This window comes from Pseudomonas sp. 32_A (assembly GCF_017490905.1).
GTDB classification, from domain to species: domain Bacteria; phylum Pseudomonadota; class Gammaproteobacteria; order Pseudomonadales; family Pseudomonadaceae; genus Aquipseudomonas; species Aquipseudomonas inefficax.
Genome location: NZ_JAFGYI010000013.1, coordinates 64,995 through 122,665, shown reverse-complemented (window position 1 = coordinate 122,665; position 57,671 = coordinate 64,995). Strand labels below are relative to the sequence as shown.

At 62.8% G+C, this 57,671-nt stretch carries 47 protein-coding genes and 1 pseudogene (1 of these 48 only partly in view); 18 read left to right on the top strand and 30 right to left on the bottom strand.

Translation table 11 applies throughout. From position 1 onward, the window contains the following. Both J5M58_RS10750 and J5M58_RS10745 read right to left on the bottom strand, forming a co-directional pair. Positions 1-154, bottom strand: partial view of a Mor transcription activator family protein gene (locus tag J5M58_RS10750; RefSeq protein ID WP_112253483.1) — the beginning only. 227 nt of this gene lie to the left of the window's left edge; 154 of the gene's 381 nt are visible here — the first part of the coding sequence; it begins with the start codon at positions 152-154; its stop codon lies beyond the left edge, outside the window. A gap of 251 nt (positions 155-405) precedes the next feature. Next, positions 406-864, bottom strand: coding sequence for a hypothetical protein (locus J5M58_RS10745; protein ID WP_207878114.1), 459 nt, complete (start codon positions 862-864; stop codon positions 406-408). A gap of 151 nt (positions 865-1,015) precedes the next feature. On the opposite strand from J5M58_RS10745, the gene J5M58_RS10740 reads away from it, so the two are divergent. After that, complete coding sequence (locus tag J5M58_RS10740) at positions 1,016-1,204, top strand: hypothetical protein (RefSeq protein WP_003248064.1); 189 nt, start codon at positions 1,016-1,018, stop codon at positions 1,202-1,204. Positions 1,205-1,240: 36 nt separating this feature from the next. On the opposite strand, the gene J5M58_RS10735 is transcribed toward J5M58_RS10740, so the two are convergent. Then, positions 1,241-1,615: a fe2+ zn2+ uptake regulation protein gene (locus J5M58_RS10735; protein ID WP_112253485.1), complete on the bottom strand. Its 375-nt coding sequence runs from the start codon at positions 1,613-1,615 to the stop codon at positions 1,241-1,243. 231 nt (positions 1,616-1,846) lie between these two features. Between J5M58_RS10735 and J5M58_RS10730 the strand changes: the two genes are divergently transcribed. Further along, on the top strand, positions 1,847-4,141 hold the full coding sequence (locus J5M58_RS10730) for an acylase (protein WP_207878120.1): 2,295 nt from the start codon (positions 1,847-1,849) through the stop codon (positions 4,139-4,141). A 120-nt stretch (positions 4,142-4,261) separates the two neighbouring features. On the opposite strand, the gene J5M58_RS10725 is transcribed toward J5M58_RS10730, so the two are convergent. Further along, on the bottom strand, positions 4,262-4,984 hold the full coding sequence (locus J5M58_RS10725) for a UDP-2,3-diacylglucosamine diphosphatase (RefSeq protein WP_112253487.1): 723 nt from the start codon (positions 4,982-4,984) through the stop codon (positions 4,262-4,264). Beyond that, the gene (locus tag J5M58_RS10720) at positions 4,981-5,481 is read right to left on the bottom strand and encodes a peptidylprolyl isomerase (protein ID WP_112253488.1); all 501 of its coding nucleotides are present in this window, start codon (positions 5,479-5,481) and stop codon (positions 4,981-4,983) included. The genes J5M58_RS10725 and J5M58_RS10720 overlap by 4 nt, the downstream gene beginning before the upstream one ends. A 248-nt stretch (positions 5,482-5,729) precedes the next feature. Between J5M58_RS10720 and J5M58_RS10715 the strand changes: the two genes are divergently transcribed. Both J5M58_RS10715 and cysS read left to right on the top strand, forming a co-directional pair. Next, entirely contained in the window at positions 5,730-7,433 is a 1,704-nt protein-coding gene (locus J5M58_RS10715; RefSeq protein ID WP_112253489.1) for a glutamine--tRNA ligase/YqeY domain fusion protein, read from the top strand. A 9-nt stretch (positions 7,434-7,442) separates the two neighbouring features. After that, positions 7,443-8,825 carry a cysteine--tRNA ligase gene (gene cysS, locus J5M58_RS10710; protein ID WP_207878113.1) on the top strand — a complete coding sequence of 461 codons (1,383 nt, stop codon included), beginning with the start codon at positions 7,443-7,445 and terminating at the stop codon, positions 8,823-8,825. A gap of 134 nt (positions 8,826-8,959) precedes the next feature. Here cysS and J5M58_RS10705 read toward each other — a convergent pair whose 3' ends face one another. From J5M58_RS10705 to csiR, 3 genes are all read right to left on the bottom strand, one after another. Continuing rightward, positions 8,960-10,351, bottom strand: coding sequence for a HAMP domain-containing sensor histidine kinase (locus J5M58_RS10705; RefSeq protein WP_207878112.1), 1,392 nt, complete (start codon positions 10,349-10,351; stop codon positions 8,960-8,962). Next, on the bottom strand, positions 10,329-11,009 hold the full coding sequence (locus J5M58_RS10700) for a response regulator transcription factor (protein WP_112253493.1): 681 nt from the start codon (positions 11,007-11,009) through the stop codon (positions 10,329-10,331). The genes J5M58_RS10705 and J5M58_RS10700 overlap by 23 nt, the downstream gene beginning before the upstream one ends. Before the next feature lie 200 nt (positions 11,010-11,209). After that, on the bottom strand, positions 11,210-11,905 hold the full coding sequence (gene csiR / locus J5M58_RS10695; protein ID WP_015270630.1) for a DNA-binding transcriptional regulator CsiR: 696 nt from the start codon (positions 11,903-11,905) through the stop codon (positions 11,210-11,212). A 195-nt stretch (positions 11,906-12,100) separates the two neighbouring features. Between csiR and glaH the strand changes: the two genes are divergently transcribed. The 6 genes from glaH (at position 12,101) to proP (ending at position 19,822) form a co-directional block, all read left to right on the top strand. Then, positions 12,101-13,078: a glutarate dioxygenase GlaH gene (glaH, locus tag J5M58_RS10690; protein WP_112253494.1), complete on the top strand. Its 978-nt coding sequence runs from the start codon at positions 12,101-12,103 to the stop codon at positions 13,076-13,078. Between the two features lie 113 nt (positions 13,079-13,191). Next, positions 13,192-14,454, top strand: coding sequence for an L-2-hydroxyglutarate oxidase (gene lhgO, locus J5M58_RS10685; RefSeq protein WP_112253495.1), 1,263 nt, complete (start codon positions 13,192-13,194; stop codon positions 14,452-14,454). Positions 14,455-14,605: 151 nt separating this feature from the next. Continuing rightward, the gene (gene gabP, locus J5M58_RS10680; RefSeq protein WP_207878111.1) at positions 14,606-15,997 is read left to right on the top strand and encodes a GABA permease; all 1,392 of its coding nucleotides are present in this window, start codon (positions 14,606-14,608) and stop codon (positions 15,995-15,997) included. A gap of 87 nt (positions 15,998-16,084) precedes the next feature. Next, complete coding sequence (locus J5M58_RS10675; protein ID WP_112253497.1) at positions 16,085-16,978, top strand: PA4780 family RIO1-like protein kinase; 894 nt, start codon at positions 16,085-16,087, stop codon at positions 16,976-16,978. 207 nt (positions 16,979-17,185) lie between these two features. Continuing rightward, positions 17,186-18,160: a porphobilinogen synthase gene (gene hemB / locus J5M58_RS10670; RefSeq protein WP_013972900.1), complete on the top strand. Its 975-nt coding sequence runs from the start codon at positions 17,186-17,188 to the stop codon at positions 18,158-18,160. A gap of 159 nt (positions 18,161-18,319) precedes the next feature. Next, a complete protein-coding gene (gene proP, locus J5M58_RS10665) occupies positions 18,320-19,822 on the top strand; it encodes a glycine betaine/L-proline transporter ProP (protein ID WP_112253498.1) in 1,503 nt (500 codons plus the stop codon). Here the strand turns inward: proP and J5M58_RS10660 are convergent, their stop codons facing one another. From J5M58_RS10660 to J5M58_RS10640, 5 genes are all read right to left on the bottom strand, one after another. Further along, positions 19,823-20,524: a YoaK family protein gene (locus J5M58_RS10660; protein ID WP_207878110.1), complete on the bottom strand. Its 702-nt coding sequence runs from the start codon at positions 20,522-20,524 to the stop codon at positions 19,823-19,825. It abuts the gene before it with no gap. 10 nt (positions 20,525-20,534) lie between these two features. Further along, positions 20,535-21,161 carry a riboflavin synthase subunit alpha gene (locus tag J5M58_RS10655; protein ID WP_112253500.1) on the bottom strand — a complete coding sequence of 209 codons (627 nt, stop codon included), beginning with the start codon at positions 21,159-21,161 and terminating at the stop codon, positions 20,535-20,537. A 957-nt stretch (positions 21,162-22,118) separates the two neighbouring features. Further along, positions 22,119-24,185: a maltose alpha-D-glucosyltransferase gene (gene treS, locus J5M58_RS10650; protein ID WP_112253501.1), complete on the bottom strand. Its 2,067-nt coding sequence runs from the start codon at positions 24,183-24,185 to the stop codon at positions 22,119-22,121. A gap of 189 nt (positions 24,186-24,374) precedes the next feature. After that, the gene (locus J5M58_RS10645; protein WP_207878109.1) at positions 24,375-25,217 is read right to left on the bottom strand and encodes a TIGR03915 family putative DNA repair protein; all 843 of its coding nucleotides are present in this window, start codon (positions 25,215-25,217) and stop codon (positions 24,375-24,377) included. After that, positions 25,208-26,428 (bottom strand): putative DNA modification/repair radical SAM protein, encoded by a 1,221-nt coding sequence (locus J5M58_RS10640; RefSeq protein ID WP_112253503.1) that lies wholly within the window; start codon positions 26,426-26,428, stop codon positions 25,208-25,210. The genes J5M58_RS10645 and J5M58_RS10640 overlap by 10 nt, the downstream gene beginning before the upstream one ends. Positions 26,429-26,573: 145 nt before the next feature. Between J5M58_RS10640 and mqo the strand changes: the two genes are divergently transcribed. Continuing rightward, on the top strand, positions 26,574-28,151 hold the full coding sequence (gene mqo, locus J5M58_RS10635) for a malate dehydrogenase (quinone) (protein ID WP_112253504.1): 1,578 nt from the start codon (positions 26,574-26,576) through the stop codon (positions 28,149-28,151). A gap of 155 nt (positions 28,152-28,306) precedes the next feature. On the opposite strand, the gene J5M58_RS10630 is transcribed toward mqo, so the two are convergent. Genes J5M58_RS10630 through J5M58_RS10605 form a run of 6 tightly spaced genes read right to left on the bottom strand, consistent with a single transcriptional unit; the run spans position 28,307 to position 34,210 of the window. Next, entirely contained in the window at positions 28,307-29,878 is a 1,572-nt protein-coding gene (locus J5M58_RS10630) for a glycosyltransferase family 39 protein (RefSeq protein ID WP_207878108.1), read from the bottom strand. 3 nt (positions 29,879-29,881) lie between these two features. Continuing rightward, positions 29,882-30,154, bottom strand: a complete 273-nt coding sequence (locus tag J5M58_RS10625; protein WP_112253505.1) for a lipid-A-disaccharide synthase N-terminal domain-containing protein — start codon at positions 30,152-30,154, stop codon at positions 29,882-29,884. Further along, positions 30,151-30,894 carry a glycosyltransferase family 2 protein gene (locus J5M58_RS10620; RefSeq protein WP_207878107.1) on the bottom strand — a complete coding sequence of 248 codons (744 nt, stop codon included), beginning with the start codon at positions 30,892-30,894 and terminating at the stop codon, positions 30,151-30,153. The genes J5M58_RS10625 and J5M58_RS10620 overlap by 4 nt, the downstream gene beginning before the upstream one ends. Positions 30,895-30,926: 32 nt before the next feature. Next, a complete protein-coding gene (locus J5M58_RS10615) occupies positions 30,927-31,901 on the bottom strand; it encodes an NAD-dependent epimerase/dehydratase family protein (RefSeq protein WP_207878106.1) in 975 nt (324 codons plus the stop codon). After that, on the bottom strand, positions 31,889-33,226 hold the full coding sequence (locus J5M58_RS10610; RefSeq protein WP_112253508.1) for a UDP-glucose/GDP-mannose dehydrogenase family protein: 1,338 nt from the start codon (positions 33,224-33,226) through the stop codon (positions 31,889-31,891). Before J5M58_RS10610 ends, J5M58_RS10615 begins: the two co-directional genes overlap by 13 nt. A gap of 48 nt (positions 33,227-33,274) precedes the next feature. Next, positions 33,275-34,210 carry a LysR family transcriptional regulator gene (locus J5M58_RS10605; RefSeq protein WP_207878105.1) on the bottom strand — a complete coding sequence of 312 codons (936 nt, stop codon included), beginning with the start codon at positions 34,208-34,210 and terminating at the stop codon, positions 33,275-33,277. Between the two features lie 118 nt (positions 34,211-34,328). On the opposite strand from J5M58_RS10605, the gene J5M58_RS10600 reads away from it, so the two are divergent. Then, the gene (locus tag J5M58_RS10600) at positions 34,329-35,174 is read left to right on the top strand and encodes a type 1 glutamine amidotransferase domain-containing protein (protein ID WP_207878104.1); all 846 of its coding nucleotides are present in this window, start codon (positions 34,329-34,331) and stop codon (positions 35,172-35,174) included. Between the two features lie 158 nt (positions 35,175-35,332). On the opposite strand, the gene J5M58_RS10595 is transcribed toward J5M58_RS10600, so the two are convergent. From J5M58_RS10595 to yghU, 6 genes are all read right to left on the bottom strand, one after another. After that, on the bottom strand, positions 35,333-36,577 hold the full coding sequence (locus tag J5M58_RS10595) for a saccharopine dehydrogenase family protein (RefSeq protein WP_003248123.1): 1,245 nt from the start codon (positions 36,575-36,577) through the stop codon (positions 35,333-35,335). A 31-nt stretch (positions 36,578-36,608) separates the two neighbouring features. Then, complete coding sequence (locus J5M58_RS10590) at positions 36,609-37,706, bottom strand: carboxynorspermidine decarboxylase (RefSeq protein ID WP_112253510.1); 1,098 nt, start codon at positions 37,704-37,706, stop codon at positions 36,609-36,611. 367 nt (positions 37,707-38,073) lie between these two features. Next, entirely contained in the window at positions 38,074-38,991 is a 918-nt protein-coding gene (locus tag J5M58_RS10585) for a pyridoxal-phosphate dependent enzyme (protein WP_112253511.1), read from the bottom strand. Continuing rightward, positions 38,988-39,662 carry a transcriptional regulator gene (locus tag J5M58_RS10580; protein WP_207878103.1) on the bottom strand — a complete coding sequence of 225 codons (675 nt, stop codon included), beginning with the start codon at positions 39,660-39,662 and terminating at the stop codon, positions 38,988-38,990. The genes J5M58_RS10585 and J5M58_RS10580 overlap by 4 nt, the downstream gene beginning before the upstream one ends. Positions 39,663-39,846: 184 nt before the next feature. Continuing rightward, a complete protein-coding gene (locus tag J5M58_RS10575) occupies positions 39,847-41,550 on the bottom strand; it encodes an amidase (protein WP_112253513.1) in 1,704 nt (567 codons plus the stop codon). Between the two features lie 284 nt (positions 41,551-41,834). Next, entirely contained in the window at positions 41,835-42,674 is an 840-nt protein-coding gene (gene yghU, locus J5M58_RS10570) for a glutathione-dependent disulfide-bond oxidoreductase (protein WP_207878102.1), read from the bottom strand. Between the two features lie 200 nt (positions 42,675-42,874). On the opposite strand from yghU, the gene J5M58_RS10565 reads away from it, so the two are divergent. Next, positions 42,875-43,921, top strand: a complete 1,047-nt coding sequence (locus J5M58_RS10565; protein WP_112253515.1) for a dienelactone hydrolase — start codon at positions 42,875-42,877, stop codon at positions 43,919-43,921. Here the strand turns inward: J5M58_RS10565 and J5M58_RS10560 are convergent. From J5M58_RS10560 to J5M58_RS10550, 3 genes are all read right to left on the bottom strand, one after another. After that, positions 43,883-45,076: an MFS transporter gene (locus J5M58_RS10560; RefSeq protein WP_112253516.1), complete on the bottom strand. Its 1,194-nt coding sequence runs from the start codon at positions 45,074-45,076 to the stop codon at positions 43,883-43,885. The two genes, J5M58_RS10565 and J5M58_RS10560, sit on opposite strands and share 39 nt — an antisense overlap. Before the next feature lie 246 nt (positions 45,077-45,322). Continuing rightward, on the bottom strand, positions 45,323-46,909 hold the full coding sequence (locus tag J5M58_RS10555) for an ABC-F family ATPase (protein WP_075045122.1): 1,587 nt from the start codon (positions 46,907-46,909) through the stop codon (positions 45,323-45,325). Positions 46,910-46,944: 35 nt separating this feature from the next. Continuing rightward, positions 46,945-48,138: a tyrosine-type recombinase/integrase gene (locus J5M58_RS10550; RefSeq protein ID WP_353844712.1), complete on the bottom strand. Its 1,194-nt coding sequence runs from the start codon at positions 48,136-48,138 to the stop codon at positions 46,945-46,947. Between the two features lie 181 nt (positions 48,139-48,319). On the opposite strand from J5M58_RS10550, the gene J5M58_RS10545 reads away from it, so the two are divergent. Both J5M58_RS10545 and J5M58_RS10540 read left to right on the top strand, forming a co-directional pair. Further along, the gene (locus tag J5M58_RS10545) at positions 48,320-48,619 is read left to right on the top strand and encodes a hypothetical protein (RefSeq protein ID WP_207878101.1); all 300 of its coding nucleotides are present in this window, start codon (positions 48,320-48,322) and stop codon (positions 48,617-48,619) included. Between the two features lie 678 nt (positions 48,620-49,297). After that, positions 49,298-49,596, top strand: a pseudogene (locus tag J5M58_RS10540) (hypothetical protein). A gap of 1,657 nt (positions 49,597-51,253) precedes the next feature. Here the strand turns inward: J5M58_RS10540 and psrA are convergent. Further along, entirely contained in the window at positions 51,254-52,342 is a 1,089-nt protein-coding gene (psrA, locus tag J5M58_RS10535) for an iron-containing alcohol dehydrogenase PsrA (RefSeq protein ID WP_207878100.1), read from the bottom strand. Between the two features lie 234 nt (positions 52,343-52,576). Next, positions 52,577-53,242: an SOS response-associated peptidase gene (locus J5M58_RS10530; RefSeq protein ID WP_207878099.1), complete on the bottom strand. Its 666-nt coding sequence runs from the start codon at positions 53,240-53,242 to the stop codon at positions 52,577-52,579. Positions 53,243-53,797: 555 nt separating this feature from the next. Between J5M58_RS10530 and J5M58_RS10525 the strand changes: the two genes are divergently transcribed. From J5M58_RS10525 to J5M58_RS10515, 3 genes are all read left to right on the top strand, one after another. Beyond that, positions 53,798-54,130: a hypothetical protein gene (locus J5M58_RS10525; protein ID WP_207878098.1), complete on the top strand. Its 333-nt coding sequence runs from the start codon at positions 53,798-53,800 to the stop codon at positions 54,128-54,130. Positions 54,131-54,260: 130 nt separating this feature from the next. Then, complete coding sequence (locus tag J5M58_RS10520) at positions 54,261-54,572, top strand: hypothetical protein (protein ID WP_207878097.1); 312 nt, start codon at positions 54,261-54,263, stop codon at positions 54,570-54,572. Between the two features lie 433 nt (positions 54,573-55,005). Beyond that, positions 55,006-57,671 (top strand): Ig-like domain-containing protein (locus tag J5M58_RS10515; protein ID WP_207878119.1); only part of this gene is annotated, 2,666 nt, incomplete at its 3' end.

Here is a 57,671-nt window from a genome sequence, read left to right as displayed (position 1 = left end):
TGGTGCGCTCGCGGTGTTTGGGGATGTATTTGGGCCTGCCGCCATAGGCGCAGGTCAGCTGGTAGGCGTTGTCGATGCCGATGCAGTCGATCAGGGCTTGCAGCGAATGGGGCAGTTGGCTGATATCGATGCGGCTCAAGTCTGGCAGTTGCATATGGCGCTCCTTCGGGACGGATGGGCTGTGCTACACGATCACCAGCGGCGTTATGTCGAAGGTGTGACTGGATTTTCTGTGACGGCCGAGTCATGTCGCTAGGCGCCATATGGGTTGGGGCTTGTAGCTTCCGCGAACAGGTTTTGCAGGCAGCGATATCCGGTGTTGTAGGACATGGCTTCAATAATTGGCTGTAGCGGGCGATTTCCCATCAGGGAACTCCCTCTGTTGCGCATTGGGTGTGGTAACCCTCAATCACACGGATAGCTACTCAGCAGGCTGGCGCTGGGCAGGTACGCCTGGGGGGTATTGCGCATGTCTTGTGGCAGCGTGCGCCAATCGACCAGCAGGCACAGTGCATGCAGCGGCTGCCCGTCACGGTGGCCGATGACCTGGTCGGCAAAGTTGCGGCGGTACAGTGCCTGGGTCTGCTGCTGCGCTTGTACCTGGTCGGCCCGGGCCAGGGTTTGCCGGGCCAGTTCGGGCAGTTGCGCCGGGGGGACAGTGAAATGCACCGACGTACCGTTCGCCTGCAGGTAACCGGCCTGGCGCACGCGCTGCCACAGTTGTTGCCATTGGCTGGCCCCGGCACTGGCAGCCAGTTCGCGGCCCAGTTCGAGCAGTTGCTCGGTCGGGGTCTGGCGGGTGTCCAGCGCTTGGAGGGAAAAGGGGGTCAGCAACAGCGACGCGAACAGAAGGGGTTTGTACATGGTGCCTCCGGCATGGGTGCTTGGAAGCCCCATGCTTTCAGGCCGGCGCCGCCCCACCCAGCAGGAAATGCAGCGCCGGGGCCTATGGCCGTTGTATCATTGCCGCGGCTCGTTGCGAGCCATTTGCCCCTGATGTTGCAAGGAACCTTCGATGACACACGTGCAGCGCCTCAAATATTCCCTTCTGATCATCCTGGTGGTACTGGGCCTGATGCTGGGCCTGTCTCACCTGCAGAAGCAGGGCACGATCAGTGAGCAGACCTTCCAGATGCTGGCCATCGCCATCGCCGTGGTGGTCGTGGTGATCAACGGCATCCTGCGGCGCAAGGTCAAGCCCTGATCCTGGCGGGCCGGCCAGGCATGGCCGGCCATGCGCTCAGCGCACAGGCGTTCGCTCCAGCACCGCGCGTGCCTGCGGGTCGAGGCTGTAGCATTTGTCGCTGCCCAGCTGGATGACGCCCTCGCTGCACAGCCGCTTCAGCACTTCGCGCACGCTCAGGAACGACAGCGGAATATCCAGCTGTTCCAGCTGTGCGTGCACGCCGCGCACGCCAATGCTGCGGCCATTGCGGTCGGCGGCGTGCAAGGCATCGATGACCTTGAGGCGGATCAAGCTGGTACGCAGGCCGAAACTGCGCAACAGCTCGCGAATCTGTTCGTTGCCGATGCGTTCGTCAGCCAAAACGTCCTGTTCCGTGGGCGCTTTGCCTGGGACGCGCCCAGCCTGGATCTCGGGTTGCGGGTTGTACATGTGAATGCTCCTTTTCGTGGACGAACCCGAAATTTGGGTGCCTCACTTACTAGGACGAATGAGAACGGAAAAACTGCAGCCCAGTCGCAAAAAAAAGCCTGGCTCTGTTCAAGACGTTATATTTCAAGACGTTCCATTGCCTTGTAATACGTAAAATTTTCATCTGGCCATTCGTCTGATCGGGATGACCCCCGAAGCCGAGGAGTGCCCGTGTTTCAACTTTCCCGTCCCATGAATTGCGTTGGCCTGGCCACCGCGCTGGTAGCCTTCAACGTCGGCGCAGCGCCGGTGCAGTCCGCCGCAGCCGATGCCAGTGCGCAGATTCGCCGAACCAGTTACGGGGTGCCGCACATCGTGGCCAAGGACGAGCGCGGCCTGGGCTATGGCATCGGGTACGCCTACGCCCAGGACAACCTGTGCTTGCTGGCCAATGAAGTGCTGACGGTGAGTGGCGAGCGCTCACGCTACTTCGGTGCCAAGGGCAAGACCCTGGAACAGCGTGAAAACCTGGCCAGCGATGTGTTCTTCGCCTGGCTCAACACGCCGGCGGCAGTCGATGCGTTCTTGCAGGCGCAGCCGGCCCCGGTACAGGCGCTGCTGGCAGGTTATGCCAGTGGCTACAACCGGGCGCTGGCCGAGCGCCGCAGCCAGGGTCTACCCGCCGAATGTGGCAACGGCGAGTGGCTGCGGCCGATCAGCAGCGAGGACCTGGTCAGGCTGACCCGTCGGTTACTTGCCGAAGGCGGTGTCGGGCAGTTCGTCGAAGCACTGGCAGGGGCGCAACCGCCAACGCTGGCCAGCCAGCAGGCGCCGGCAGGGTTTGCTGCGGCGCTGGCCATGCAGCAACGCTTTGCCACGGAGCGCGGTAGCAACGGGGTGGCCGTCGGCGCCCGGCGTTCGGCCAATGGCCGCGGCTTGTTGCTGGCCAACCCGCACTTCCCGTGGATGGGCGGCATGCGCTTCTATCAGATGCAGCTGACCATTCCCGGCCAGCTCGATGTGATGGGGGCGGCATTGCCGGGCCTGCCGGTGGTCAACATCGGTTTCAACCAGCATCTGGCCTGGACGCACACCGTCGATACGTCGAAGCACTTTACCCTGTACCGCCTGCAACTCGACCCCAAGGACCCGACCCGCTACCTGCTCGATGGCAAGTCGCTGCCGCTGAACCGGCAAACCGTCAGTGTTGCGGTCAAGGCCGAGGATGGCAGCCTGAGCCAGGTCCAGCGCCAGGTCTACAGCTCGCAGTTCGGCCCGGTGGTGCAATGGCCGGGGCGCCTGGACTGGGACGCGCATGCCGCCTACAGCCTGCGCGACGCCAACCTCGAGAACACCCGGGTGTTGCAGCAGTGGTACCAGATCAACCGCGCCGACAGCCTTGCGAAGTTGAAGGGGTCGATCGAACAGCTGCAGGGCATACCCTGGGTCAACACGCTGGCGGTGGACCAGCCAGGCAAGGCCTTGTACCTGAACCAGTCAGTGGTGCCTTATGTGGATCAGCAACTGCTGAGTGAGTGCAGCAACCCGCAGGCACAAGGGCGCCTGGTGGTACTGGATGGCTCACGCAGCGCCTGCCAGTGGAAGGTCGATGCGCAGGCCGCACAGCCGGGGATCTTCCCTGCGCGGCTACTGCCGAGCCTGGAGCGCGAAGACTTCGTGCAGAATTCCAACGACACGGCCTGGATGGCCAACCCGGCGCAGCCGTTGACCGGGTATTCGCCGCTGGTCAGCCGCGATGACCAGCCGCTGGGCATGCGTGGCCGCTTTGCCCTGCAACGCCTGCAGGGTACGGCCCGCCTGGGTGCTGACGACCTGCAGCGCATGGTGACAGATGACGAGGTCTACCTGGCCAGCCTGTTACTGCCTGACCTGCTGCAGTGGTGCAAGGGCGCCGACGCGGATGTGCGGGCTGTGTGCAGCAGCCTGGCGGCCTGGAATGGCAAGGCTGACGTGGATAGTGGCATTGGCCTGGTGCATTTCCAGAACCTGTTCGATGCCATGGCCGAGCACCCGGAAAGCTGGCGGGTGGCCTTTGACCCGGCCGATCCGCAGCATACCCCGCGTGGGTTGGCGGTCGAGCAAGCAGCTGTGCGCAAACTGCTGCACCAGGCCGCGCTGGCTTCGCTCAAGCAGGTGAGTGACAGCGGTATAACGGGGGAGGCGCGTTGGGGGCAGGTGCAACAGGCAAGTGATGGCACGCCGGTGCCGGGTGGCCCGCAGGCGTTGGGCGTGTACAACGCGATCTACAGCGTCCCGCATGGGCAGGGCAAGCGACTGGTGGTCAGTGGTACCAGCTACCTGCAACTGGTCAGCTTTACCGACAAGGGGCCAGAGGCCCGTGGGCTATTGGCGTTTTCCCAGTCGAGTGAAGCGGCTTCGGTGCATGCCAGTGACCAGACCAGGGCGTTTGCGGCCGGGCAACTGGCGGTGATTCCGTTTACCGAGGCGCAGATCAAGGCTGATCCCGAGTACCGGGAAGTGGTGATCAGCGAGGGAGACACGGGGGCGGTGGTCAGCCGGCCTTGAGGCGTTAGCCTGTGCCGGCCTCTTCGCGGGTAAACCCGCTCCCACAGGTATCGCGGCGCATTCAGCCCTGTGCATTACCTGTGGGAGCGGGTTTACCCGCGAAGAAGGCGACTCGGTTGGTCAGGAAAACTCGAACGGCGCCAGCTGAAACCCTTGCTCGTCGACCTGCAAGGCCCAGCCGCGGCGGTCCCAGTCGCCCAGCACGATACGCCGTGCCGGTTGCCCGTCCACCACCAGCTTGTGTATCGCCGGCCGATGGGTATGCCCATGCACCAAGGTATGTACACCATGCGCCGCCATCACCTTCGGTACTTCCTCCGGCGTGACATCGACGATCTCGGTGGACTTCATCCGCGTTTGCGTGCGGCTTTCGCTGCGTAGCTTGCGCGCCAGCTTGTAGCGGGCCGACAGCGGCAGGTGGCGTAGAATCCACAAACTCAGCGGGTTGCGCAGCAAGCGGCGCATTTTCATATAGGCCAGGTCGCGGGTGCACAGGGTATCGCCATGCATCAGCAGTACCTGCTCACCCCCCAGCTTGATCACGCTGGGATCGTGCAGCAAGGTGCAGCCTGCAGCGTCGCAGAAGGCCTGGCCAATCAGGAAATCACGGTTGCCATGCATCAGGTAGATGGCCGTGCCGCTGTCGCTCAGCCGACGCATGGCCTGGCAGACCGAGTGCTGGAAGGGCGTCATGGCATCGTCGCCGATCCAGGCTTCGAAGAAGTCGCCAAGGATGTACAACGCCTTGGCGTGGCGGGCACGGCCATCGAGCAGATCAAGAAACGCCCGGGTAATGTCCGGGCGTTCTTCTTGCAGGTGCAGATCGGAGATCAGCAGGATCACTCAATGATCTCGGCTTTCTCGATGATTACGTCTTCTTTCGGCACATCCTGGTGACCAGCCTTGGAACCGGTGGCGACCTTTTCGATGGCGTCGACGATTTCACGGCCTTCGATCACTTCGCCGAATACCGCGTAACCCCAGCCCTGCACGTTCTTGCCGCTGTGGTTGAGGAAGTCGTTGTCGGAGGCGTTGATGAAGAACTGCGCCGAGGCGGAGTGCGGCTCCATGGTGCGGGCCATGGCGATGCTGTACTTCTTGTTCTTCAGGCCGTTGTCAGCTTCGTTCTGGATGCTGGCGCGGGTTTTCTTCTGGTTCATGCCCGCTTCGAAGCCGCCGCCCTGGATCATGAAACCTTTGATCACACGGTGGAACACGGTGCCATCGTAGTGGCCTTCCTTGACGTACTGAACGAAGTTTTCGGTAGTCAGTGGCGCTTTCTCGGCGTCCAGTTGCAGGACGATATCGCCGTGGTTGGTGCTCAGTTTGACTTTGGACATGCTGAAACTCGCTCTTTCAAGGCAATCAGAAATTGGGGTGCGCAGGGCGCGGGTTATCACCTGACGCAGGATCAGGCGATCACGACACATGGCGCGCACCGGCCATTTTGCCAGGCTGCGGCAAAAAGCCGTGATAAATCACGCCAGTTTGTCCGGGCCCGACTGTCAGCAGCTTGACGGCTTCGGCTATGATAGGCCCTTTGATTCAATCGGCCTACCCAGGCCGGACACGTGCATTCAAGGATCCTATGAGCAAGCCCACTGCCGACAACGCGCCCAACGCCGCTGCCAAAGGCGCCCCCGCTGTCCCTGCGAACTTCCTGCGGCCGATCATCCAGGCCGACCTGGACTCGGGCAAGCACAGCAGCATCGTCACCCGTTTCCCGCCGGAGCCCAATGGCTACCTGCACATCGGTCACGCCAAGTCGATCTGCGTCAACTTCGGCCTGGCCAAGGAATTCGGGGGCGTCTGCCACCTGCGTTTCGACGATACCAACCCGGCCAAGGAAGACCAGGAGTACATCGACGCCATTCAGAGCGATGTCAAGTGGCTGGGCTTCGACTGGGCCGGTGACGTGCGCTACGCCTCGAACTACTTCGACCAGCTGCACGACTGGGCGGTCGAGCTGATCAAGCGTGGCAAGGCCTACGTCTGCGACCTTACCCCTGAGCAGGCCAAGGAATACCGCGGCAACCTCAAGGAACCGGGCAAGAACAGCCCGTTCCGCGAGCGCAGCGTTGACGAGAACCTCGACCTGTTCGCCCGCATGAAGGCCGGCGAGTTCAAGGATGGCGAGCGCGTGCTGCGGGCCAAGATCGACATGGCCTCGCCGAACATGAACCTGCGCGATCCGATCCTGTACCGTATCCGCCATGCCCACCACCACCAGACCGGTGACAAGTGGTGCATCTACCCGAACTACGACTTCACCCACGGCCAGTCGGACGCGATCGAAGGCATTACCCACTCGATCTGCACCCTGGAGTTCGAAGGGCATCGTCCGCTGTACGACTGGTTCCTCGACAACCTGCCGGTGCCGGCACACCCGCGCCAGTACGAGTTCAGCCGCCTGAACCTGAACTACACCATCACGTCCAAGCGCAAGCTCAAGCAGCTGGTCGACGAAAAGCACGTCGAAGGCTGGGACGACCCACGCATGTCGACCCTGTCCGGCTTCCGTCGCCGTGGCTACACCCCGGCCTCGATCCGCAACTTCTGCGAAATGATCGGTACCAACCGTTCCGACGGCGTGGTCGACATGTCGATGCTCGAGTTCAGCATCCGTGACGACCTGGACCGCACCGCGCCGCGCGCCATGTGCGTGCTGCGCCCGCTGAAAGTGGTCATCACCAACTATCCGCAAGGCCAGGTCGAGCAGCTGGAACTGCCGCGCCACCCGAAGGAAGACATGGGCGTGCGCGTGCTGCCGTTCTCCCGTGAGCTGTACATCGACCGCGACGACTTCATGGAAGAGCCACCGAAGGGCTACAAGCGCCTGGAACCGGGCGGTGAGGTGCGCCTGCGTGGCAGCTACGTGATCCGCGCCGACGAGGCGATCAAGGATGCCGACGGCAACATCGTCGAGCTGCGCTGCTCGTACGACCCGGACACCCTGGGCAAGAACCCCGAAGGCCGCAAGGTCAAGGGCGTGATCCACTGGGTGCCGGCCGAGGGCAGCGTCGAGTGCGAAGTGCGCCTTTACGACCGCCTGTTCCGCTCGGCGAACCCGGAAAAGACCGAAGAGGGCGGCAGCTTCCTGGACAACATCAACCCAGGCTCGCTGCAAGTGCTCAGCGGCTGCCGTGCCGAGCCGTCGTTGGCCCAGGCGCAGCCCGAGGACCGCTTCCAGTTCGAACGCGAAGGCTACTTCTGCGCCGACCTGAAGGACAGCCAGCCGGGTCGCCCGGTGTTCAACCGCACTGTCACCCTGCGTGACTCCTGGGGCAGCTGAGGAACCGCCGTGCTTACCATCTACAACACGCTGAGCAAATCGAAGGAAACCTTCAAGCCGCTGGATGGCAACAAGGTGCGCATGTACGTGTGCGGCATGACCGTGTACGACTACTGCCACCTCGGCCACGGCCGCAGCATGGTGGCCTTCGACCTGGTCACCCGTTGGCTGCGCAAGAGCGGCTACGAGCTGACCTACGTGCGCAACATCACCGACATCGACGACAAGATCATCAACCGGGCCAATGAGAACGGCGAAAGCTTCGATGCCCTGACCGCCCGCATGATCGACGCGATGCACGAAGACGAGCGCCGCCTGAACATCCTTCCGCCGGACCAGGAGCCGCGTGCCACCGACCATATCGCCGGCATGCACGCGATGATCCAGACCCTGATCGACAAGGGTTATGCCTACGCACCGGGCAATGGCGACGTGTACTACCGCGTTGGCAAGTTCGTCGGTTACGGCAAGCTGTCGCGCAAGAAGATCGAAGACCTGCGCATCGGTGCCCGTATCGAGGTCGACGAAGCCAAGCAGGACCCGCTGGACTTCGTGCTGTGGAAGGGCGTCAAGCCGGGCGAGCCGAGCTGGGAATCGCCATGGGGCCCGGGGCGTCCGGGCTGGCACATCGAGTGCTCGGTGATGTCCACCTGCTGCCTGGGTGAAAGCTTCGACATCCACGGCGGCGGTAGCGACCTGGAGTTCCCGCACCACGAGAACGAGATCGCCCAGAGCGAGGCTGCCACCGGCAAGCAGTACGCCAACGCCTGGATGCACTGCGGCATGATCCGTATCAATGGCGAGAAGATGTCCAAGTCGTTGAACAACTTCTTCACCATTCGCGACGTGCTCGAGAAGTACCACCCGGAAGTGGTGCGCTACCTGCTGGTGGCCAGCCACTACCGCAGCGCGATCAACTACTCGGAAGACAGCCTGCGCGATGCCAAGGGCGCACTGGAGCGCTTCTACCACGCCTTGCGTGGCTTGCCACGGGTGGCGGCCAAGGGTGGCGAAGAGTTTGTCGAGCGCTTCAGCGTGGCCATGAACGACGACTTCGGCACCCCCGAGGCCTGCGCCGTGCTGTTCGACCTGGTGCGCGAGATCAACCGCCTGCGCGACAGCGACGTGGAGGCCGCTGCCGGCCTGGCCGGTCGCCTGCGCGAGCTGGGTGATGTGCTGGGTGTTCTGCAGCTGGAAGCCGATGACTTCCTGCGTGCCGGTGCCGAAGGCAAGGTGGATGCCGCTGAGGTCGAGGGCTTGATCCAGGCGCGCCTGCAGGCGCGTGCGGACAAGAACTGGGCCGAGTCCGACCGCATTCGCGACCAGTTGACCGCCATGGGTGTGGTGCTGGAAGACAGCAAGGGCGGCACTACCTGGCGTCTGGCTGACTGATCGATGCCATTGGGGCTGCTTTGCAGCCCTTCGCCGGCAAGCCAGCTCCCACAGGAACAGCGCAATACTGAAGAACTGCGCAGTCCCTGTGGGAGCTGGCTTGCCGGCGATGGGCCGCATAGCGGCCCCAGCTTCTATTTGGCTAGCCCGGTGAGCGGGCAGTGCAGTACCAGCCTCGCTCCACCCAGCTCGCTTTGCCCCACCTCCAGCCCGAACCCATGCAGGTCGACGATCGCCGCAACGATCGACAACCCCAGCCCGAACCCCGCATGGCGGTGGCCTTCCTCACTGCGATAGAAGCGCTTCAACACCGCAGCGCGCTCCTCTTCCGGAATACCTGGCCCGCTGTCCTCGATGGCCAGCTGCACGCCTTGCTCGTCCTGCGTCGCGCTAATCCGCACCTGCCCACCCTCGGGGGTGAACTTGATACCGTTGCCCACCAGGTTGGCCAATGCCTCGAACAGCAGTTCGCGGTCACCGTGCAATGCCGGCAGTTCAGCGGGCTGCTGCAGTTCCAGGCGAATGCCACCATCCTCGGCCAACGGCAAGTAGAAATCATGCAGCTCCACCAGCAGTTCGTGCGGGTCGAGCTGGACGAAACCGGCCCGTCGCTGGCGGTCTTCCAGCTCGCTGATGCGCAACAAACCGCGAAAACGCGCCATCAGGGTGTCGGTTTCGCCGATGGCCTGGTCCAGTGCCTCGGCCTGGGTGGAGTCGACGTCACTTTGCTGGCGAATGCGGTACAGCTGGGCGCGCAGGCGCGTGAGCGGGGTGCGCAGGTCGTGGGCGATGTTGTCGCACACGCCCTTGACCTCGTGCATCAGCCGCTCGATGCGGTCGAGCATGGCATTGACGATGGCCGCCAGCATGTCCAGCTCGTCACGCCGGGCCGACAGCGGCAGGCGGTGGGTAAGGTCGCCGGCGACGATCAATTCGGCCTGGGCCTGGATCGCGCGAATGCGCTTGAGCGGGCGACGCCTCAGCAGGTACCAGCCGGCAAAGCCCGGGATCAGGGTTAGCGAGATCCCCCAGAGCAGGGCATGCAGGATGATCCGGGTGACCACGAACAGCGAGCCGTTATCGCGCACCAGCACCAGCCAACGGCCATCCTGCACCTTGATCGCCACCGCGTCGCAGCTGTCGCGCGGCATGTGCGGGTCGTCGGCGTCCAGGCAGCGCTTGAGTTCGTGAACCTTGCCGTCCAGCCCCAGCTCTGGCGGGATGGCACGAATGCGCCCGCCGATCGGGTTGAGCTGGCTGTCGAACAGGCCGTAGGCGTCGAAGCTGCGTTCTTCGAAGGCCTGGCTGGCGACCAGCGCGTCGTCCAGCTGTTTGCCGCTCATGTGCGCGAACAGGTGCTGGCGCTGCAGCATGGAATGGCGGGTGAGCTTGTTCAGGTAGCTGGACACCTCGAAGTACAGCACCCCCATGAGGATGCTGCTCCAGGCCACGAACAGAAAGCTGTACAGCGCCAGCAGGCGGCTGGTCGAGGAGCTCCAGCCCTTAGACGGGTTCAGCAATGGCATAGCCGGAGCCCCGTACCGTACGGATCAGCGGCGACTGGCCGGGGGAGTCGATTTTCTTGCGCAGGCGGCCGATGTGCACATCGATCAGGTTGGTACCCGGGTCGAAGTGATAGCCCCAGACTTCCTCGAAAATCATCATCCGCGTAATCACCTGGCCGCTATGGCGCATCAGGTACTCCAGCAGCTTGTACTCGGTGGGCAGCAGGTTGAGGGTCTGTTCGCCACGGCGGGCCTCGTGGCTGATCAGGTCCAGTTGCAGGTCGGCGACCTGCAGGCGGGTCTGGGTCATGGGTACACTGTTACGGCGCAGCAGCACTTCGACTCGCGCGGCCATCTCGTCGGAGGCGAACGGTTTGGTCAGGTAGTCGTCACCCCCGGCACGCAGGCCGCGCACCCGCTCGTCGACGTCGGAGAGGGCGCTGATCATCAGGATCGGCGTGGCGATCTTGAGGCTGCGCAGGGTGGTGACGATGGTCAGGCCATCGACCTCGGGCAGCATGCGGTCCAGGGTGATCAGGTCGTAGCCGCCGGCAATGGCCTTGGCCAGGCCTTCACGGCCGTTGTCGGCCCAATCCACGTCGAGGCCGTGGCTGGTAAGTTCGGCGACGATTTCCTGGCCGGTGACGGCGTCGTCTTCGATGGTCAGTACGCGAGGCATGCTGGTTCCCGGGCATCTAATGGAGACTTGATTGTGCCAAAGAATAGCCAAACGGCGATTTAAGAAAAATTCATCTGGCGCGTTTTGCCTGCACTGGCCTCATCGCGGGTAAACCCGCTCCCACAGGTGCAGCGTCGCCCCCGAGGGCGGTGACATCCCTGTGGGAGCGGGTTTACCCGCGAAGCAGGCACCGCGCTGTTTCAGCGGGCGCCGATTCCCTCGGCATGCATTATCTGCGCAATGATCGGCACCGGAGTCATCAGGTGCGAACGCATCATGGCACTGGCGCGCTTGGCGTCCCGGGCCAGAATCACTTCCACCAGTGCGGCATGCTCCTGGCGCTTGAGCTCCAGGGCCTGTTCCGAAAACACCGTCTGGGTCAGCCAAAGATGCCGGTAGCGCTCGGCCTGGTCGAACAGGTAGGTGCGCGCCTGCAGCAGGTGCTTGGAGCCGCAGCCCGAGGCAATGGCCGTATGGAACGCCTTGTGCCGCTCGTCCCATACATCCAGGCGCTGCTCGCGGGTCTTCACTTCCACCACCTTGGCCAGGGTATGCGAGTGGGCCAGTACCGACGCTTCCCAGGCGTCGTCGCCACGCTCGATGGCCAGGGTGATGATCATCGCCTCCAGGTTGGCGCGGGCATCGTAGATGTCGTTCATCTCGTCCAGCGACATGGGCGCCACGCGGTAACCCTTCTGGCTGATAGCGTTGACCAGGTGCTCGGCCACCAGCTGCGACAATGCTTCGCGCAGCGGGCCCACGCCCAGGTCGTAGCGTTCCTTCAAGGTGCTCATCAGCAGCTTTTCACCGGGCTTGAACACGCCGCGGATGATGTCCTTCTTGAGCCTCTCATACCCGCTGAATGCTGAGTTTTGTCGGGGGGCGAGCGCTTCCAAGGTCCTGTTCCTCAAACGGTTTTGTCGATCATACCGAAAGCGTTCGCTGGCGAAAAACAATGGACAAACACGTCTTTTGTCGTTGTTAAATAAAAATGTAGACATTTTGTAGTTATGGCGATAATTTTACCTCGCCCGCACTGATCCAGGTCATGACCGGACGGCGCCACTCACTTTCTCTGCCAGGACACAGCCATGAACGCTTTTACGCAGATCGACGAACTTGTGATGCCACTGCCGCTCGAACCGCGTGGTTACACCATCGCCCCCTCGAAACAGTCGCCGCGCCTGCTTGAACTCACCTTCGCCCGTGAAACGGTCGAAGCGTTCGTCCAGGCGGTTGCCCAGTGGCCGGTGCAGGCGCTGGAGTACAAGTCGTTCCTGCGCTTCCGGGTTGGCGAGATCCTCGACGAGCTGTGCCAAGGCACCCTGCGGCCGGTGCTGCTCAATACCATCCTCAACCGCGCCAGCGGCGGCATGCTGATCACCCCGGTCGGCCTGGATGACGTGAGCCAGGCCGAGGACATGGTCAAGTTCACCACCGCCTGCGCACACCTGATCGGGCGCTCCAACTACGACGCCATGAGCGGCCAGTTCTATGCCCGCTTCGTGGTGGTCAACACCGACAACTCCGACAGCTACCTGCGCCAGCCGCACCGGGTCATGGAGCTGCACAACGATGGCACCTTCGTCGACCAGATCACCGACTACGTGCTGATGCTGAAGATCGACGAAAAGAACATGGAAGGCGGCAATTCGCTGCTGCTGCACCTGGACGACTGGGAGCAGTGCGACGAATTTTTCCGCCACCCGCTGGCCCGTCGCGAAATGCGCTGGACCGCACCGCCGAGCAAGAAGGTCTCCGAGGATGTGTTCCACTCGGTATTCGACACCGATGCCGAAGGCCGCCCGACCATGCGCTACATCGACCAGTTCGTGCAGCCGGAAAACTACGAGGAGGGCATCTGGCTGAACGCCTTGTCCGAATCGCTGGAAGGCAGCGAGAATAAGCTTTCGGTACCGGTTGGCGTGGGTAGCTTCCTGCTGATCAACAACCTGTTCTGGCTGCATGGCCGCGACCGCTTCACGCCGCACGAAGGCCTGCGCCGCGAGCTGATGCGCCAGCGCGGTTACGTGGCCTTCCCCAAGCCGCTGTACCAGCGCGGGCAATAATGACAGGGCGCGGGGCGGGCGCCCGCCCAGCGTCTTTGTACAAAACGATGCCACCAGGGCCCGCGCGGGCCGTGGTGAGCCAGTCAGGCAATGCCTGCGTGTGAGGTAAGGCTGTGTACGATTTCATCATCATTGGCGGTGGCATTGTGGGCATGTCCACGGCCATGCACCTGATCAAGGTCTACCCGGATGCGAAGATTCTCCTGTTGGAGAAAGAGTCCGGCCCGGCCCGCCACCAGACCGGCCACAACAGCGGCGTGATCCACGCCGGCGTGTATTACACCCCCGGCAGCCTCAAGGCGCGCTTCTGCCTGGAAGGCAACAAGGCCACCAAGGCCTTCTGCACCCAGCACGGTATTCGCTTCGATGAGTGCGGCAAGCTGCTGGTGGCCACCAACGACCTGGAAATGCAGCGCATGAAGGCGCTGTGGGAGCGCACTGCGGCCAATGGCCTGGAGCGCTACTGGTTGTCTGCGGGGGAGCTGCGCGAGCGCGAGCCCAATATTGTTGGCATGGGCGGCATCTTCGTGCCCTCCAGCGGCATCGTCAATTACGCCGAAGTGACTGCGGCCATGGGTGCCGAGTTTCAGCGCGCCGGCGGTGAAATCCGCTATGGCACCGAGGTGGTCGGCCTGCAGGAGCTGGCCAGCGAAGTGATTGTGCGCACGCGTGGCGAGCATCGTGACGACGAGTTGCGCAGCCGTTTCCTGGTGACCTGCTCGGGTCTGATGGCCGACCGCGTGGTGAGCATGCTGGGCTTGCGTACCGAGTTCGTCATCTGCCCGTTCCGGGGCGAGTATTACCTTCTGCCCAAGCAGCACAACCAGATCGTCAACCACCTGATCTACCCGATTCCCGACCCGTCCATGCCGTTCCTGGGCGTGCACCTGACACGCATGATCGACGGCACGGTCACCGTTGGCCCCAACGCCGTGCTGGCGATGAAGCGCGAGGGCTACCGCAAGAGCGATGTCAGCCCGGCCGACCTGTTCCAGACCCTGACCACCCCCGGCATCCTCAAGGTGCTGGCGAAGAACTTCCGCCCTGGCCTGATCGAGATGAAGAACTCGCTGTTCAAGGGTGGCTACCTCAAGCAGGTACAGAAGTACTGCCCGAGCATCACCAAGGCCGACCTCACGCCATACCCGGCCGGCGTGCGTGCCCAGGCCGTTTCGCGTGACGGCAAGCTGATCGACGACTTCCTGTTCGTCAACACCGCTCGCAGCGTCAATGTGTGCAACGCACCGTCGCCGGCCGCCACCTCCGCCATCCCGATCGGTGCCTACATCGTCGACAAGGTATGCGAGCAGGTCGGCCGCCAAGGCGGCAGTTTCCCCAAGGCCGACCTGGCGCCTCGCCAGCGGGCTGGCGGCTGACCTACCCGTAATACGTTCTGCGGTTTCGTTTTACTCAACCCGTACTGCCCTACTCACCATCTGGGGCAGGGCGGGCTTTTTCGCGCCTGCGTCGGTGACGTGCAAGCCGGCGGCCCCTGCGTGGGCATGACAAAAACAACAAGGTAGCGCCATGCAAACCCACAAGAACAATTTGAGTCATGGATTGAAATCCAGGCATGTCACCATGCTGTCCATTGCCGGCGTGATCGGTGCCGGCCTGTTCGTCGGCTCCGGCCGTGCGATTGCCGAAGCAGGGCCCGCCACCATCCTGGCCTACATGCTGGCCGGTGCGCTGGTGGTGCTGGTGATGCGCATGCTGGCCGAAATGGCCGTTGCCTCACCGGACACCGGTTCGTTCTCGACCTATGCCGACCTCGCGATCGGCAAGTGGGCCGGCTACACCATCGGCTGGCTGTACTGGTGGTTCTGGGTACTGATCATCCCCATCGAGGCCAATATCGCCGCCACCATCATCAATTCCTGGGTCCCGCAGCTGGAGATCTGGGTCTTGTCGTTGGTGATTACCCTGTTGCTGACCGCCACCAACCTGTTCAGCGTGAAGAACTACGGTGAGTTCGAGTTCTGGCTGGCGCTGGTGAAGGTGGTGGCCATTGTCGGCTTCATCGCACTGGGGGTGTGCGCCATCTTCGGCCTGTTGCCAGGCTCTGGTGTCAGCGGGGTGTCGCGCCTGTGGGACAATGGCGGCTTCATGCCCAACGGTTTTGGTGCGGTGCTCAGCGCCATGCTGATTACCATGTTCTCGTTCCTCGGTGCCGAGGTGGTGACCATCGCCGCGGCCGAATCGGACGAAGCAGGCAAGCATATATCCAAGGCCACCAACTCGGTGATCTGGCGGATCACCCTGTTCTATATCCTGTCGATCTTCATCGTCATCGCGCTGGTGCCGTGGACTGACCCGCGCCTGGCCACCGAGGGGTCCTATGTCACGGTGCTGGACACCCTGGGCGTGCCGAATGCCAAGGCCATCATCGACTTCGTGGTGCTGACGTCGGTGACCAGTTGCCTCAACTCGTCGCTGTATACCGCTTCGCGCATGGTCTACTCGCTGAGCCGCCGCGGTGATGCGCCGGCCTGTGCCCAGGTGACCAGCCGCAGCGGCACCCCCGTGGTAGCTGTGCTGCTGTCCACTGGCGCAGCTTTCTTGGCCGTGATCGCCAATTACCTGGTACCGGCCAAGGTGTTCGGCTTCCTCATGGCAAGCTCCGGCGCCATTGCATTGCTGGTGTACCTGGTTATCGCCGTTTCCCAGCTGCGCCTGCGCCAGCGCCTGACTGCACAGGGCAAGACATTGGGCTACCGCATGTGGCTGTTCCCGTGGCTGACGTGGGGCGTGATCCTGTTCATCAGTGGCGTGCTGGTGCTGATGCTGTTCCGCCCGGACCACCGCCTGGAAGTGGTATCGACCATGGTGCTGGCGGTGCTGGTGGTGTGTTCGGGCCTTCTGGTCACACGGCGCCGGGCGCGCGAGGTGGTGGTTGGCCGCGTAGGGCAGGGCGCCTGAGCCGTTCGGCCTGAAGACAGACGAGCAAGTCGCATCAGGCTGTGAGAGGATGTCCGCCATCACAGCCAGGACCCCGAACGCAGCCTGATGAAGACACCCAAAAGAATCGAACCCCTGATCGAAGACGGCCTGGTCGACGAAGTACTGCGGCCGTTGATGAGTGGCAAGGAAGCCGCCGTGTATGTCGTGCGTTGTGGCAACCAGGTGCGCTGCGCCAAGGTTTATAAAGAAGCCAACAAGCGTAGTTTCCGCCAGGCGGCCGAGTACCAGGAGGGCCGTAAGGTCCGCAACAGCCGTCAGGCCCGGGCCATGGCCAAGGGCAGCAAGTACGGCCGCAAGGAAGCCGAAGACGCCTGGCAGAACGCCGAAGTGGCGGCGCTGTTCCGCCTGGCCGGCGCTGGTGTGAGGGTTCCCAAGCCCTACGATTTCCAGGATGGCGTACTGTTGATGGAGCTGGTGACCGATGCCGACGGTGACGCGGCCCCGCGCCTGAACGATGTGCACCTCGAGGCCGAGGATGCCCGGGCGTTCCACGCCTTCGTCATTCGCCAGATCGTGCTGATGCTGTGTGCCGGGCTGGTGCATGGCGACCTGTCGGAGTTCAACGTGCTGCTTGGCCCGGACGGGCCGGTGATCATCGACCTGCCGCAGGCGGTGGATGCAGCGGCCAACAACCACGCCTTCAGCATGCTGCAGCGTGATGTGGCCAACATGGCCCATTATTTCGGGCGCTTTGCGCCGGAGCTGAAAAGTACCCGTTATGCGCAGGAGATTTGGGCCTTGTACGAGGCGGGCAAATTGCTGCCTGACAGCGAATTGACCGGCGTGTTCGAGGATGACGAACATGAAGCCGACGTAAGTGGCGTGATGCGCGAAATTGACGCAGCCCGGCTGGATGACGCCCGGCGCCGCGCGGCGCGCGCCGAGGCCGAGCATGGAGAGGCCAGGGCAGAGGAGCCTGCGCCGCCCTGGCTTCAGTGATGTGTTGCCTGTGCCGGCCTCTTCGCGGGCACGCCCGCTCCCACAGGAATCGCGCTGTACTTGTGGGAGCGGGTTTACCCGCGAAGAGGCCGGCACAGGAAAAATGCAGCCATTGCCTTTGACGCAAGACAATATCTCGTCATCTGGCCTTTTCACTGGCGCGCGACAGGCATAAGGTATACGCCGTTCAAATTCCCTGGAGCTGTCATGTCCAACCAATTCCCGTCCGTTCGCCCCCGCCGCCTGCGCCAGAACGAGTCCCTGCGCACGATCTTCCAGGAAACCGAGTTCCGCCTTGAAGACCTGATCCTGCCGATCTTCGTCGAAGAGGGCATCGATGACTTCGTGCCGATCACCAGCATGCCGGGCGTCAACCGCATCCCCGAGAAGCTGCTGGCACAGGAAATCGAGCGCTATGCCCGCGCCGGTATCAAGTCGGTAATGACCTTTGGCGTTTCGCACAACCTGGACGCCGTCGGCAGCGACACCTGGAACGAAAACGGCCTGGTCGCGCGCATGTCGCGCATCTGCAAGGACACCGTGCCGGAAATGGTGGTGATGTCCGACACCTGCTTCTGCGAATACACCAGCCACGGCCACTGCGGCGTGCTGCACGACCACGGCGTGGACAACGACGCCACCCTGGCCAACCTGGGCAAGCAGGCGGTCATCGCCGCCGCTGCCGGTGCCGACTTCATTGCCCCGTCGGCGGCGATGGACGGCCAGGTCCAGGCCATCCGTAGCGCACTGGATGGTGCCGGCTTCCATGACACCGCGATCATGGCCTACTCCACCAAATTCGCCTCGTCGCTGTATGGCCCGTTCCGTGAAGCCGGTGGTACCGCACTGAAGGGCGACCGCAAGAGCTACCAGATGAACCCGATGAACCGCCGCGAAGCCGTGCGTGAGTCGCTGCTCGACGAGCAGGAAGGGGCCGATGTGCTGATGGTCAAGCCGGCCGGAGCCTACCTCGATGTGATCGCCGACATCCGTGCCGCGTCCCGCCTGCCGCTGGCGGCGTACCAGGTGAGCGGTGAGTACGCGATGATCAAGTTTGGCGGCCTGGCTGGCGCCATCGATGAAGGCCGGGTGGTGCGTGAAAGCATTGGCGCGATCAAGCGTGCCGGTGCCGACCTGATCCTCACCTACTTCGCCATGGACCTGGCCCGCGAAGGCATCTGACCGCGAGCCGTTGCCCATGCAAGCCGCTGCCATGGCAGCGGCTTTTCTTTACCGGCCCAGCAATCGGTGAGGAAAAATACAAAAAAGCAGTAAGCGCTGAATTATTTAGTGTCCCGTTGTATCTCATCCCTTAGAGCATTCATCGACAGGGATACGGACATGAAACCTCGCAAGAAAAACCTCCAGCCAATCGGCCTGAAGGACATCACCATTGTCGACGACGGCAAGATGCGCAAGGCAATCACCGCGGCAGCGCTGGGCAATGCCATGGAGTGGTTCGACTTCGGCGTCTACGGCTTCGTCGCCTACGCCCTGGGCAAGGTATTCTTCCCCAACGCCGACCCAAGCGTGCAGATGATCGCGGCGTTGGCCACGTTCTCGGTGCCGTTTCTGATCAGGCCTCTGGGCGGGCTGTTCTTCGGCGCCTTGGGCGACCGATTCGGGCGGCAGAAAATCCTCGCTGCGACCATCGTGATCATGTCGCTCAGTACCTTTGCCATCGGCCTGATACCGTCCTATGCCAGCATCGGTATCTGGGCGCCGATCCTGTTGCTGCTGGCCAAGATGGCCCAGGGCTTCTCGGTGGGGGGCGAGTACACCGGTGCGTCGATCTTCGTCGCTGAATACGCCCCTGACCGTAAACGGGGGTTTCTCGGCAGTTGGCTGGACTTCGGCTCGATTGCCGGGTTCGTGTTGGGTGCCGGTGTGGTGGTGTTGATCTCTACGGTGCTGGGTGAGGACAAGTTCCTCGAATGGGGTTGGCGCCTGCCGTTCTTCCTCGCCTTGCCGCTGGGCATCATCGGCCTGTACCTGCGCCATGCGCTGGAGGAAACGCCAGCCTTCCAGCAGCATGTCGACAAACTGGAGCAGGGCGACCGCGAAGGCCTGGCTTCCGGGCCCAAGGTGTCCTTCAAGGAGGTTGCCACCCAGCACTGGCGCAGCCTGGTGACCTGCATCGGCGTGGTGATCGCCACCAACGTCACCTACTACATGCTGCTCACGTACATGCCCAGCTACCTGTCGCACAACCTGCACTACAGCGAAGACCATGGCGTGCTGATCATCATCGCAATCATGGTCGGCATGCTGTTCGTGCAGCCGATGATCGGGCTGCTCAGCGACAAGTTCGGCCGTCGACCGTTCATCATCGTCGGCAGCGTCGGCCTGTTCGTGCTGGCCATCCCGGCATTCATGCTGATCAACAGCGGTGTACTGGGGGTGATCTTTGCCGGGCTGTTGATCATTGCCGTGCTGCTGAACTTCTTCATCGGCGTGATGGCCTCCACGCTACCGGCAATGTTCCCCACGCACATCCGCTACAGCGCCCTCGCCAGCGCCTTCAATATCTCGGTGCTGATCGCCGGCCTCACCCCGACCATCGCCGCCTGGCTGGTGGAGAGTACTGGCAACCTGTACATGCCGGCCTACTACCTGATGGTGATCGCGGCCGTGGGGCTGGTCACCGGCCTGACCATGAAGGAAACCGCCAACAAGCCGCTGCGCGGCGCGGCACCGGCAGCATCGGATATCGAGGAAGCGCGTGAGCTGCTACAGGAGCACCACGACAACATCGAGCAAAGGATCGAGGACATCGATGCGCAGATTGCCGAACTTGAGGCCAAACGCAAGTTGCTGGTGCAGCAGCACCCGCGCATCGAGTGATCAGTGTGGCATGTAGCCACGCTGCCATGTCCGCGGAATGAACCGCGACACCAGGGCCAGCACGCAGGCCAGCGCGCAGCTGCCGGCCAGCGCCTGCAGGCCCAGGTGATGCTCCAGCCATGCACCCAGCGCGGCGCCCAGCAGCATGCCGGCCCAAGGCACCAGTTGCACCCGCCAGCCATTGCGCCGCTCGCCCAGCAGCCAGCGCGCCAGCCCACGACCGAAGCGTGACAGGGCGCCGGTGACGTAGGTCAGGCCGATCGGCAGGCCGTTCACCTGTTCGACCACGGCGTTGATCATGCCCATGGCCAGCGTGGCAGCGAGTAGCGCTGGAAAGGTCGCTGCCAAGGGCCATGCGGCTGCAAAGGCGAGCAGGGCGGCGACCACCAGCAGCACCGGCCAGGCCCGGCGGCGGAAACCTCGTGCCAGCAGCACGCCCAGGGCGTTGCCGACGACGAAGCCCAGCACCGCAGCACTCAGGCGCAGCACCAGGGCCAGGTCCGCATCGCTGATGGCGACAGCCAGGCGCGTGGTGTTGCCACTCATGAACGACACGAAGTCGCCCAGCGCCAGCAGGCCAATGGCATCGGTCATGCCGGCCAGCACCGACAGGCCGGCGACCAGGCCTAGGCCGACACGACCACGCAGAACCTGCAGGCGTAGCCGCTTGGCTGTGCGCGCGGGAAGGGTGTTGGGCAGCATGCTCGGGAACTCAGCGAGGCATTTCGCGGGCCAGGGTGCTCTTGATGGTGCGCTCTACTACATCGACCAGCACCATGGTCTGGTGGTCCACTTCGATATTGAGCAGATCGCCGGCCTTGTAGTCAGGGAAGGTGGTCTGGCGCAGGGTTTCCGGGATCAGGTTGATGGTGATCACGTTGTCCTCGACATCGGCTACGGTCAGGCTGCAGCCATTGACCCCGATGAAACCGCGCGGGAACACGTACTTGCCCCATTCCGGGGGCATGCGGAACTTGATGAAAGCACCGGTTTCCTTGATCGACAGCTCGACGACTCCGGCGGTGGTGGCGATGTGGCCGGCCATCAGGTGGCCGCCGACTTCGGCGTTCATCTTCGCCGAACGTTCGATGTTGACGCCCTGGCCGGCCTTGAAGTTGCGCAGGTTGGTACGCTCCAGGGTGGCGGTCATGGCGTCGAACCGGACCTGGGTGCCGTGGATCTCGGTGACCGACAGGCAGGTGCCTTCGACACTGACGCTGGCGCCGATCTTCAGCTCGTCGAGCAGTTCCGGGGTGAGGTCGATGGTGAACTGGTTGTGGCCCGGGTAAGTGGTCACATCAAGCAGAGGGCGGACGGCCTGGACGATGCCGGTGTACATGGAGTTGCTCCTGGGCACGGAAAAGAAAACTTCCGAACGCTATGCCCGTGGAGCGGTAAAAGCAAGCTGGCCATTTGTCTGGGCACGTGGAGCCCCCGCGGCACCCTGTGGGAGCGGGCCTGCCCGCGAAGCAGGCGACGCGGTGGATGGCACCGGCTGCGCCGGTGTTCGCGGGTGAACCCGCTCCCACAGGTATGGCGCATTCCTTCCGCTGGCGGGGTCCTTGTGGGAGCGGGCATGCCCGCGAAGCAGGCGACGCGGTGGTGGCACCGGCCACGCCGGTATTCGCGGGCGCGCCCGCTCCCACAGGTATGGCGCATTCCTTCAGCTGGCGGGGGACTCTGTGGGAGCGGGTTTACCCGCGAAGCAGGCGACGCGATGGAGGGCACCGGCTACGCCGGTGTTCGCGGGCGCGCCCGCTCCCACAGGTATGGCGCATTCCTTCAGCTGACGGGGGACTCTGTGGGAGCGGGTTTACCCGCGAAGCAGGCGACGCGGTGGATGGCACCGGCTACGCCGGTGTTCGCGGGCGCGCCCGCTCCCACAGGTATGGCGCATTCCTTCAGCTGGCGGGGTCCTTGTGGGAGCGGGCATGCCCGCGAAGCAGGCGACGCGGTGATGGCACCGGCTACGCCGGTATTCGCGGGCGCGCCCGCTCCCACAGGTATGGCGCATTCCTTCAGCTGATGGGCCCCCTGTGGGAGCGGGTTCACCCGCGAAGCAGGCGACGCGGTGGTGGCACCGGCTGCGCCGGTGTTCGCGGGCGCGCCCGCTCCCACAGGTATGGCGCATTCCTTCAGCTGACGGGGGACTCTGTGGGAGCGGGTTTACCCGCGAAGCAGGCGACGCGGTGGATGGCACCGGCTACGCCGGTATTCGCGGGCGCGCCCGCTCCCACAGGTATCGCGTGGCTGCCGTTCAGAGCTTCACCGGCGAAGGCAATGGGGCGAATACAATTCAGACATGGCCGCTGCTGTTGACGATTCGCAGGCACAGCGCCTCATACGGGTCCAGGTTTACCATCAGTCGCCCATCCTCGGTCAAATCCCCTTCGACCGTTTCATTGATCATGTCCACCACCGGCCCCGGCGTAAACCCGCTCAGTTGCAGCTCCTCGGCAATCACTTCCTGGCCAAAGTTCAGCGCACTGATCTGGATACCGCGCCCGGCCGGCAGCTCATGCACCATCACCAGCAAGCCGGGGCTGCTGACTTCGGGCACCAGCACCTGGCGGCTGGTGGCAATGCCATAGGCCTGGCGCACCGCCAGCAGTTTCTTCACCTTGCAGGCAAACGAATCGCCATTTTCCAGCTGGCTGTCCAGGCTGCCATACAGCGCCCGGGCCCGGGGCATGCCACGTACCGATGACTGGGCCTGCGGCTCCAGGCCGGCCAGGTCGTAGCCGCCCCGGTGAATCCAGCGGGTATCGCCATCGAGCATCCGCTGCGCGACCGCTTCGGCGGGCAAGGGCAGGGCGCCCACCAGGTCCCAGCCGGACAACGCCACCACCCCTGGCTGCATGGCGTTGTACATGACCAGCAGCAGGTGCACCTTCTGGATCAGCTCGATTTCTGCCACCCCGATCTGCCCAAGGTCGCGGATGCCCAGGGCGGCAGCGATCAGGCTGGCCGTGGTACAGGCTATGCCATTGGTGACGAAACGCAGGTTGTACGGCGCATGCTCGCCCGACAGCCGTTCGTAGATCTCTTCGCGAATGTGCTCGCGCAGGATGCCGCCCGGCAAGGTCTGGCCTTTGTACAAGTACATGTCATGGGCATGCAGGGTCCAGAAATGCACCAGTTCCACGGTCAACTCGTCATGGTTCTGCAAGGCATGGATCAGCGAGGCCGGGTCGATGCCGAAGGCGTGCATTTCCTTGAGCATCAGGCGCAGGAACTCGGTGTCGCCGGTCAGCAGCGCATGCTGGTAGGCCGGCCGGGTAATGAAATCGTAGGACAGGTCGGCACCGCCTTTGGACATCTGCGCGATGTCGTCGAGGGTCAGGTTCAGCTCCTGGAAGCTGAAGCCGCCAGCCTTGCGGATCATGCCGCCGATCAGCTGGTTGCCGACGATCGACAGCGGGTGGCTTTCCGACCAGGCCGTGCCGCTGGCGCGCGTTTCCACGCCGAGAAAGCCGTTGGCATCCAGGCGCAGGCCGCGGGCACCCAGGCAGTCCAGGGCGTGCAGGGCATCGCCAATGATCATCTGCTGGGCGGCGAAGGTCGGGTCCAGCCAGTTCAGCGACGGCTGGCCTTCCTTGAAATAGTGCAGGTACACCCAGCGCCGGGTCTTGCCATCCACACCGGTCACCGGCGGCGTGGCGCTCCAGTCGGTTTCCTTCACCCCTGGTTCGAAGAAGATCACCCGTTGCAGCTGGCCGACGATGTAATGGCGGGCCTTGAGCTCGTCGCACTGGGCCGGCAGCAGGTTGACCGCGTCGCGCCCGGCAGGCACTTCGGGCAGCAGCGGCCAGTCTTCCTCGCGGATTTCGACCATGTGGTACAGCCCCGGGTAGGGGCCGTAGGCCAGCTCGGCCAGGCGGAAGTCGGCGCCCTTGCCAGTGTGCGAGGGGATCAGGTCGTCGATGGTCACGGCGTTGTGCGCGGCGGCCATGCGGCTCATCTGGACCAGCTCCTGCTCGCTGCCGTACAGTGGGTCGATGTCGAAACTGATGCGGTCGAAGTTGCCGTCCACGCTGGGGGTGAGTTCACGGCCGCGAATGCCGCCGGACAGCTTGATAGGGCCGGTGTGCAGGCCCTGGATGCCGATCTCCGACAAACGCTTCCACAGCGCCTCGTGGGCCAGGGCGCCAAGCACCGAACAACCTTCGGGGGCGATGATGGCATCGGGGTAGACGGTCAGCCAGACCGAAGCGATTTCAGTGGCGCGGCGGGGCTGGGCTTCTGCGTAGGGCTGTTGCCACAGGCGCGACTGGCCCGAGTACAGATGGGTGCGTTGCTGGGAGGCCCTGAGCATGGCGCGGTCTTCGAGCCATTTGACGTATGACGGGTCGGGTTGGGTCATTTCGCGTCCTCTTTGCGTGTCGGCAGCGGCTCAGGTTATGACGACTGTGGCGGCTGATCGTTCGGCTCGAGAATGGTGTGGGCTGCTTCGCGGGCTCGCCCGCTCCCACAGGGTAGGCGTACCGCCTGCACATTCAGTTGTCTAAACGACAGCGCAGCCCACAGGGCCTCCGCACACATTGAGAACTCACTACCGCATGGGCTTGCTGATTTGCTTGCCAGCCCGGGAGGCAACTTCCAGGGCTTGGCCGTCCCGTTGCTTGCCTTGCCGGGCCTGGCCTTCGAGCTGCGGAATCAGCATGCCCTCCGGCAAATGTCGCCAGAACCGCCCGGGCATGTGCAGGCGCAAGGCATCGGGGTTGAGGCGGGCAGGGTTGAAGGTATGGCGATAGTAGGTTCGCCATAACTCGGCGCCAGGGTCTTCGGCATTGCGGGCCCACTGGCGCCAGGGTTCGGGGCACTGGCGCTGGTAGTCGAATGCCTGGCCATCGAAGCGTATGCCGTCGTGCGCCGTGGCAATCATCCAGCGCAAACGCCCCAGGCGGTCGGCGAAATGCGCACTGGCGCTTTCCAGAATGTCATGCGCCGGCTCGTGATAAGCCACCAGGTCAAGGTGCAGCTGTTCAGCCAATACTTCGGGTAGTGGCACGAAGCGTACGAACGCATGCAGGTGGTGCGCTTCGCGATTGACCTGCTTGATCCGCCTTTGCAGCTCACTGCCCAATCGGTCACCTGCCAGCATTGCCGTGCGGTCGCCATGGGCCACCCGCCAAAGTACCTCGTACAGCAGGTTCCAGCGGTGCTCGCCACGGTAGCGGGCGGCCTGTTCCAGCTGGCTCAGCAGCGCCGCTGGCACCTTGGCGCGAAAAGGACCGGCGCCTTCCGGCAACGCGGTCGGTACGGCCAGCAAATCTGCCACCGGCCCCTGCAGCCAGGTGACCTGCGACGGGTCGATGCCATGCCCCAACAACACCCGGGCCTGGTCACGCCAGGTGGCGAACAGGCCGTCGCAGTCGAGCGCGATCATCCCCACAAGCCCATCTGCACCGGCGCCTGCGGCTCACGCAAGCGCGCCCTCAGCAGGCCGCTGCGCAGCTCGGCCTGGGCTGGGCGGTAGTCGCTGGTGACAATGAACGGGCGCGCCTTTTCCAGTACACAGCGCAACTGGATCAGGTCATCGTAGCGAACGCGCCGTTCGCGGCGCAGGGCTACCAGGCGCTGCACGCTGCGCAGGCCGATGCCGGGGATGCGTGCCAGTAGCGCCGGCTCGGCACGGTTCACATCCAATGGGAACACTTCGCGGTTGGCCAGCGCCCAGGCCAGCTTGGGGTCGATGTCCAGTGCCAGGTTGCCGCTCTGGCCCAGCAGCTCGCCGGCCTTGTAGCCATAGCCACGCAGCAGGAAGTCAGCCTGGTACAGGCGGTGTTCGCGCAGCAGCGGTGGTGCGGCCAGGGGTACGCTGCCGGGGCTGTCGGGGATGGGGCTGAAGGCGGAGTAGTACACGCGCTTGAGACCGTAGCCTTGGTACAGCGATTCGGCATTGCGCAGCAATGTGCTGTCGTCGGTGCTGTCGGCCCCGACGATCACCTGGGTGCTTTGCCCGGCCGGGGTAAAGCGCGGCGCCTTGGGCTCGTGGGCTACGGCTTGCTGGCCCTGATGGATCACGCCCATGGCCTGGCGAATGGTGTGCGCCTGTTTCTCCGGTGCCAGGCGTTTCAGGCTGGCATCGGTCGGCAGCTCGATGTTGACGCTGAGCCGATCTGCCAGGCGCCCGGCCTCCTCGATCAGCAGCGGGTCGGCATCGGGGATGGTCTTGAGGTGGATGTAGCCACGGAAGCCGTGCTCCTCGCGTAACAGCCGCGCCACGCGGATCAGCTGCTCCATGGTGTAGTCCGCCGAGCGGATGATGCCAGAGCTGAGAAACAGGCCGCTGATGCAGTTGCGCCGGTAGAAGTCCAGCGTCAACCGGACCACTTCCTCGGGGGTGAAGCGTGCGCGTGGCACGTTGCTGGAGCGGCGGTTGACGCAGTACTGGCAGTCGTAGAGGCAAAAGTTGGTCAGTAGCACCTTGAGCAGTGACACGCAGCGCCCGTCGGGGGTGTAGCTGTGACAGATGCCCATGCCATTGGTAGCGCCCAGGCCATCAGCCCCGCGCGAGTTGCGCTTGGGCGCGCCGCTGCTGGCGCAGGATGCGTCGTACTTGGCAGCATCGGCAAGGATGCCGAGTTTGGCGATGAGTTGCATGGGGCTGACCTGTAATACTGAGTATTCATACAGTATTTTGAGATGTGACGGATTGCAAGTGATTGTGCAACAGCGATGCCCGACCAAATCCGTCATCTAAGCTTGTGGCTGAACTTACGGATGGCAACGAGGCAAGGGAGAAATTATGAAGATCACCATCAAGCCGGTATTGGCACTGACCGGGCTGGCCTTGGCATTCGGCATGCTCGGTGCCCGGGCCGCGGAAACCAGGAAGGTCGATGTCATGCTGGTGGGCGGCGGCATCATGAGTTCAACCCTGGCAATCTGGCTGAATGAGCTGGAGCCGGGTTGGTCGATGGAAATGGTCGAGCGCCTGGACAAGGTCGCCGAAGAAAGCTCCAACGGCTGGAACAATGCCGGCACCGGCCACTCGGCCCTCGCCGAGCTGAACTACACCCCGGAGAAGGACGGCAAGGTCGATATCAGCAAGGCGGTGGAGATCAACGAGTCATTTCAGGTCACCCGCCAGTTCCTCGCCTGGCAGGTGAAGCAGGGCGTGCTGAAGAACCCGCATTCCTTCATCAATACCACCCCGCACATGAGCTTTGTCTGGGGCGACGACAACATTCGCTTCCTGAAGAAACGCTACGAAGCCCTGCAGGCCAGCCCGCTGTTCAAGCCCATGCAGTACTCCGAGGACCACGAGCAGATCCGCAAGTGGGTACCTTTGATGATGGAAGGCCGCGACCCCAACCAGAAACTGGCCGTGACCTGGACGCCGATCGGCACCGACGTCAACTTTGGCGAGATCACCCGGCAGTACGTGGGTTACCTGCAGACCCGGCCGAACTTCGACCTCAAGCTGTCGACCGAAGTGCAGGCCATCACCCGCAACGACGACGGTTCCTGGCATGTCGAATACAAGAACCTCAAGGACGGCAGCAACGCGGCCACCGACGCCAGGTTCCTGTTCATCGGCGCTGGTGGTGCCGCGCTGCCGCTGCTGCAGAAGTCGGGCATCGACGAGGCCAAGGACTATGCCGGTTTCCCGGTCGGTGGTTCGTTCCTGGTCACCGACAACCCGGCCATCGCCCAACGTCACATGGCCAAGGCCTACGGTATCGCCGCCACCGGCGCGCCACCGATGTCGGTACCGCACCTGGACACCCGCGTGCTCGATGGCAAGCGCATGATCCTGTTCGGGCCGTTCGCCACCTTCTCGACCAAATTCCTCAAGCAGGGCTCGCTGCTTGACCTGTTCGCCAGTGCCAGTGTGCACAACGCCTGGCCCATGGTAAGGGTCGGGGTGCGCGAATTCGACCTGGTGCAGTACCTGATCGGCCAGGTGCTGCAATCTGACGATGACCGTTTCGAAGCATTGCGCACCTACTTCCCCGAGGCGAAGAAGGAAGACTGGCGGCTGTGGCAGGCGGGCCAGCGGGTGCAGATCATCAAGAAGGACGAAGCATTGGGGGGTGTACTCAAGCTTGGCACTGAAGTGGTGACGTCCAGGGATGGCAGCATTGCCGGATTGCTGGGGGCTTCCCCTGGCGCCTCGACCGCGCCGCCGATCATGCTCGATGTGCTGGGCAAGGTGTTCAAGGACAAGATGGCATCCCCACAGTGGCAGGCGAAGATCAGGCAGATAATCCCGTCCCATGGCATTCGCCTCAACGACCACCCGGACCAGGTGCAGAAGGAGTGGGCATACACCAACGAGGTGTTGCAACTGAATCCTCCTGAGAGTGCCGTTACGCCTTAGGCAGGAGCAAGATTTGCTCCAATGCTGAAAGTTGGCGCGGTCTCCTGTAGGAGCGGCCTTGTGTCGCGATGGGGCGCGAAGCGGCCCCAGGTTTTCAGCTTCGCAGCAGAGATTGCCGGGGCCGCTGCGCGGCCCATCGTGACACAAGGCCGCTTCTACAAGGGCCAGTGCTGGTTTGAAGAGATATCCAGGACAGTTGCTCCCAAAGGGATAGCGCCCACCCAGGCGAAGTGGTAGGCATGGCTGGGGGCGGTGGCCTGGCACTGGCCGTTATCGGCATCGGCACCAACCACATACCATTCGGCGCGCGAGGTCTCGCCCAGCCTGCGTGCCTTGTCTGCACTGAAGCAGCGGCCCAGTTCCGAAGCCGGGACCAGGGCGAAGGCCGCAGGGTTGTGGCGCAGCCAGTAGACGGCCGCATCCGCCCTGGACTGGCCGGTGAAACCGAAGTGCACGATGGGTTGTCGGGCAAACAACCAATGCCCCTCGCGCCAGTTGACCAGCACCAACTCGGCGCCGCCGGTAGCCCGTGCGGCTTCAGTCATCAATGTTTCATGCGGGTTGCGGCCTTCCTTCAGCGGCTCGACGAAGCCGCGCGCAAACCACAGCGCGAACCATGCCAGGACCACGGCAGTGAACGCCTTGCGCCAGGCCGGCCGGCCCCCTAGCCAGCGCTTGAGCAGCCACGGCAGCAGTGGCGCGATGGCCAGCACCAGGCCCGGCAGCGCCGGGAAGATGTACAGTTTGCGCTTGCCGCTGCTCAGGCTGAAAAACAACAGTACCAGCGCCACCCAGCCGAGCAGCAGCAGGACGCGCCCGTCGTGTTTTTGCAGCTGTCGGCGCCAGGCGGGTACCAGCCAGGGCAGGGCCAGCACCAGTGGCAGCCAGTATTTGGGGATGACCTTGACGAAGAAGTACCAGAACGGCTCGCGATGGTCCCAGGCATTGGCATAGCGGCTGGCGGTCTGGCGCAGCAGGATTTCCTTCAGGTAGGCCAGCTCCGCCGCGCCACCGCCATGAGCGATGGATACCAGCAGTGGCAGCAGCCACACCGCGCAACCGGCCAGCAGCCACGCCAGCCCCAGGCTCCAGCGCCAACCCTGGCCGGGCATGGCCACCACCCTGTGCCAGTGGTGGCGCACCGCCCAGGCATAGGGCAACAGAAGCAGCGCCGGGATAAAGCCCACGCCCTTGCTGATGATACCCAGGCCCATGGCCGCGCAGGCCAGGTAGAACCAGCCCCAGGCCGGCCCGAGCAGCAAGTGGCGCAGCATGCCGTAGAAACCGAGCGCCACCCACAGGCACAGGAAGCTGTCGATCTGCCCGGTGCGCAAGATGCTGTAGCTCTGGTAGGTAGCCAGGAACAGCAAGGCGGCGATCACACCGATGCGCCGGGTCCACAGGCGCCGCCCCAGGTCATGCAGCACCCAGGTGATGGTCGCCGCCGACAGCAGCCCTGGCAGGTACAGGGCAACCTTGGGCGAGCCGGTGAGGTGGCTGAACAGGGCCACGGTCCACATGAACAACGGCGGCTTGTCGCCGTAGATTTCCCCCGCCCGGTGCGGGATGAACCAGTTGCCGCCCTGCAGCATTTCCAGGGCGACGCCGAGAAAGCGTTCTTCGTCCACATTCATCGGCTGGCGCCAGCCGATACCCGCGCCCACCAGCAACACCGCGAGGGCAATCAGGGCCAGGCGTTCGGCCCCGAGCGTGCTGAACCTTGGCAAGGGCTATTCCTTCTGTTCCTGGTGTCGGGCGATCAGTTGCAGATTGCGCAGGTAGACCAGCAAGCCGAAGCCCTGGCCAATGATGAACACCGGGTCCTGGCGATAGATGGCATAGGTCAGCAGCAGCGCGCTGCCGAGCATGCTCAGGTACCAGAACCCCACCGGGATCACGCTGCGGCGCTTGAACTCGCTGTACAGCCACTGCAACACGAAACGCCCGGTAAATACGGCCTGGCCGGCGAAGCCGATGACCAGCCACAGGGTTTCGCGGGTCATCCTTCGAGCTCCTGGGGGCGCGTGTCCAGGCGGGTGCGCCGGATCAGCCACCAGACCCCGAACAAGTCGAGGATGCCGACCAGGGCGCGGTCCAGGTTGCCGTACTTGGACACCCCAGCCCGACGTGGGCGGTGGTTGACCGGGTGTATCAGCATGCGGCCGTTGTGGCGCAGGATCAGCGCCGGGATGAAGCGGTGCATGTGGTCGAAGTAGGGCAGGCGCAGGAAGGCCGCGCGCTCGATCAGTTTCAGCCCGCAGCCGGTGTCTGGCGTGGCGTCCTTGAGCAAGCGGCTGCGCAGGCCGTTGGCAAGCCGCGAGGCCCAGCGTTTGCTGGCGCTGTCGCGGCGGTTGACCCGGTGCCCGGCCACCAGCTTGACGCCACCGGCCAGGTCCTGGTTGGCGCGTACCAAGGTCAGCATGCCGGGGATGTCCGCCGGGTCATTCTGACCGTCGCCGTCCAGGGTTGCCAGCCAGCGCCCGCGGGCAGCCTGGGCGGCATGCCACAGCGAAGTGCTCTGGCCCAGCGACTGCTGGTGACGGAGGATGCGCAGTTGCGTGTAGCCCTGGTTTTTCAGTTGCAGCAGTACGCTAAGGGTGCGGTCGCTACTGCCGTCATCGACCACCAGTACTTCAAAGTCTTCAGCCGCCAGTGCGGTGCGTATTTCCATCAGCAGTGATGGCAGGTTGTCGACCTCGTTCCTGGCGGGAATGAGCACCGAGAGGTCAAGTGGATCTGTCATGAGGCTACCTGTGCTTATTGTGATTGCGCGGCTCAAACCCGGTAGAAATCCCGGTACCAGCCAACGAAGGCGTTGACGCCGTGTTCCAGCGACGTGCCCGGGGAGTAGTCGATCCAGCGCGCCAGCGAGCCGGCGTCGGCCCAGGTTTCCAGCACGTCACCCGCTTGCAGCGGCAGGTAGTCGCGTCGGGCCTTGATGCCCAAGGCACGCTCCAGGCATTCGACGAAGTGCAGCAGCCGTACCGGTTGGCCACGGCCGATGTTGAACAGCTGGCAGGGCGGCTGTCCCTCGTCCGGCAGTGGCGGCTTCAGGCGCAGGCGCACAATGCTCTCGACGATGTCGTCGATGTAGGTGAAGTCGCGCCCCATCATGCCGTTGTTGTAGACCTCGACAGGTCGGCCCTCGATCATCGCGCGAGTGAACTTGAACGGCGCCATGTCGGGGCGGCCCCAGGGGCCGTACACGGTGAAAAAGCGCAGGCCGGTGGTTGGCAGCTGGTACAGGTGTGCGTAGCTGTGCGCCATCAGTTCATTGGCGCGCTTGCTGGCGGCATACAGCGACAGCGGTTGCTCGGCCGGGTCGTCGACGCTGAACGGCAGCTTGGCGTTGGCGCCGTATACTGAACTGCTGGAGGCATAGATCAGGTGGCGGGGCGGCTGCTGGCGGCAGGCCTCGAGGATGTTGAGAAAGCCGACCAGGTTGGCCTGGCCATAGGCGCCGGGGTTGTCCAGCGAATAGCGTACCCCGGCCTGCGCTGCCAGGTGGATCACATCACTGAACGCCTGGCCGGCGAACAGTTGTTGCAGTTCGTTCGGGTGGGCGATATCGAGGGTGTGGAAGCGGAAATTGGCAAAGCCGAACAGTTGCTGCAGGCGCGCCAGTTTCAGCTGGACGCTGTAATAGGTATTGAGGTTATCAATGCCAACCACCTCTATGCCTGCTGCGCACAGGCGCCGTGCAACGTGGTAGCCGATGAAACCCGCCACGCCGGTAATCAATACGGGCATGCTGGCTGCACCTGGCCACGGCCGATGCCGTAATAAGTCAGGCCGGCGGCGGCCATGTGCTCGGGTTCGAACAGGTTGCGCCCGTCGAACACCACCCGGTCGGCCAGCTGTTGCGGCACCTTGTCCAGGTTGAGCACGCGGTAGTCCTGCCATTCGGTGACGATCACCAGGGCATCGGCGCCGTGCAGTGCGTCGTCCTTGCACGGCACCAGTTGCAGGTCGGTGCGCGGGCCGTAATGCCGCTGGATTTCTTCCATGGCCTGCGGGTCATGGGCCTGCACCCGCGCGCCGGCGGCCCACAGCGCTTCCAGCAGGACCCGGCTGGAGGCCTCGCGGATGTCATTGGTATTGGGCTTGAACGACAAGCCCCACAAGGCGAAGACCTTGCCCCGCAGGCCACGTGGGTAGTGGCGCTGGATCTTGTTGAACAGCCGGCCCTTTTGCTGCTCGTTGACCGATTCCACCGCACGCAGCAACTGCGGTTCGAAGCCTTCGGCCTCGGCGCTGCGGCGCAGGGCTTGCAGGTCCTTGGGGAAGCATGAGCCGCCAAAGCCGCAGCCGGCATAGATGAAGTCGTAGCCTATGCGCGGGTCCGAGCCGATGCCGCGGCGCACCATTTCGATGTCGGCGCCCAGGTGCTCGGCCAGGTTGGCGATTTCGTTGATGAACGAAATCTTGGTCGCCAGCATGCAGTTGGCCGCATATTTGGTCAGTTCGGCGCTGCGCGCATCCATGACCATGAGCTTTTCGCGGTTGCGGCTGAACGGCAGGTACAGCTCGCGCAGCAGTTCTACCTCGGCGGGTTCCGCGCCACCGATGATGATGCGCTCCGGGCGCATGCAGTCATCGACAGCCGAGCCTTCCTTGAGGAACTCGGGGTTGCTGACGACATGGAAGCGGCTGGTATCGGCCACGGCCTGGGCGATGCGCGCCTTGATGCGGTGCACCGTGCCGACCGGCGCGGTGGATTTGTTGACGATCAGCTTGGGGCCGTCGGCATGTTCGAGGATGCTGTCGACCACGGCGAACACGTGCTTCAGGTCGGCGCTGCCATCGGCCTGTGGCGGGGTGCCGACGGCGATGAACTGCAACCTGGCGTAGTTGGCCGCTTCGCTGGCGTCGGTGGTGAAGCGCAGGCGACCGCAGGCCAGGTTCTTCTCCAGCATCGGCGCCAGGCCGGGCTCGAAGATTGGGCAATGGCCTGCATTGAGGCTGGCGACCCGCTCGGCGTCGACATCCATGCATAACACCGAATGCCCCACCTGGGCCAGGCATACTGCCTGGGTGAGGCCGACATAGCCGGTACCGAAAACCGTGACCTTCATTCGACAGCTCCTTGGCGAGAAAGCTGTAAAAAAATGTCACATCGTTGTTTAGATATTGTTACTTGCGCAGGCCGCAGCCTCTTGTGCGACGTTCCACAGCTGCTGGCGGAACCAGCGCCGCAAGGGGTCGGCGTGGGTGCGTTCATGCCAGATCTGCATCACCTCGATTGCGGGCAGTGTCAGCGGCAGCGGGTACATGAGCAGGTCGTCATCACGCTCGGTGGCTTCGATGGCCAGCGAGCTCAGGCATGTGAGCAGCAGGTCGGTGCCGCGCAGCAGGCGCGTGGGGGCTACAAAGCTGGACAGGCCAGCCACGACCCGTCGTTGCATGCCCTGGCTGCGCAGGGCGCGGTCGACCAGGCCATCGAGGTCGCCGGTGAGGGTGGTGAGCAGGTGGTCGCTGGCGAGGAAGGTATCGAGGTCCAGGCCGTTTTCCAGGCCTGGATGGCTGCGCGAGGCCAGCACTACCAAGTGTTCGCTGAGCAGGCGTTGTTGGTGGAAGGTTTCCGGCAGGTCGGTGTAGAACCCGGCAACGGCCAGGTCACAGGTGCCTTTCTCCAGTTCTTCACGAGGTAGTTGGCCGCGAGTGTTGTGGGTGACCAGCGTCAGGTTCGGTGCCTGGCTGCGCAGGATCGGCAGCAGCCTGGGCAACAGGGTCTGCTCCATGAAATCGGTGCTGTACAGGTGCAGGCGGGCAGGGCGGGCGAGGAAGTCCTGCCCTTCGCAGCGCTCATAGAAACCTTCCAGGCCCTCTACCAGGCGTTCTACCTCGGGCGCCAGTTCGTGGGCACGTGGTGTCGGGGTCAGGCCCCTGGGCGCGCGGACGAACAGCGGGTCGCCAAACTGATGGCGCAGCTTGTTGAGTTTGTGGCTGAGGGCAGGCTGGCTCAGCGCCATGCGCTGGGCTGCAAGGGTAGCGTTGCGTTCCTGATACAGCACATGGAACAGGTACAGCAGGTTGAGGTCCTTGCTGGTGATATTCATTTTCTGGATCACAGGCATAAGAGCTTTCGAATTATCGAATCATAGCCTTGCCATTAGCATGAACGCATCCCGCCAACATGAGCGGACAGCTCTATTTGCCTGATCAGGAGAATGTTGCATGACCAAGATATCCCGGCTTGCCCTGGCTGTTGCCGGCACCCTGCTTGCAGCCGGCGCCCATGCCGCACCCAAGGGTGAAGTGCTGGTGCTGCTGTCCAGCGAAAGCCAGTTGCCGCTGCAGGACGGCAACCGCTACGCCACCGGCTACTACCTCAACGAGTTCGGCGTGCCTGCCGACCAGTTGCTCAAGGCTGGCTACAAGCTGGTGCTGGTTACCCCCAAGGGTAATGCGCCGAGCGTCGACCAGCGGTCGATCGACCCGCGCTACTTTTCCGGCGATGCGGTGGAGATGCGCCGGATCGAGAAGGTCGTGCAAGGCCTGCCGGGTATTGACGATACCCTGTCGGTGAAAGAGGTATTGGCAGGTGACCTGGGCCGTTATGCCGGGCTTTTCATCCCCGGCGGCCATGCGCCGTTGATCGACCTGGCCAACAACCCGGACGTGGGCGCCTTGCTGCGGCATTTCCATCAGGCCGGCAAGCCCACAGCCGCCATCTGCCATGGCCCCATCGCCTTGCTCTCGGCCCAGCAGGACCCGGCGAGCTACCAGTCGGCGCTGGCGCGTGGTGAAAAGCCGGCAGCCAATGACTGGCTGTACAAGGGTTACAAGATGACCATCTTCTCCGACCCGGAGGAGCAGGTGTTCGAAGGTTCGCTCGAGGACCAGCGGCTGTTGTTCTACCCGGCCAACGCCATGGCAATGGCAGGGGGCGACATGGGCTATGCCAAGGCCTGGCAACCCAATGTGGTGGTGGACCGTGAGCTGATTACCGGGCAGAACCCGTTCTCGGACAAGGCCCTGGCCAAAGCGCTGCTGGACAAATTGGCCGGGCAGGGTGGCTGAAGCCTGCACCGGCCTCTTCGCGGGTGAACCCGCTCCCACAGGGACATCAAATATACTCAAGACCTGTGAAATGCCTGTGGGAGCGGGTTTACCCGCGAAGAGGCCAGGCCTGCAAAAACAGAAAGGGCGCCATATCGGCGCCCCCTCTGTGTTGCTGCTTAGGCTTCAGCGTCCCATGGACGATCGCCTTTTTCATCCTTGACGCGGGTCGGCAGGCCCATCACGTCCAGCGCCTTGAGGAACGGCTCGGCTGGCAGCTCCTCGACGTTGACCATGCGCTTGGCATCCCACTCGCCACGGGCGACCAGCAGGGCGGCAGCCACTGGCGGTACACCGGCGGTGTAGGAAATGCCCTGGCTGTCGGTCTCGGCGTAGGCTTCTTCGTGGTCGGCCACGTTGTAGATGAATACTTCGCGCGGCTGGCCATCCTTGGTGCCTTTGACCAAATCACCGATGCAGGTCTTGCCGGTGTAGCCCGGGGCCAGCGAGGCTGGGTCCGGCAGCACGGCCTTGACCACTTTCAGCGGTACTACTTCCAGGCCTTCGGCGGTTTTCACCGGCTGCTCGGAGAGCAGGCCCAGGTTCTTCAGCACGGTGAACACGTTGATGTAGTGCTCGCCGAAGCTCATCCAGAAACGCACGTTCGGCACGTTGAGGTTCTTCGAAATCGAGTGAACTTCATCGTGGCCGGTCAGGTACAGGTTCTGCGAACCTACAACCGGCAGGTCGTCGGTACGCTTGACCTCGAACATGGTGTTGCTGGTCCACTGGCTGTTCTGCCAGCTCCACACTTGCCCGGTGAATTCACGGAAGTTGATTTCCGGGTCGAAGTTGGTGGCGAAGTACTTGCCATGCGAACCGGCATTGACGTCGAGGATGTCGATCGAGTCAATGCTGTCGAAATACTGTTGCTGCGCCAGCTTGGCGTAGCTGTTCACCACACCCGGGTCGAAACCGACGCCGAGAATGGCGGTAATGTTCTTTGCCTGGCACTCTTCGAGGTGTTTCCACTCGTAGTTGCCGTACCACGGCGGGGTCTCGCAGATCTTGCCCGGCTCTTCGTGGATGGCGGTGTCCAGATAGGCGACACCGGTATCGATGCAGGCACGCAGCACCGACATGTTGAGGAAGGCGGAACCAACGTTGATCACGATCTGCGATTCGGTTTCGCGGATCAGCGCCTTGGTTGCCTCGACATCGAGGGCATTGAGCGAGAAGGCCTGGATGTCGGCGGGTACCTTGAGGCTACCCTTGGCCTTGACGCTGTCGATGATGGCCTGGCATTTGGAGATGTTCCGTGACGCGATAGCGATACGACCCAGTTCGTCGTTATGCTGCGCGCACTTGTGGGCCACCACCTTGGCGACACCTCCTGCACCAATGATAAGAACGTTCTTCTTCAATTTATCCCTTGCTCCTTACTGAAAGCCGGTCTTACGACAGGCTGGAAACGTAGTCTTCGAAACCGAACTCGCGCACCACTTCGACGCTGCCGTCGAGTTGCTTGACCACGATGGATGGCATTTTCAGACCGTTGAACCAGTTTTTCTTGACCATGGTGTAACCCGCCGCGTCGACGAACGACAGGCGATCACCGATGGCCAACGGACGATCGAATTGGTATTCGCCGAAGATGTCACCGGCCAGGCACGACTTGCCGCAGACCATGTAGGTGTGCGCGCCATCATTGGGGGCCATCTTGGCGTTGAGGCGGTAGATCAGCAGGTCGAGCATGTGCGCTTCGATCGAGCTGTCGACCACGGCCAGGTGCTTGCCGTTGTACAGGGTATCGAGCACGGTCACTTCCAGCGAGGCGCTGTTGGTGATGGCCGCTTCGCCCGGCTCCAGGTACACCTGCACGCCGTACTTTTCCGAGAAGGCTTTCAGGCGCGCGCAGAAGGCGTCCAGCGCGTAGTCTTCACCAGTGAAGTGGATGCCGCCACCGAGGCTGACCCACTCCACCTTGTGCAGCAGGTGACCGAAGCGTTCTTCGATGTGCGTGAGCATCTTGTCGAACAGGCCGAAGTCGCCGTTCTCGCAGTTGTTGTGGAACATGAAGCCGGAGATCTGCTCGATCACCTGTTCGACCTTGACCGGGTCCCATTCGCCCAGGCGGCTGAACGGGCGGGCGGGGTCTGCCAGCAGGTAGTCGGAGCTGCTGACCTGCGGGTTGACGCGCAGGCCACGGACCTTGCCTTCGGACTGTTCGGCAAAGCGCTGCAGCTGGCCGATCGAGTTGAAGATGATCTTGTCGCAGTTCTCGAGCATTTCCTCGACCTCGTCGTCGGCCCAGGCCACGCTGTAGGCGTGGGTTTCGCCGGCGAATTTCTGGCGGCCGAGCTTGAGCTCGTACAGCGACGAAGAGGTGGTGCCGTCCATGTACTGTTGCATCAGGTCGAAGACCGACCAGGTGGCAAAGCACTTGAGGGCGAGCAGCGCCTTGGCACCGGAGTGTTCGCGCACATAGGCGATCTTCTCCATGTTGCCCAGCAGCTTGGTTTTATCGATGAGGTAGTACGGCGTCTTGATCATTTAGAGGCCCCCGGCCAGGCCGGCCAAAAAAAGGACACGCATTGTGCCTTCACTTGCCGCAGACCGAAAGGGTGGGTTACGCATTTCGTCGTGGTTGACGCCGTTGCGAGGTGATTTTTCCGGTTGCGGCGGGCTCAGTAGAACAGCGGCATGTGACTATCGTAATCAGCAGCCGGGTGCCGCAAGGGGAATCCGATGAACAACGTTCTGTGCAGGATGGCACGGGCTACGCCCGTGTTCGCGGGTGAACCCGCTCCCACAGGGACTGCGTTCTCTTCGAACCTTGCGCAGTCCTGTTGGTACTTCAATCTGTACAGTTCATTCTGTGGGAGCGGGTTTACCCGCGAAGAGGCCGGTACAGGCAACCTCAATCAACCTGCTGCAACCACGCCTGGATCTGCTCCAGCGTGGCGGTAGCCCCGCCACAAACCACCACCAGCACATTCTGGTACTGCGCCAGGGCGCCCGGTGCATAGGCCAACGCCAAAGCTGCACCACAAGCTGGCTCCACCAGCACGCGGTGGTCCAGCAGGAATCGCTCGCACGCGTCCAGCGCTGCGCGGTCACTGACCAGGTGGCTGTGCACCGGGTGCTGCTGCACGCACGCCAGCGCCTGATCAGCCACACGCTTGGCCCCCAGCGAAGTCGCCACCGAGGCAATACGTTCCAGCTCCACCGAATGCCCCGCCTGCATTGCAGCATGCAGCGATGCGGCGCCTTCGGTTTCCACCGCCAGCACCGGCACATCGCCCCAGCCGTTGCGCTGTAGCCCCTCGACCACGCCACTGAGCAAACCGCCGCCGCCTACCGACAACACCATGGCATCCGGTTTCACGCCGGCCTCGGCGACTTCATCCACAAGGCTGGCATGCCCGGCCCACAACAGCGGGTCGTCGAAGGGGTGGATGAAGGCGTCATCCGGGCCGACCAAGGTCTGTGCCAGGGCGTTGGCCTCCTGCCAGGAGCTGCCATGCACCACCACCTTGGCGCCCTCCAGGCGCAGCAGTTCCTTGGCCCGCTCAGTGGTGGTCTCGGGTACTACCACAGTCACCGGCACGCCCAGCTTGCGCCCGGCATAGGCCACTGCCAGGCCCGCGTTGCCGCCCGAAGAAGACACGAAATGCCGCGCGCCACGGGCATGGTGCACCTCGCAGGCATGGCCCACGCCGCGCAGCTTGAACGAGCCGCAGGGCTGCAGTGCATCGAGCTTGAGCCAGACGTTGCTGCCCGCGGCCAGCGACAGCGGACGGGATTCGATCAGGGGGGTATGGATATGCAAGGTCATTGGCTGGCTCCGCGCAGTTGCTCGAGGTAGTTGTAAACGGTGTAGCGGGTCACACCAAGGGCGCTGGCGGCCTTCTCCACGCCGCCCTTGACGATGAACAGACCGCGCTCCTGCATCATTCGCACGGCCTCGACCTTGGCCTGCTTGTTCATCCGCCCCTGGCCGCTGCGCTGCAGGGACTCCTGGATGATCTCGCTCATCAGCAGCTCCATGTCGGCGGGCTCACTGACGGCAGGTGTGGCGCCCAGCGGCTGGAACTGCTGGAGAAAATTCATGGCGGCATCCAGGCCGGTGACGTCGGTGTTGACGCAAAGGCTGGCGAACGGGTGACCGTTGCGGTCGCGGAAGATCGCCGTGGCGCTGCGCAGCGTGCGGCCCTTGAGCGTCGTTGGGTAATCGGGCAGCACCACCGGCTCACAGCCGTGCTGGTCGGTCGAGGCCTGCATGAGTGCCTTGAAACCCTGGTCCTGTTCCGGGGCGGCGAGGATCGGGCTACCGACGCTGCGGCCGGAAAGGTGGCCGTTGATGATCGCCACCACGGAGTGTTCCGGGTGGTCGAGGTCGTGCAGGAGGATCTCCATGTTGCGCGCGGCAACACTGCCCAGGGCCTGGATGGCGGCCTTGAGGACGGTGAGGGTTAGCTGGCGTTCTTCGCTGGGGGTGATAGGCATGACAGATCACCAAATCAACATTTTGTGTATTTTTACACATAAAGTTGAATTAGGCGATTTGCTTTTTCAGGCCCATTCGCGGGTAAACCCGCTCCCACAGGACCCGCACGGTATTCAATACCTGTGGTGAACCTGTGGGAGCGGGTTTACCCGCGAATGGGCCGCAAAGCGGCCCCTTTAACCCTCAGCCCAGAGGCGGGGTACGCGGCGGGATCATCCGGCGCGACCCGGTCGCCTCGAAGGCTGCACCAAAGCTCAGCAGCGCATTGTCACTGTAAGCCCGGCCAGCAAAGGTCAGCCCCACCGGCATGCCGATATCGGCCATCACGCCCATCGGCACTGTCACGGTCGGCACGCCCAGGTGACGGATCGCCAGGTTGCCGTTGGCCACCCAGATGCCGTTGCTCCACGCGATGTCCGCGGATGCCGGGTTGACGTCGGCATCCGCCGGGCCCACGTCGGCCACGGTGGGGAACAGCACCGCGTCCAGGCCCAGGTTGTCCATCCAGTCTTCCAGGTCGATCTTGCGGGTCTTCTCCAGGCCGCGCAGGCCGTCGGGCAGGGTCTCGATCTGGTCCCAGGTCTTCAGGCCACGCTTGGCCATGTTGACGTACTCGTCCATGCCGGCGGCCAGGTCGTCTTCACGGTTGGGCAGGGTGCCCGGGTCGTGGGGGAAGATCTGCGGCCCGTCGACGTCGGCCAGGCGGTTGAGTTTGGGGTCATCGTTGGCGCGCAGGAAGTCGTCGAAAGCCCAGCCCGACAGCTCCCACAGCTCGTCATGCAGGAACTCCTTGCTGACGATGCCGCGGTTGTACACGGTCGGTGCGCCCGGGCGGTCGCCCTCGCAGTTGGAAACCAGCGGGAAGTCCACTTCCAGCACTTCGGCACCAGCCGCCTCCAGTGCCTGGCGGGCCTGCTGCCACAGGTCGATGACCGTGGCGCGGGTGTTGATGCGCTGGCCAGTCGGGCCGCCGATGCCTGGCTTCTCGGAGGTACCGGCTTCGGCATCGGCATTTATGTACATGCGTGGCACGCCAAAGCGCTTGCCCTTGAGCGCGCTGGCATCCACGGCCAGGTCCAGGTACGAAGCCGGGCGCACCGTCGAGGCCGCCGGGATTGGCACCCAGGGTTGCAGGCGCCACAGGTCGCCGCGCTTGTCGGCGTCGTCGGCTACGACCACGTCGAGGATTTCCAGCAGGTCGGCCATGGTGCGGGCATAGGGAACCACCACGTCCATGGTCGGTGTCAGCGGCCAGTTGCCTCGCACCGAAATCACCCCACGCGAGGGGGTATAGGCGCACAGGCCATTGTTGGACGCCGGGCCACGGCCGCTGGACCAGGTTTCTTCGGCCAGGCCGAAGGCACTGAAACTGGCGGCGGTGGCGGTGCCAGCACCGTTGGACGAGCCCGAGGCGAACGGTGCGGTCAGGTAGTCGGCGTTGTAAGGGCTCTCGGCGCGGCCATACACGCCGCGTTGCATGCCTCCGTTGGCCATGGGCGGCATGTTGGTCTTGCCCAGGCACACGGCGCCGGCGGCGCGCAGGCGTTCGATGGTGAAGGCGTCGCGCTGGGCCACCAGGTCCTTGAAGGCCGGGCTGCCGGAGGCAGCGGTCAGGCCTTTGACCAGATAGCTGTCCTTGGCGGTGTAGGGGATGCCGTCCAGCGGGCTCAGGACCTGGCCTTTGGCACGACGGGCGTCGGAGGCTGCGGCCTCCTTCAGCGCTTCGGGGTTGCGTACCACTACGGCATTCAGGGCAGTGGCGGTGTCGGCGCCATCGTAGGCATCGATGCGCGCCAGGTAGGCCTGGACCAGCTCGACCGCCGTCGTGCGGCCCGACTCGAGCGCGTCGCGCAGCTCGGCAATGGAAACCTCGGTTACCTCGATCATGCGTTCACCAAAAAAATGTGCAGGTGGGGGCTAATGCGAGGAGTGTACAAGAAGGGCTTGGCGGGCGCAGGTTTGCGCGGGGGCAAATGGTTTTTTGCAGGCGGGCATTGTCGGGGCCTCGCGAGCACTACGCGGACTCTTGTAGGAGCGGCCTTGTGTCGCGAAAGGGGTGCGAAGCGCCCCCAGGATCTCCGCATTACTGCAAAATCGCCGGGGCCGCGCTGCGGCCCTTTCGCGACACAAGGCCGCTCCTACAAGAGTCCGCGTAGTGCTGCGATTGCGGATCAGTCCAGGTCTGCCGCTGCATGCCGCTCGGGCACCTGGCTGGCTTCATCACCCCAGGTCCGGTTCACCCGTGTGCCACGCTGCACTGCCGGGCGCAAGGCAATCTCTTCAGCCCAGCGCTGCACATGCGGGTACTCGTCCACCGCCAGGAACTCCGCCGCGCCATAAAGGTTGCCGCGCACCAGCTGGCCATACCACGGCCACACGGCAATGTCGGCGATGCTGTATTCCTCGCCGCCGAGGTAGCGGCTTTCGGCCAGGCGCCGGTCGAGCACATCCAGCTGGCGCTTGGCTTCCATGGTGAAGCGGTTGATCGCGTACTCGAACTTTTCCGGCGCATACACATAGAAGTGGCCAAAGCCGCCGCCCAGGTAGGGCGCCGCACCCATTTGCCAGAACAGCCAGTTCAGGCTTTCGGTGCGTGCAGCTGGTGCTTTCGGTAGCAAGGCACCGAACTTTTCCGCCAGATACAGCAGGATCGAACCCGACTCGAACACCCGCACCGGCGGCTCGACGCTGCGGTCGAGCAGGGCGGGGATCTTCGAGTTGGGGTTTACCTGGACAAAGCCGCTGGAGAATTGGTCGCCCTCGCCGATGCGGATCAACCAGGCATCATATTCGGCACCCAGGTGGCCCAGTGCGAGCAGCTCTTCGAGGGCGATGGTGACCTTGACACCATTGGGCGTGGCCAGGGAGTACAGCTGCAGCGGGTGCTTGCCCTGCGGCAGGTCCTTGTCGTGAGTCGGGCCGGCAACCGGGCGGTTGATGCTGGCGAACTGGCCACCGGACGCTGCTTCGTTGCGCCAGACCTTGGGTGGCACGTAGGCGGACTTGCTCATGTATGAATCTCCTTCAATGGCGCGAAACGGTCACGTAGAAACGTGGACCTGCATCTATGCCATGGGTTCGACGAAAAGCGCAAATGCATAGGGCGCCGGCGTGAAGTGCATGACTCCGGTTTCATCCAGGTTTCATCCGGTGCAGCCCAGGCCGGCTCTATGCTGGGCTATCTCTTTGCCCTGCAAGGAGCCGCCGGCCGATGACTCTCTCACGCTGCGTGTTGGCGCTGGCCCTGCTCGGCAGCCTGCTGGCCCACGCCGAGGCTGCGCCCTGGGTTGCCGGCTTGCACCACATGACCCTGGCCGACCCGGTCGACGACCGGCCCATGCAGGCATTGGCGTTCTACCCGGCCAGCGGCAAAACCCACACCCGCCGCATGGACGGCTACCCGATCGACGTGGCTGAAGAGGCGCCGGTAGCATTGGGCCAGTTCCCGTTGCTGGTGTTGTCCCACGGCAATACTGGCAGCCCGCTGGCCTTGCATTACCTGGCGACATCGCTGGCACGGCAGGGCTTTATCGTAGTGGCGGTGGTACACCCGGGGGACAACGCCGGCGACCACAGCCGCCTGGGCACCTTGAGCAACCTGTATGGCCGGCCGCTGCAAGTGAGTGCCGCGATTACGGCCGCCCGCGATGACACCTTGCTGGGGCCCTACCTGAACGCTGGCAAAGTGGGGGTGATCGGCTATTCGGCCGGTGGTGAAACAGCCTTGATCCTCTCAGGGGCGCGCCCCGACCTGGACCGCCTGCGCAAGTATTGCCTGGATCGCCCGAACGACGCCGACGCCTGCAGGACCAACGGGGTACTGATTTCCGACCGCAGCGAGCTGGTGCCCGAGGCCGACCAGCGGGTGGGGGCGGTGATGCTGATGGCACCGCTCAGCCTGCTTTTCGGGCGCCATGCCTTGGCCGGGGTACAGGTGCCGGCACTGATCTACAGTGGCGACAGCGATCAGCTGGTGGCGGTCGACCGCAACGCCGAAGCCCTGGCTCGCAAGTTGCCGGTCACCCCGGACTATCGCCTGTTGGCGGGCGCCGGGCACTTCGTGTTCATGGCCCATTGCGATGCCGAGCAGTCCGTGCGGATGCCGGCGCTGTGCAAGGACGCCGCAGGCGTGGACCGCCGGCACATCCACCATTCCCTGCAACGCGAAGCCGCTTTGTTCTTCAGCCAGGCACTGGGTGCGCCGCAGCCGGCCGAGCGTTCAGCCGCGACCGGCGCGCCGCGCCAGCAACAGCGTTAGGCCGACACCGGCCAGGGCGAGCAGGGCAGCCACGCAGAAGATCGAGGCATAGCCCAGGTGCGCGGCCACCGCGCCCATCACCGGCCCGGCGATGGCCAGGGCCATGTCGAAAAACACCGCGTAGGCGCCCAGCCCTGCGCCGCGGCTGCTGCTGGGCACCTGCTTGATCGCTTCCACCCCCAGCGCCGGGTACACCAGCGACAGCCCGAAACCGGTCAGCCCGGCACCGATCAGCGCCCACGGCGGCGACGGTGCCAGCCACAGCAGGCTCAGGCCGAGCACTTCGGTGGCCATGCACGCGACGGCCACGTTGTAGCCACCAAAACGGTTGACCGCGTTGACGAACAGCAGCCGGGAAATGATGAAGCACACGCCAAAGGCACTCAGGCACCAGGCCGCGCCCACCCAGCCACGCTCCAGGTAATACAGGGTGACGAAGGTGGTCAGGGTACCGTAGCCGATGGAGGCCAGGGTCAGGCCCAGGCCGCAGGGTGCGACCCGGCCGAAAGCCGACCAGAAGGGCAAGCGCTCGCCGCGCACCACCACCACGTCCGGCCGTTTGCGCAGTACCAGCAGGGCCAATAGCGCCAGTACCAGCAATGCCGGCCCCAGCACGCCGAAGTCCAGCCCATCCACGGCCAGTACACCCAAGGGGGCGCCAATGGCGATGGCGCCATAGGAGGCGATACCGTTCCAGGAAATCACCCTGGCGGTGTGCTCGGGCCCAACCTGGCTGATGCCCCAGCTAAGCGTGGCCACGCCGATCAGCCCTTGGGCGATACCCAGCAGCAGGCGCCCGCCGAGCAACAGCGCCAGGCTCAGCAGCGGTAGTGTCAGGGTCCAGGCCGATAGCAGCGTCAGCACCCCGCAGCCGGCAATCCCCAGCAAGCCGAAGCGAATGGCCTGCTTGCCCCCCAGGGTATCGGCCACGCGCCCGGCAAGCGGGCGACTGAGCAGGGTGGCCAGGTATTGCAGGCCAATGGTCAGCCCGGCGACCACCGCGCCAAACCCCAGCTGGTCGTGCACATGGCTGGGCAGCACGGCGATCGGCAGGCCGATGCAGAGGAAGGCAATGAAGGTGTAGAAAACGATCGACAGGATCTGCAGGGTGATTTGCAGCGTATTGCTGGCGGGGGCGGGTTGTTGCGCGGTCATGGGCACGTTCGCGGGCGGGCGGTTGGGCGTTGCCCCATCATGGCCGTTGAGCGAAGGAAATGAAAGCAGGCTAACGAATTATTCGTCGGAGAATGCCAGCCTGTGGAATCGGCGGTGGATGTTTCGCGGGTGAACCCGCTCCCACAGGATTTGCATAGGCCTCGAATGCTACGCAGTCCCCTGTGGGAGCGGGTTTACCCGCGAATAGGGCAGCCCGGCCAGTGCAAATGGCCGAGCCCTTCCCAATCAGACCAGCACACCCTGGCTACGCAGGTAATCGTCGTAGGTACCGCTGAAGTCCACCACGCCATCAGCCGACAGTTCGATGATGCGCGTAGCCAGCGACGATACGAATTCGCGGTCGTGGCTGACGAACAGCAGGGTGCCCGGATAGTTTTCCAGCGCCAGGTTCAGCGCCTCGATCGATTCCATGTCCAGGTGGTTGGTCGGCTCGTCCATCACCAGCACGTTCGGCTTCTGCAAAATCAGCTTGCCGAACAGCATGCGGCCTTGCTCACCACCGGAAATCACCTTCACCGACTTCAGAATCTCGTCGTTGGAGAACAGCATGCGCCCGAGGGTGCCGCGGATCACCTGCTCGCCGGAGGTCCACTGGCCCATCCAGTCGAACAGGGTCATATCGTCTTCGAAGTCGTGGGCGTGGTCCTGGGCGTAGTAGCCCACTTCGGCGCTGTCGGTCCACTTCACTTCACCCTTGTCCGGAGTCATTTCGCCGACCAGAGTACGCAGCAGGGTGGTCTTGCCGATACCGTTGGGGCCGATGATCGCTACGCGCTCGCCGGCCTCGATGGTGAAGCCCAGGTCCTTGAACAGCACCTTGTCGTCGAAGGCCTTGGCCATTTTCTCGACGGTAACGGCCTGGCGGTGCAGCTTCTTGGTCTGTTCGAAGCGGATGAACGGGCTCACCCGGCTCGACGGCTTGACCTCGGCCAGCTGGATCTTGTCGATCTGCTTGGCCCGCGAGGTGGCCTGCTTGGCCTTGGAGGCGTTGGCCGAGAAGCGGCTGACGAAGGTCTGCAGTTCGGCGATCTGGGCTTTCTTCTTGGCGTTGTCGGACAGCAACTGTTCGCGGGCCTGGGTGGCAGCGGTCATGTACTCGTCGTAGTTGCCCGGGAACACGCGCAGCTCGCCGTAGTCCAGGTCGGCCATGTGGGTGCAGACACTGTTGAGGAAGTGCCGGTCGTGGGAAATGATCACCATGGTGCTGTTACGCGCGGTGAGGATGGTTTCCAGCCAGCGGATGGTGTTGATGTCCAGGTGGTTGGTCGGTTCGTCGAGCAGCAGCACGTCCGGGTCCGAGAACAGCGCCTGGGCCAGCAGGACACGCAGCTTCCAGCCCGGTGCCACTTCGCTCATCGGGCCGAAGTGCTGTTCCAGTGGGATACCCAGGCCCAGCAGCAGTTCACCGGCGCGGGATTCGGCGGTGTAGCCGTCCATCTCGGCAAACTCGGTTTCCAGCTCGGCGACGGCCATGCCGTCTTCCTCGGTCATTTCCGGCAGCGAGTAGATACGATCGCGCTCGGCCTTGACCTTCCACAGCTGGCCGTGGCCCATGATCACCGTGTCGATCACGGTGAATTCCTCGTAGGCGAACTGGTCCTGGCGCAGTTTGCCCAGGCGCGTGTTCGGCTCGAGCATGACCTGGCCGCCGGACGGCTCGAGGTCACCGCCGAGGATCTTCATGAAGGTCGACTTGCCGCAACCGTTGGCGCCGATCAGGCCGTAGCGGTTGCCGTTGTTGAATTTGACAGAAACGTTTTCGAACAGCGGCTTGGAGCCGAACTGCATGGTGATGTTGGCGGTGGAGATCAAAGGGCTTACCTATCAGTCACTTACAGAGCTGGCTTTCAAGCTGATACCGATTTGATACCAATTTTGAGTTTTTCCAGCTCGCTCCAGTCGGAGCTTGAGTTGAGCCAACGGGCATACGTCGACAGCAGCATTTGAACGCTGTGACCCAGCTGTTGGGCGATAAATGCGGGGTTGAGGCCGGACATTAAGCATATTGTCGCATAGGTGTGGCGGCAGTTATATGGGGGGCGACGCCGAATGCCCAGCTCATTCAGCACCGGCACCCACTGTTTGTGCAGATCGGAGGTCTGTTTCACGTGCTCGGCGTTCTTCGACGGCGGCAACAAGAACGGCGTCTCGGTCACCGCTCCCTTCCCATGTCGGCGGCGGTCCGCGTATCCCCTGGCGAATTGGATCGCGCGCAAAGCGCGATCATTCAGCAGCACGAACCGATCCCTCCCTGTTTTCGTCCTTTCCTCCACCGCGCCCAAGGCGACGGTCCTCTTAACGTGCACAGTCCTCTTTTCCATATCGATCACATCCCAGCGTACGGCCAAGGCCTCCGACAGGCGGAGGCCGGTGAAGAACATGAATTCGAACAGCGCGGCATAGATGAGGCTCGGCCAATACTTGTGTTCGTATAGCTTGTCGATGATGGTGTTGGCTTCAGCCAGGGTGAACGGGGCGATCTCCTTACGCGACCGCTTCGGTAACTCAATCACCTCAGCGGGGTTCTTGGTCAGCAGGCCTTCCCGGGTCGCCGCAGCCAGGATCGTCGATAGTCTCGTAATCGCGTTGCGCTTCACGTTTGCCGAGGTCCATTCGGTTTCGGTGATGACGCGGCGGAGCAGGGTGGTTGTGATCAGGTCGATACGGACCAGAGCCAGGCGTGGCATCCAGTAAAGGTTGAGGGCGCTCTTGTAGTTGTTATGCGTGCCCTGAGTGATTTCGCGGCTGGCCAGCCAGAGCTGAAGATTGCCGCAAACAGGCACATACAGGCCCTCATCCAGGTCTCCGCTGTAGACATCGACGCCGCCGGCGTTAATTTCGATGTTAAGACGAAGCTCGACCGCCAGCTTCAGAGCGTCACCGTCGTTGGTGAGCGGGTTCCAGTGGGCGCGCACGCCGGACTGGCCTTTCAAGCGAAACGGCCATTTTGGGTCGCGGCAGGTGCAGGGCTCGATCTCCAGGCGACAACCCTTGGCTGCCAGCTTCAGCAGTTCGTGATTCAGGTTCTTTTCTTCGGGCACGATGATTCCTTGGCCGCCATTTCGCGGCAGTGAGTTGTACAAGGGGTTTGGATTGGTACAAGAAAATCGGCCAGTGGTCCGATTCAGCTCTCAAACTGGGATGCCGCGATTGCGTGCCGCCTCGCTTTAGCTATGGTGAGAGTTCACCAATTTCATACAACTAAAGTCGTAGGAGGTCGGCATGAGAAATCGTGGTGAAGTTTTCTGGGAATGGGCTGATCCAACTCTTCATCACCGCACTCACGACGAGACGCTCAACGATGGAACGTGCATAGATGTTCAGGTGCGACTGTCGCGCACGGGTAACACGCAGATGTTCATTGGGGTGTATGCCGCGAGTGGAATGGCCCTTCATGAGGAGGCATTCGATTCGCGTCCAGGTGAATCCATGACCAGGGCTCTGGCCTGGGGCGTGGGCCGGGCGCGTCGGATCGCCACTGATACCCACCCGGAATTCGATAAGGTCGCCTGCGCTAAATGAGCAGTGGGGAAGAGTACAAATGTTCTATTAGTTGACCTGATTCGCCTGGCGGACCTTGAACATACCCAGGGTCCGTCTGGCAGGTCACTTGTTATGTAATGGTTTTGCGGCGTGTCGTCGCCTTGACCCCTATTACTAGGCAAGTTAATAAGCAGAATGGGGTAGGATGGCAGTCGAGCAGGATGCTCACCGATGTTAGGCGCTTAGGTGATGCCAATCGACGGTGACAGGGAGCAAAAATCACAAGAGTGCTGTCCCAGCACCAGTGCCGGTTTGAGTTCTGCTGCCTTGCGAGACGACACATGCCATTAGATAAGAAATTTGCCGCATACCAACTCCTGAGAGAGCTGGATGCCGTGACCTCATCGATAATGAACCAAGTAGCCTATGGACGTATGGGAGAGCTATCGTGGATAGAGACCCAAGCCCTACATAGGGAAGCCTTCGAAAGATGGATGCGCTTCGCAGCTACTCTAGATTCACCCGATCTGTCCGGGAGTCTAAATGGAGGCCGTGATCCGGGTGAGCCGCGAACCAAGGATACTTATACATGATTCGCTGATTTGTATAAGCTTATGCCAGTCGTCTGGCGGCCATTTATTTGACGTCAAATATATTGAGTCAATTTAATTGTTGGGGTAAGAAATACCTTCCTCAGCAACTAAGGACCGATGGACGATGGTAAGGGAGCGTGGCGATTGCTTCTGGCAGTGGGGCGATCCGAAATTACATACCAGAACCCACAACGAAACGTTGAATGACGGTTCGCAAATCGATGTCCAGGTACGCCTTTCGAGCATCGGCGCGACCCAAATGTTCATCGGTATTTACGGCCTAGTGGAGCGCTCATCCACGAAGAAAGCTTTGATTCTCGCCCAGGCGAAACCATGACGCGGGCGATGGCTTGGGGTGTCGGGCGTGCTCGCCAAATAGCAAGCGAAGCCCAATCGCCGTCCCGTAAGGTCGTGTCGAGGTGAGCAGCCTCGGCACTGTCGCCTGGCGCAACTGCACTCGGTCATAGGTCCCAGGCCGACCACAGTCTGGCCAACCTCGGCCGCATCCCGCTCAGCCTCTTCTTTGGTCCAACAGATGGCAGTACCAACCATCCAGGCTATAGGCTCGGCGTGGTGCTGCTGGGTCGGCTGGGCCAGTGCCGCTTGGATCTCAGTCGACTGCTGAAACATCTGCGCCTTCGAGAAACGCTGCTGCCAAGCCTGCAGCCGTTCGCGCGGCACGCTGACCATCTCGGTGTTGCTGGATCGGTTCTCTATTGACATTAGTTACTCCGTGTCGGACTGAGATTGCGTGCGTTAATTTATATAAGGTGGCATTAGAAAAGTTCTTTTCCGGTATTCTTCGGTATCTTGTTTTTGCTGCGCAATCAAGGCGTGTTGTTCCTTACAATGAACGAGAGAATGTATTTGGGCTTAGTCACAACATGGCAGGTTCTTATGCAGGTATCGTTGGTGATTTTTGCAATGACAACGATTGGCCTTTGCTCAATGCGCTAGTGATAAATACTACTACTTGCACACCTTCAAGTGGTTTCGATGATTATCTCGAGTGCGCTGAGATGGACTGGGGCCAATGTCTATCCGGATGCTGGCGTTTTTTCCATCTGAAAACCTCACGAGAACATCAGGTAACAAACTTCTCAGGACTCACTAGCTTGGTAAGAGAGTGGCACAAGTCTTAAGCAATGCTACCAGTGGTTTTTAAATCAAGCCCAGCCCCGCGCTGGGCTTTATGCGTCTGGGGTGGCTTTGCCGTTACAGCTGGGTGGATGGGTGGACAGGATTGCGGACCCCGCAGCTTTGGGGGATGAAGACCCATTGCCTTCCTCAAGGAGTCGAGCATGGCGTTGCGGTTCCGGAAAAGCTTCAAGGTCGCGGCGGGCGCGCGTATCAACCGTAAGCGTTCGCTGAAGTCACCTTGCATGGCTTGGGCGCGCATCGACTTGGCTGAATGCGCGCGAGACAGGATCGTCCTATGATTCGGTGAGTCCACGTCTGATAATGCCTCGGATATCAACATTCAACGCAGGGCCAATAATGGACTACCGTGCAACTCGCTACGCCCTATTTGCCGTTCCCTTCTTCGTAATGTGCCAGCCAGTGCAAGCATCGACGTGGCAAGTTTGCCGTATGGAACTACATATCACTGATGTGTTGAAGCTTCCCTATCCAAAGCTACAGGCCCAGGTCGTAAAGGTAAGCCAGGCATCAACCACGGCAGAGTGCCCGGAAAAGGGGGCTACTATCACATTCGTACCGGAAACTGCTGATTACCAAAGCACGCTCCCACGCAGGCAGTGGGCCAAAAAAGGCCAGTTGATGCATATCAACTACCGATATCTGGATGGGACGTGTAAAGGCGATGGCCATCCCCATGAGTGCCGCATTGAACACTACCCCTTAGCGGGTGCTTGGTAAGCGTCCGACGAACACATGTTCGCCACATGCAGATCGAAGAATGGGCGGCGAGCATGGACCATGCAGCCAATTTCGGTGATAGCCATCCGATAGTCCTTTGGGATGCGAAAGCCCGGCGCTGTTCCTTTTTGTACGCTGCCGCCGGCACGGGGGCGCGGCGAGTCGGCACTCTTGTTTGGTGCTGGAGGAAAGGCGTGGGGTGTCAGGCGGCTTGCGAGCCGATGAAATTGCGCCCGCGTGCGCCCTGCATGGCCTCATCGATCATCGCTTCGGCCTCGGCCGCTGTCACGCCGTAGTCCTCGAACTCGGTGTGCACGCCCAAGCGATGGAGGAAGCCTCTCAAGCGCTGCTGCGCGCTGGTGAGGTCGGGGCCGAAAACCTTCTGCAAGGTACGGTCGCGCTCCCCATCACGGCCCCAGGCCAGGCCCAGGACCATCGGCAAAGTGAACGAACAGGCGATGCCATGGGGCAGGCCATGGCGCAAGGTCATTTCATAGGAGATGGAATGGGCAAGTGCGGTCTTGGTGTTCGAGAATGCCATGCCGGCCTTGAGCGCAGCCAGGGCCATGCGCGCGCGCAGCTCGGGGTTGGCCAAGTCCTGTTGCAGCTGTGGCAGGCAATCGAGGATGTCTTCGATGGCCGACACCGCGAAGGTGTCGGAGATGGGATTGGCGTTGTGGTTCCAGATCGCTTCCAGGGCATGCGACAGTGCATCCAGCCCGGTGGATACCGTCACCCGGCCCGGTACGCTGAGCATCAGCTGTGGGTCGATCAACGCCACCTGCGGCCAGGTGCACGCCAGGTGCAGGGAGTATTTCTTCTGCCGGGCGCTATCCCACAACGTGGCCCAGGGGGTCACCTCGCTGCCAGTTCCAGCCGTGGTCGGCGCGGCAATCAGTGGCTTGTGTCGCGCGGGGGTGAACGATTTGCCACTGGCGAGCAATTCCAGCAATTCATCGAAGCTTCCGGATTGTGTCCCGACGATCAGCGCTTTGGCGGTGTCGATGGCGCTGCCACCACCCAGGGCGAAGACGCTGTCACAGTCACCGTGCTCGGCCCAGAATCGTTCGTGTACGTCGCGCAACCAGGCCACGTCCGGGTTTGGCTGCACAGTGTCGATCACGCAGACCAGACGCTCGCCAAGCAGGCCGCGCACGCGCTCCACTAGCCCCAACTGAGCGGCCTCGGGGAACGTCACCAAAGCGACCTTGCCAGTGCACAGCTCGGCAACGCGAGCCAGGCTGCCAGCGCCGAACACGGTCGAGACAGGATTATGGAAACAGGCAGACATGGGCAGTTCCTTGTTGTTGTTTGAAGGTGCGGCCATGCTCGTTGGCGGGCAGGTTTCGTTCCAATCGTTTGATTGCAGGCAAGCATCGGTCAGGCCGATAACAGCGTCAGCGTGGATTGCGCAAACTCCGGGCTGGCAGTGCCCCTGCACATGACGCGCAGCGGGCAAGGCCGGTGGGTTGGGAGGGATCAGTGGGAATAGAGCACTGGAGCGTGCGCAAAGATTTGCCTGTGTTCAATGAAGCGGGTTAATCAACTCGGCACCCTGGTTACGCACATTCCCCACGGCCACACTCACCCGGTACCACTCGAAGGCTTCGGCCGGCTCACTGAGGTTGAGCACCAGTTGTTCTGCGTGCTCGCTCGGCATTGTTGCCGTGATCCACTCGTACGCCAGTTCTGGCGACAACACGACAGGCCGGCGGTCATGAACATCGACCATTCCGCCCTGGGAGTCGGCGGTAATGATGACGAACCCGTCGTGCTCGGTACCGGTGAACTGGCCGATCGAAGCGCAAAGGGCAGGGCGGCCATCCTGGCGCCGGATATGGTAAGGCTGCTTCTTCGGCCCGCCCTCATCAACCCATTCGTACCAGCCGTCGATTGGGGTGATGGCCCGGTGTGGCCAGATCGCCCGGAAGAATGGGCCATGCGCCACCTTCTCGACCCGGGCGTTGATCGGCGCAGCACGATCGGCAGCCCAATGCGGCCGCCATCCCCACCTCACCAGGTCCGCTCGTGGGCCTGCGTCATCCATCCGCAGTACTGCCACCGGCGTGGTCGGTGCGATGTTGTAACGGTCAAGCGGCTGGTCGCCGACGTTGTTGCGCCAGGCCTCAGGCAGGCTCAGGGTTTCAACGAAGTCATGTATGCCACGGTACTGGCTTAGCCTTCCGCACATGATCGCTTCCTCCTAAACCATGAGCATAGGCCAGGGCATGGTTCCCGGGTACAAGGCTGCGGGGGCGCGGAGCATGGACGAAACGACCATGATCGGATGTGCCACTGTTCTGGAACAGGAATTGCTGGGACCCTGAGGCATTGATCATTCGGAGAATGCAAAAATGACTCAGGATGACCGCTACTACTTGGTCTTCGTTGTGGTTGCCGTGCTGCTACTGGATCTGCTGGCGACCCTGGTGTTTCTGAAGGCCATTGCCTGACTCCCGATTGTGGGCCCAGCCGCCCCCGGATTCGGGGCATAGCGCAAGCACGCCCAGGCTGCCCGGTCTGGAACTTGTCGGCTGGCCCATGAACGAAGGTATCTTCGCGGAGAAAGCCCGCCCCGAAACCGATATAGCTAACAAGCATATTACCGGGCTGACGTTGAGCAGTAACATGGGCAAACAAAAACAAAAAAGGTGCATGCGGCTTGGTAACACTTTCCAGGTTACTCGATGGGGCGGCAGGAGCGTGTTGCGTGAAAAGCTCAAGATCGGTAGCAGGTGCAATACTGATGTCCACATTTGCCACACTGTTCATGGCAGGCTGCGTACATGGCCCCGATGTACGTGAGGGCCATGGGTATGTGGTCGGGGCTATGGAAAGAAGTACGCCGACATACCTGGGGTGCGTCCAAAGCGAACTTCAAGGGAACGTGAAAACCTACCAGGTCGATGACGTTAACTCGGTCAGACTGTTTGTCGATAGTACCGACCCCGACAAGGCGGGTGGCCTGGTCGAGGTACGCGGCACGGGTACCCAGCGCCAGTTCGCGGCCTATCAACGCGATGCCTGGTACGACCATGGCAGGCTGTTGGACGCCGCGCTGATGTGTTCAAAAGCATGATCAACTAACCTTCGAGAACGAAAAGCCCGCGCTCGAGCGCGGGTTTTTTGCATTTGCAGACGCCAGCCGCAATAATCCGCTCATTTGAACGGAGAGTATAAGGTTGGAATCAAGAAGCGTTGTCGCGGAAATGTTTATTGGAATGCCGACGCATTTCTGGGTGTTGCCGGTTGCCGGCCTGGTCGCCTGGTTCGGCCTGAAATGGGCCGAGCAATCCCATGACCGCGCCACCCTGCTGCGGACCGTGACCTATCTGCTGCTCATCGCGTTGGCGGTGTTGCCCAACGGCTTTTATGCACTGTTCCCCCCTTCGCCCGACATGCCCGAGCTGTTGTTGAATCGTGAACCGCTCCCCAACTACGAAGGCCGCTTCTACCTGGATGCCTTTTACGTGTTCAGCGGATGGGCATTGAGCAAGGTGGCCAAGCTCAAGTTCAGCTAGGGAAGCGCTGAACGAACCGCTTGAAGGCCGGCACTGGGCGGCCTTCTGCCTCAGGCTGCTCGGTTCCGAGCCGATCATCGAGCTAACCGTTCTTGCTGGCGAGCTTACATGGCCAGGTTCAAGTTGAATAGATGGTAAAGAAATCTAAGCAAACACGATTGGTTCGCAACTATCAACGTGGGCGGGCGCGTACTTTTCAACTAGCACCTTCCTGATAAGAGCAACTTGCAGTTATGCGCCCCTGTGCGCAGCAAGGGCTAATTCAAAAGTAATAGGTCAAAAAGCTTTTTACGAGTTTTGATGATGAAACGCTTCGCCAGGAGCCTTCCGAAAATATTTTAAAAACCCTTCTGGCGTTTTATGGGGGGCGTGCTATTTCTGGATATACGCGTGCGATCGCTCGGTCGTGCTATTGACAAAAGGACTGTCAGGTATGTCGATTCAGGCCAAGGTGTCTCCCCTCGCTCAAAGTGTTACTTCTGCCGCCCCCATTGCAATCCCCGACAACGGAATCCTGACACTTACCCAGAGCAGTAACATTGTTCTTGATATTGCTCCAGAAAGTGTGACCGGCTACGAGAAAAGTGGCGCCGACCTGATCGTGCAACTGAAGTCGGGCGAAAGCTTGCGTATAGCCAACTTCTATGCCGAAGGGCAGCCTGCAAGCCAGTTGTATCTGGTAGACCGGGACAAACTGCTGGCCGTCGACCTGCCTCCGGTCGCTGCCGATGGGCCGCTGGTGGCGGGTTATGTGCCTCAGGAAACTCCGGCTGGGTTCGAGTCGCTCACCGGCACCGATGGCACCATTGCCGGGCTCAGCCCTGGTGGTGCACTTCTGGCTGGCGCCGCGATCATTGGTGGCGGCGTCGCGATTGCCAACAGCAACGGCGGTGGCGGTGGCGGCGGTGACAGCAGTGTGCAGCCTGACACCACGGCCCCGGCGCCCGCCAGCGGATTGCAGATTGCCCCGGATGGCAGCAGCATCAGCGGCACGGCCGAGCCAGGCGCCACCGTGGGCATCGACAGCAACGGCGACGGGCAAACCGACGTTAGCGTGGTGGTCGGCTCCGACGGCAAATTCCAGATTCCGCTGGATCCGCCACTGACCAACGGAGAAACGGTTTCCGTGGTGGTGACCGATCCGGCCGGCAATAGCAGCCCGCCCGCGACCGTGCAGGCCCCCGACTTCCCCGATGCGCCGCAAATCAACCCGAGCAACGGCTCCAGCCTCAGCGGTACCGCCCAGCCGGGCAGCACCGTGGTGCTCACCGACGGCAATGGCAACCCCATTGGTCAGACTACCGTCGACAGCAATGGCAACTGGTCGTACACCCCCGACAGCCCACTGCCCGATGGCACGGTAATCAATGCGGTGGTCGTGGATGCCGCCGGTAACAGCGGCCCGCCCGCCAGCACCATCATCGATGGCGTGGCGCCAGCGGCACCGGTGATCAACCCGAGCAATGGTACCGAGCTCAGCGGTACCGCTGAGCCGAACAGCACCGTGACCCTCACCGATGGCGATGGTAATCCGATCGGCCAGGTGACGGCCGATGGCAGTGGCAACTGGACCTACACCCCGGGCACGCCAATCGCTGACGGCACAGTGATCAACGTGGTCGCCCAGGATGCAGCCGGCAACACCAGCGCTCCGACGAGCACAACAGTGGATGCGCAGGCCCCGGCCACACCAGTGGTCAACCCCAGCAATGGCACCACGATCAGTGGCACCGCAGAGCCGGGCAGCACCGTCACCCTGACCGATGGCAGCGGCAACCCGATCGGCCAGGTCACCGCAGACGGCAGCGGCAACTGGAGTTTCACACCGGGCAGCCCGTTACCCAACGGCACCGTGGTGAATGCCACCGCTACCGACCTGACCGGCAACACCAGCGCTCCATCGAGCACCACAGTGGATACGGTGGCCCCGGCCGCACCGGTGGTCGAGCCGAGCAACGGCAGCGAAATCAGCGGCACCGCCGAGCCCGGCAGCACCATCACCCTGACCGACGGCAGCGGCAACCCGATCGGCCAGACTACCGCCGACGGCAGCGGCAACTGGTCGTTCACGCCAGGCACACCGTTGCCGGATGGCACTGTGATCAACGCCACGGCGACCGACCCGGCCGGCAATACCAGCGGGCAGGCCAGCACCACCGTGGATACGGTGGCGCCGGCCGCACCGGTGATCGAGCCAAGCAACGGTAGCGAAATCAGCGGCACCGCCGAGCCCAGCAGCACCATCACCCTGACCGACGGCAGCGGCAATCCGATCGGCCAGACTACCGCCGACGGCAGTGGCAACTGGTCGTTCACGCCAGGCACACCGTTGCCGGATGGCACGGTGGTCAACGCCACGGCGACCGACCCGGCCGGCAATACCGGCGGGCAGGGCAGCACCACCGTAGACGGCGTGGCACCAGCTGTACCCACCATCAACCTCAGCAACGGCAGTAGCCTTAGTGGTACCGCCGAGCCGAACAGCACCGTCACCCTCACCGATGGTAGCGGTAACCCGATTGGCGAAGCCACCGCCGACGGCAGCGGCAACTGGACTTTCACGCCAGCCACGCCGCTGCCCAATGGCACCGTGGTCAATGCCACGGCTAGCGACGCGGCTGGCAATACCGGCCCGGCAGCTACGGTCACCGTCGACTCCAGCGCGCCGGCTGCACCGGTAATCAATCCAAGTAACGGCGCGAGCATCAGCGGTACCGCCGAAGCGGGCGCCACCGTCACCCTGACCGATGGCAGCGGCAACCCTATAGGCCAGGTCACCGCCGACGGCAGCGGCAACTGGAGTTTCACACCGGGCAGCCCGTTACCCAACGGCTCCGTGGTGAATGCCACCGCGACCGACCCGACCGGCAATACCAGCGCTCCATCGAGCACTACAGTGGATACGGTGGCCCCGGCCGCACCGGTGATCGAGCCGAGCAACGGTAGCGAAATCAGCGGCACCGCCGAGCCCAGCAGCACCATCACCCTGACCGACGGCAGCGGCAATCCGATCGGCCAGACTACCGCCGACGGCAGTGGCAACTGGTCGTTCACGCCAGGCACACCGTTGCCGGATGGCACGGTGGTCAACGCCACGGC

Bases quoted from the DNA above. Each gene is read 5' to 3' on its own strand.
- J5M58_RS10745 (WP_207878114.1), bottom strand. From the start codon at position 864: ATGTACAAACCCCTTCTGTTCGCGTCGCTGTTGCTGACCCCCTTTTCC.
- J5M58_RS10740 (WP_003248064.1), top strand. From the start codon at position 1,016: ATGACACACGTGCAGCGCCTCAAATATTCCCTTCTGATCATCCTGGTG.
- J5M58_RS10735 (WP_112253485.1), bottom strand. From the start codon at position 1,615: ATGTACAACCCGCAACCCGAGATCCAGGCTGGGCGCGTCCCAGGCAAA.
- J5M58_RS10730 (WP_207878120.1), top strand. From the start codon at position 1,847: ATGAATTGCGTTGGCCTGGCCACCGCGCTGGTAGCCTTCAACGTCGGC.
- J5M58_RS10720 (WP_112253488.1), bottom strand. From the start codon at position 5,481: ATGTCCAAAGTCAAACTGAGCACCAACCACGGCGATATCGTCCTGCAA.
- J5M58_RS10715 (WP_112253489.1), top strand. From the start codon at position 5,730: ATGAGCAAGCCCACTGCCGACAACGCGCCCAACGCCGCTGCCAAAGGC.
- J5M58_RS10705 (WP_207878112.1), bottom strand. From the start codon at position 10,351: ATGCCATTGCTGAACCCGTCTAAGGGCTGGAGCTCCTCGACCAGCCGC.
- J5M58_RS10700 (WP_112253493.1), bottom strand. From the start codon at position 11,009: ATGCCTCGCGTACTGACCATCGAAGACGACGCCGTCACCGGCCAGGAA.
- glaH (WP_112253494.1), top strand. From the start codon at position 12,101: ATGAACGCTTTTACGCAGATCGACGAACTTGTGATGCCACTGCCGCTC.
- gabP (WP_207878111.1), top strand. From the start codon at position 14,606: ATGCAAACCCACAAGAACAATTTGAGTCATGGATTGAAATCCAGGCAT.
- J5M58_RS10675 (WP_112253497.1), top strand. From the start codon at position 16,085: ATGAAGACACCCAAAAGAATCGAACCCCTGATCGAAGACGGCCTGGTC.
- hemB (WP_013972900.1), top strand. From the start codon at position 17,186: ATGTCCAACCAATTCCCGTCCGTTCGCCCCCGCCGCCTGCGCCAGAAC.
- proP (WP_112253498.1), top strand. From the start codon at position 18,320: ATGAAACCTCGCAAGAAAAACCTCCAGCCAATCGGCCTGAAGGACATC.
- J5M58_RS10660 (WP_207878110.1), bottom strand. From the start codon at position 20,524: ATGCTGCCCAACACCCTTCCCGCGCGCACAGCCAAGCGGCTACGCCTG.
- J5M58_RS10655 (WP_112253500.1), bottom strand. From the start codon at position 21,161: ATGTACACCGGCATCGTCCAGGCCGTCCGCCCTCTGCTTGATGTGACC.
- treS (WP_112253501.1), bottom strand. From the start codon at position 24,185: ATGACCCAACCCGACCCGTCATACGTCAAATGGCTCGAAGACCGCGCC.
- J5M58_RS10640 (WP_112253503.1), bottom strand. From the start codon at position 26,428: ATGCAACTCATCGCCAAACTCGGCATCCTTGCCGATGCTGCCAAGTAC.
- mqo (WP_112253504.1), top strand. From the start codon at position 26,574: ATGAAGATCACCATCAAGCCGGTATTGGCACTGACCGGGCTGGCCTTG.
- J5M58_RS10625 (WP_112253505.1), bottom strand. From the start codon at position 30,154: ATGACCCGCGAAACCCTGTGGCTGGTCATCGGCTTCGCCGGCCAGGCC.
- J5M58_RS10620 (WP_207878107.1), bottom strand. From the start codon at position 30,894: ATGACAGATCCACTTGACCTCTCGGTGCTCATTCCCGCCAGGAACGAG.
- J5M58_RS10615 (WP_207878106.1), bottom strand. From the start codon at position 31,901: ATGCCCGTATTGATTACCGGCGTGGCGGGTTTCATCGGCTACCACGTT.
- J5M58_RS10610 (WP_112253508.1), bottom strand. From the start codon at position 33,226: ATGAAGGTCACGGTTTTCGGTACCGGCTATGTCGGCCTCACCCAGGCA.
- J5M58_RS10605 (WP_207878105.1), bottom strand. From the start codon at position 34,210: ATGAATATCACCAGCAAGGACCTCAACCTGCTGTACCTGTTCCATGTG.
- J5M58_RS10600 (WP_207878104.1), top strand. From the start codon at position 34,329: ATGACCAAGATATCCCGGCTTGCCCTGGCTGTTGCCGGCACCCTGCTT.
- J5M58_RS10590 (WP_112253510.1), bottom strand. From the start codon at position 37,706: ATGATCAAGACGCCGTACTACCTCATCGATAAAACCAAGCTGCTGGGC.
- J5M58_RS10585 (WP_112253511.1), bottom strand. From the start codon at position 38,991: ATGACCTTGCATATCCATACCCCCCTGATCGAATCCCGTCCGCTGTCG.
- J5M58_RS10580 (WP_207878103.1), bottom strand. From the start codon at position 39,662: ATGCCTATCACCCCCAGCGAAGAACGCCAGCTAACCCTCACCGTCCTC.
- J5M58_RS10575 (WP_112253513.1), bottom strand. From the start codon at position 41,550: ATGATCGAGGTAACCGAGGTTTCCATTGCCGAGCTGCGCGACGCGCTC.
- yghU (WP_207878102.1), bottom strand. From the start codon at position 42,674: ATGAGCAAGTCCGCCTACGTGCCACCCAAGGTCTGGCGCAACGAAGCA.
- J5M58_RS10565 (WP_112253515.1), top strand. From the start codon at position 42,875: ATGACTCTCTCACGCTGCGTGTTGGCGCTGGCCCTGCTCGGCAGCCTG.
- J5M58_RS10560 (WP_112253516.1), bottom strand. From the start codon at position 45,076: ATGACCGCGCAACAACCCGCCCCCGCCAGCAATACGCTGCAAATCACC.
- J5M58_RS10545 (WP_207878101.1), top strand. From the start codon at position 48,320: ATGAGAAATCGTGGTGAAGTTTTCTGGGAATGGGCTGATCCAACTCTT.
- psrA (WP_207878100.1), bottom strand. From the start codon at position 52,342: ATGTCTGCCTGTTTCCATAATCCTGTCTCGACCGTGTTCGGCGCTGGC.
- J5M58_RS10530 (WP_207878099.1), bottom strand. From the start codon at position 53,242: ATGTGCGGAAGGCTAAGCCAGTACCGTGGCATACATGACTTCGTTGAA.
- J5M58_RS10525 (WP_207878098.1), top strand. From the start codon at position 53,798: ATGTCCACATTTGCCACACTGTTCATGGCAGGCTGCGTACATGGCCCC.
- J5M58_RS10520 (WP_207878097.1), top strand. From the start codon at position 54,261: ATGTTTATTGGAATGCCGACGCATTTCTGGGTGTTGCCGGTTGCCGGC.